Annotated in this window: 54 protein-coding genes, 1 other RNA gene and 2 pseudogenes (1 of these 57 cut by a window edge); 28 read left to right on the top strand and 29 right to left on the bottom strand. The window is 50.6% G+C overall.

From position 1 onward, the window contains the following. On the top strand, nt 1-555 hold the 3' portion of the coding sequence (locus AC0LWT_RS01655; RefSeq protein ID WP_474679463.1) for a DUF92 domain-containing protein. Its footprint begins 285 nt before the window's first position; 555 of the gene's 840 nt are visible here — the last part of the coding sequence; its start codon lies off the left edge, out of view; its stop codon occupies nt 553-555. Nucleotides 556-816: 261 nt separating this feature from the next. Here AC0LWT_RS01655 and AC0LWT_RS01650 read toward each other — a convergent pair whose 3' ends face one another. From AC0LWT_RS01650 to AC0LWT_RS01630, 5 genes and pseudogenes are all read right to left on the bottom strand, one after another. Continuing rightward, nucleotides 817-1,143, bottom strand: coding sequence for a LapA family protein (locus AC0LWT_RS01650; RefSeq protein ID WP_474679462.1), 327 nt, complete (start codon nt 1,141-1,143; stop codon nt 817-819). A 63-nt stretch (nt 1,144-1,206) separates the two neighbouring features. After that, nucleotides 1,207-2,997 (bottom strand): oligoendopeptidase F, encoded by a 1,791-nt coding sequence (gene pepF / locus AC0LWT_RS01645; protein ID WP_474679461.1) that lies wholly within the window; start codon nt 2,995-2,997, stop codon nt 1,207-1,209. Nucleotides 2,998-3,248: 251 nt separating this feature from the next. Beyond that, complete coding sequence (locus AC0LWT_RS01640) at nt 3,249-3,431, bottom strand: hypothetical protein (protein ID WP_474679460.1); 183 nt, start codon at nt 3,429-3,431, stop codon at nt 3,249-3,251. A 452-nt stretch (nt 3,432-3,883) separates the two neighbouring features. Continuing rightward, nucleotides 3,884-4,522: pseudogene (locus AC0LWT_RS01635) on the bottom strand (TerC family protein); the annotation flags it as partial. Between the two features lie 324 nt (nt 4,523-4,846). Beyond that, nucleotides 4,847-5,080 carry a hypothetical protein gene (locus AC0LWT_RS01630; protein WP_474679459.1) on the bottom strand — a complete coding sequence of 78 codons (234 nt, stop codon included), beginning with the start codon at nt 5,078-5,080 and terminating at the stop codon, nt 4,847-4,849. Between the two features lie 177 nt (nt 5,081-5,257). On the opposite strand from AC0LWT_RS01630, the gene AC0LWT_RS01625 reads away from it, so the two are divergent. The 3 genes from AC0LWT_RS01625 (at nt 5,258) to AC0LWT_RS01615 (ending at nt 8,553) form a co-directional block, all read left to right on the top strand. Next, nucleotides 5,258-5,974, top strand: a complete 717-nt coding sequence (locus AC0LWT_RS01625; protein WP_474679458.1) for a class I SAM-dependent methyltransferase — start codon at nt 5,258-5,260, stop codon at nt 5,972-5,974. A 128-nt stretch (nt 5,975-6,102) separates the two neighbouring features. Continuing rightward, entirely contained in the window at nt 6,103-6,300 is a 198-nt protein-coding gene (locus AC0LWT_RS01620; RefSeq protein WP_188174947.1) for a cold shock domain-containing protein, read from the top strand. Between the two features lie 312 nt (nt 6,301-6,612). Beyond that, entirely contained in the window at nt 6,613-8,553 is a 1,941-nt protein-coding gene (locus tag AC0LWT_RS01615; protein WP_474679457.1) for an alginate lyase family protein, read from the top strand. Between the two features lie 839 nt (nt 8,554-9,392). Here AC0LWT_RS01615 and AC0LWT_RS01610 read toward each other — a convergent pair. From AC0LWT_RS01610 to AC0LWT_RS01585, 6 genes are all read right to left on the bottom strand, one after another. Further along, complete coding sequence (locus tag AC0LWT_RS01610; protein WP_474679456.1) at nt 9,393-10,040, bottom strand: nitroreductase family protein; 648 nt, start codon at nt 10,038-10,040, stop codon at nt 9,393-9,395. Between the two features lie 67 nt (nt 10,041-10,107). Beyond that, on the bottom strand, nt 10,108-11,199 hold the full coding sequence (locus AC0LWT_RS01605; RefSeq protein WP_474679455.1) for an efflux RND transporter periplasmic adaptor subunit: 1,092 nt from the start codon (nt 11,197-11,199) through the stop codon (nt 10,108-10,110). Nucleotides 11,200-11,220: 21 nt separating this feature from the next. Continuing rightward, nucleotides 11,221-12,576 carry an ABC transporter permease gene (locus AC0LWT_RS01600; protein ID WP_474679454.1) on the bottom strand — a complete coding sequence of 452 codons (1,356 nt, stop codon included), beginning with the start codon at nt 12,574-12,576 and terminating at the stop codon, nt 11,221-11,223. Then, nucleotides 12,573-13,262, bottom strand: coding sequence for an ABC transporter ATP-binding protein (locus tag AC0LWT_RS01595; protein ID WP_474679453.1), 690 nt, complete (start codon nt 13,260-13,262; stop codon nt 12,573-12,575). Before AC0LWT_RS01595 ends, AC0LWT_RS01600 begins: the two co-directional genes overlap by 4 nt. A 50-nt stretch (nt 13,263-13,312) precedes the next feature. Then, nucleotides 13,313-14,503, bottom strand: a complete 1,191-nt coding sequence (locus tag AC0LWT_RS01590) for an MFS transporter (protein ID WP_474679452.1) — start codon at nt 14,501-14,503, stop codon at nt 13,313-13,315. Continuing rightward, nucleotides 14,500-15,858 (bottom strand): multi antimicrobial extrusion protein MatE, encoded by a 1,359-nt coding sequence (locus AC0LWT_RS01585; RefSeq protein WP_474679451.1) that lies wholly within the window; start codon nt 15,856-15,858, stop codon nt 14,500-14,502. The genes AC0LWT_RS01590 and AC0LWT_RS01585 overlap by 4 nt, the downstream gene beginning before the upstream one ends. A 179-nt stretch (nt 15,859-16,037) precedes the next feature. Between AC0LWT_RS01585 and AC0LWT_RS01580 the strand changes: the two genes are divergently transcribed. The 5 genes from AC0LWT_RS01580 to serS all read left to right on the top strand — a co-directional run bounded on the left by AC0LWT_RS01580 (nt 16,038) and on the right by serS (nt 20,816). Continuing rightward, a complete protein-coding gene (locus AC0LWT_RS01580; RefSeq protein WP_474679450.1) occupies nt 16,038-16,352 on the top strand; it encodes a hypothetical protein in 315 nt (104 codons plus the stop codon). Between the two features lie 177 nt (nt 16,353-16,529). Then, nucleotides 16,530-17,162, top strand: coding sequence for a hypothetical protein (locus AC0LWT_RS01575; RefSeq protein WP_474679449.1), 633 nt, complete (start codon nt 16,530-16,532; stop codon nt 17,160-17,162). A 31-nt stretch (nt 17,163-17,193) separates the two neighbouring features. Further along, nucleotides 17,194-18,219 carry a tetraprenyl-beta-curcumene synthase family protein gene (locus AC0LWT_RS01570; protein ID WP_474679843.1) on the top strand — a complete coding sequence of 342 codons (1,026 nt, stop codon included), beginning with the start codon at nt 17,194-17,196 and terminating at the stop codon, nt 18,217-18,219. A 29-nt stretch (nt 18,220-18,248) separates the two neighbouring features. Beyond that, entirely contained in the window at nt 18,249-19,217 is a 969-nt protein-coding gene (gene pfkA, locus AC0LWT_RS01565; protein ID WP_474679448.1) for a 6-phosphofructokinase, read from the top strand. Between the two features lie 303 nt (nt 19,218-19,520). Continuing rightward, a complete protein-coding gene (gene serS, locus AC0LWT_RS01560; protein WP_474679447.1) occupies nt 19,521-20,816 on the top strand; it encodes a serine--tRNA ligase in 1,296 nt (431 codons plus the stop codon). A 59-nt stretch (nt 20,817-20,875) separates the two neighbouring features. On the opposite strand, the gene AC0LWT_RS01555 is transcribed toward serS, so the two are convergent. The 6 genes from AC0LWT_RS01555 to AC0LWT_RS01530 all read right to left on the bottom strand — a co-directional run bounded on the left by AC0LWT_RS01555 (nt 20,876) and on the right by AC0LWT_RS01530 (nt 25,128). After that, nucleotides 20,876-22,051, bottom strand: coding sequence for a putative glycoside hydrolase (locus tag AC0LWT_RS01555; protein WP_474679446.1), 1,176 nt, complete (start codon nt 22,049-22,051; stop codon nt 20,876-20,878). A 148-nt stretch (nt 22,052-22,199) separates the two neighbouring features. Next, nucleotides 22,200-22,439: a Sec-independent protein translocase subunit TatA/TatB gene (locus AC0LWT_RS01550; RefSeq protein WP_474679445.1), complete on the bottom strand. Its 240-nt coding sequence runs from the start codon at nt 22,437-22,439 to the stop codon at nt 22,200-22,202. A 126-nt stretch (nt 22,440-22,565) separates the two neighbouring features. Further along, entirely contained in the window at nt 22,566-22,760 is a 195-nt protein-coding gene (locus AC0LWT_RS01545) for a hypothetical protein (protein ID WP_474679444.1), read from the bottom strand. A 142-nt stretch (nt 22,761-22,902) separates the two neighbouring features. Further along, on the bottom strand, nt 22,903-23,754 hold the full coding sequence (locus AC0LWT_RS01540) for a YitT family protein (RefSeq protein ID WP_474679443.1): 852 nt from the start codon (nt 23,752-23,754) through the stop codon (nt 22,903-22,905). A 68-nt stretch (nt 23,755-23,822) separates the two neighbouring features. Next, entirely contained in the window at nt 23,823-24,545 is a 723-nt protein-coding gene (locus tag AC0LWT_RS01535) for a DUF4247 domain-containing protein (RefSeq protein WP_474679442.1), read from the bottom strand. A 46-nt stretch (nt 24,546-24,591) separates the two neighbouring features. Then, on the bottom strand, nt 24,592-25,128 hold the full coding sequence (locus tag AC0LWT_RS01530) for a DUF4178 domain-containing protein (RefSeq protein WP_474679441.1): 537 nt from the start codon (nt 25,126-25,128) through the stop codon (nt 24,592-24,594). 275 nt (nt 25,129-25,403) lie between these two features. Between AC0LWT_RS01530 and cshA the strand changes: the two genes are divergently transcribed. The 4 genes from cshA to fsa all read left to right on the top strand — a co-directional run bounded on the left by cshA (nt 25,404) and on the right by fsa (nt 28,971). After that, the gene (gene cshA / locus AC0LWT_RS01525) at nt 25,404-27,014 is read left to right on the top strand and encodes a degradosome RNA helicase CshA (RefSeq protein ID WP_474679440.1); all 1,611 of its coding nucleotides are present in this window, start codon (nt 25,404-25,406) and stop codon (nt 27,012-27,014) included. Between the two features lie 229 nt (nt 27,015-27,243). Then, a complete protein-coding gene (locus AC0LWT_RS01520) occupies nt 27,244-28,041 on the top strand; it encodes a YesL family protein (RefSeq protein WP_474679842.1) in 798 nt (265 codons plus the stop codon). Nucleotides 28,042-28,094: 53 nt separating this feature from the next. Next, nucleotides 28,095-28,276: non-coding RNA, 6S RNA (gene ssrS, locus AC0LWT_RS01515), on the top strand. 38 nt (nt 28,277-28,314) lie between these two features. Continuing rightward, nucleotides 28,315-28,971: a fructose-6-phosphate aldolase gene (gene fsa, locus AC0LWT_RS01510; RefSeq protein ID WP_474679439.1), complete on the top strand. Its 657-nt coding sequence runs from the start codon at nt 28,315-28,317 to the stop codon at nt 28,969-28,971. 57 nt (nt 28,972-29,028) lie between these two features. On the opposite strand, the gene AC0LWT_RS01505 is transcribed toward fsa, so the two are convergent. The 5 genes from AC0LWT_RS01505 to xylB all read right to left on the bottom strand — a co-directional run bounded on the left by AC0LWT_RS01505 (nt 29,029) and on the right by xylB (nt 32,813). Then, nucleotides 29,029-29,166, bottom strand: a complete 138-nt coding sequence (locus AC0LWT_RS01505) for a hypothetical protein (RefSeq protein WP_474679438.1) — start codon at nt 29,164-29,166, stop codon at nt 29,029-29,031. Further along, nucleotides 29,163-29,720 carry an accessory gene regulator B family protein gene (locus tag AC0LWT_RS01500; RefSeq protein WP_474679437.1) on the bottom strand — a complete coding sequence of 186 codons (558 nt, stop codon included), beginning with the start codon at nt 29,718-29,720 and terminating at the stop codon, nt 29,163-29,165. The genes AC0LWT_RS01505 and AC0LWT_RS01500 overlap by 4 nt, the downstream gene beginning before the upstream one ends. Then, the gene (locus tag AC0LWT_RS01495; protein WP_474679436.1) at nt 29,711-30,403 is read right to left on the bottom strand and encodes a hypothetical protein; all 693 of its coding nucleotides are present in this window, start codon (nt 30,401-30,403) and stop codon (nt 29,711-29,713) included. Before AC0LWT_RS01495 ends, AC0LWT_RS01500 begins: the two co-directional genes overlap by 10 nt. Nucleotides 30,404-30,570: 167 nt before the next feature. Further along, nucleotides 30,571-30,855, bottom strand: a complete 285-nt coding sequence (locus tag AC0LWT_RS01490; protein WP_474679841.1) for a CPBP family intramembrane glutamic endopeptidase — start codon at nt 30,853-30,855, stop codon at nt 30,571-30,573. A gap of 428 nt (nt 30,856-31,283) precedes the next feature. After that, the gene (gene xylB / locus AC0LWT_RS01485; RefSeq protein ID WP_474679435.1) at nt 31,284-32,813 is read right to left on the bottom strand and encodes a xylulokinase; all 1,530 of its coding nucleotides are present in this window, start codon (nt 32,811-32,813) and stop codon (nt 31,284-31,286) included. Nucleotides 32,814-33,165: 352 nt separating this feature from the next. On the opposite strand from xylB, the gene AC0LWT_RS01480 reads away from it, so the two are divergent. Both AC0LWT_RS01480 and AC0LWT_RS01475 read left to right on the top strand, forming a co-directional pair. After that, nucleotides 33,166-34,512, top strand: coding sequence for an Nramp family divalent metal transporter (locus AC0LWT_RS01480; protein WP_474679434.1), 1,347 nt, complete (start codon nt 33,166-33,168; stop codon nt 34,510-34,512). Nucleotides 34,513-34,671: 159 nt separating this feature from the next. Next, nucleotides 34,672-35,061: a DUF1499 domain-containing protein gene (locus tag AC0LWT_RS01475; RefSeq protein WP_474679433.1), complete on the top strand. Its 390-nt coding sequence runs from the start codon at nt 34,672-34,674 to the stop codon at nt 35,059-35,061. Nucleotides 35,062-35,119: 58 nt separating this feature from the next. Here the strand turns inward: AC0LWT_RS01475 and tpx are convergent, their stop codons facing one another. After that, the gene (gene tpx / locus AC0LWT_RS01470) at nt 35,120-35,638 is read right to left on the bottom strand and encodes a thiol peroxidase (RefSeq protein ID WP_474679432.1); all 519 of its coding nucleotides are present in this window, start codon (nt 35,636-35,638) and stop codon (nt 35,120-35,122) included. 164 nt (nt 35,639-35,802) lie between these two features. Here tpx and gltC point away from each other — a divergent pair, with 164 nt between their 5' ends. Beyond that, the gene (gene gltC, locus AC0LWT_RS01465) at nt 35,803-36,696 is read left to right on the top strand and encodes a glutamate biosynthesis transcriptional regulator GltC (RefSeq protein ID WP_474679431.1); all 894 of its coding nucleotides are present in this window, start codon (nt 35,803-35,805) and stop codon (nt 36,694-36,696) included. Nucleotides 36,697-37,604: 908 nt separating this feature from the next. Here the strand turns inward: gltC and AC0LWT_RS01460 are convergent. Continuing rightward, nucleotides 37,605-38,294: a zinc metallopeptidase gene (locus AC0LWT_RS01460; protein WP_474679430.1), complete on the bottom strand. Its 690-nt coding sequence runs from the start codon at nt 38,292-38,294 to the stop codon at nt 37,605-37,607. A 20-nt stretch (nt 38,295-38,314) separates the two neighbouring features. Next, nucleotides 38,315-38,755 (bottom strand): MerR family transcriptional regulator, encoded by a 441-nt coding sequence (locus tag AC0LWT_RS01455; RefSeq protein ID WP_474679840.1) that lies wholly within the window; start codon nt 38,753-38,755, stop codon nt 38,315-38,317. Nucleotides 38,756-39,102: 347 nt separating this feature from the next. Here AC0LWT_RS01455 and AC0LWT_RS01450 point away from each other — a divergent pair, with 347 nt between their 5' ends. From AC0LWT_RS01450 to AC0LWT_RS01440, 3 genes are read left to right on the top strand one after another with little or no spacing between them, the layout of a single operon-like run. After that, complete coding sequence (locus tag AC0LWT_RS01450; protein ID WP_474679839.1) at nt 39,103-40,452, top strand: ammonium transporter; 1,350 nt, start codon at nt 39,103-39,105, stop codon at nt 40,450-40,452. A gap of 36 nt (nt 40,453-40,488) precedes the next feature. Further along, entirely contained in the window at nt 40,489-41,571 is a 1,083-nt protein-coding gene (locus tag AC0LWT_RS01445; protein ID WP_474679429.1) for a DUF294 nucleotidyltransferase-like domain-containing protein, read from the top strand. A gap of 38 nt (nt 41,572-41,609) precedes the next feature. Next, nucleotides 41,610-42,344, top strand: a complete 735-nt coding sequence (locus AC0LWT_RS01440) for an exonuclease domain-containing protein (RefSeq protein ID WP_474679428.1) — start codon at nt 41,610-41,612, stop codon at nt 42,342-42,344. Here the strand turns inward: AC0LWT_RS01440 and AC0LWT_RS01435 are convergent. Beyond that, the gene (locus AC0LWT_RS01435) at nt 42,338-42,757 is read right to left on the bottom strand and encodes a M67 family metallopeptidase (protein WP_474679427.1); all 420 of its coding nucleotides are present in this window, start codon (nt 42,755-42,757) and stop codon (nt 42,338-42,340) included. The genes AC0LWT_RS01440 and AC0LWT_RS01435 overlap by 7 nt on opposite strands. Before the next feature lie 122 nt (nt 42,758-42,879). Further along, nucleotides 42,880-44,184, bottom strand: a complete 1,305-nt coding sequence (locus AC0LWT_RS01430) for an MFS transporter (RefSeq protein ID WP_474679426.1) — start codon at nt 44,182-44,184, stop codon at nt 42,880-42,882. 124 nt (nt 44,185-44,308) lie between these two features. On the opposite strand from AC0LWT_RS01430, the gene AC0LWT_RS01425 reads away from it, so the two are divergent. Continuing rightward, entirely contained in the window at nt 44,309-44,851 is a 543-nt protein-coding gene (locus AC0LWT_RS01425; protein WP_474679838.1) for a TlpA disulfide reductase family protein, read from the top strand. 53 nt (nt 44,852-44,904) lie between these two features. Here AC0LWT_RS01425 and cimA read toward each other — a convergent pair whose 3' ends face one another. Next, entirely contained in the window at nt 44,905-46,524 is a 1,620-nt protein-coding gene (gene cimA / locus AC0LWT_RS01420; RefSeq protein WP_474679425.1) for a citramalate synthase, read from the bottom strand. Between the two features lie 214 nt (nt 46,525-46,738). Here cimA and AC0LWT_RS01415 point away from each other — a divergent pair, with 214 nt between their 5' ends. From AC0LWT_RS01415 to AC0LWT_RS01390, 6 genes are all read left to right on the top strand, one after another. Continuing rightward, entirely contained in the window at nt 46,739-48,046 is a 1,308-nt protein-coding gene (locus AC0LWT_RS01415) for a DNA polymerase IV (RefSeq protein WP_474679424.1), read from the top strand. 4 nt (nt 48,047-48,050) lie between these two features. Beyond that, nucleotides 48,051-48,554 carry a molybdopterin-guanine dinucleotide biosynthesis protein B gene (gene mobB, locus AC0LWT_RS01410; protein ID WP_474679423.1) on the top strand — a complete coding sequence of 168 codons (504 nt, stop codon included), beginning with the start codon at nt 48,051-48,053 and terminating at the stop codon, nt 48,552-48,554. 59 nt (nt 48,555-48,613) lie between these two features. Beyond that, nucleotides 48,614-48,847 carry a ferredoxin gene (locus AC0LWT_RS01405; RefSeq protein ID WP_474679422.1) on the top strand — a complete coding sequence of 78 codons (234 nt, stop codon included), beginning with the start codon at nt 48,614-48,616 and terminating at the stop codon, nt 48,845-48,847. 144 nt (nt 48,848-48,991) lie between these two features. Next, nucleotides 48,992-50,848, top strand: a complete 1,857-nt coding sequence (locus AC0LWT_RS01400) for a CHASE2 domain-containing protein (RefSeq protein WP_474679421.1) — start codon at nt 48,992-48,994, stop codon at nt 50,846-50,848. A gap of 13 nt (nt 50,849-50,861) precedes the next feature. Continuing rightward, complete coding sequence (locus AC0LWT_RS01395; RefSeq protein WP_474679420.1) at nt 50,862-53,072, top strand: FecR domain-containing protein; 2,211 nt, start codon at nt 50,862-50,864, stop codon at nt 53,070-53,072. Between the two features lie 33 nt (nt 53,073-53,105). Continuing rightward, a complete protein-coding gene (locus AC0LWT_RS01390) occupies nt 53,106-54,728 on the top strand; it encodes an NHL domain-containing protein (RefSeq protein ID WP_474679419.1) in 1,623 nt (540 codons plus the stop codon). A 71-nt stretch (nt 54,729-54,799) separates the two neighbouring features. On the opposite strand, the gene AC0LWT_RS01385 is transcribed toward AC0LWT_RS01390, so the two are convergent. Further along, a complete protein-coding gene (locus AC0LWT_RS01385) occupies nt 54,800-55,672 on the bottom strand; it encodes a DMT family transporter (RefSeq protein WP_474679418.1) in 873 nt (290 codons plus the stop codon). A 553-nt stretch (nt 55,673-56,225) separates the two neighbouring features. Between AC0LWT_RS01385 and AC0LWT_RS01380 the strand changes: the two genes are divergently transcribed. Together AC0LWT_RS01380 and AC0LWT_RS01375 are read left to right on the top strand one after the other, a co-directional pair. Next, nucleotides 56,226-56,453 carry a hypothetical protein gene (locus AC0LWT_RS01380; RefSeq protein ID WP_474679417.1) on the top strand — a complete coding sequence of 76 codons (228 nt, stop codon included), beginning with the start codon at nt 56,226-56,228 and terminating at the stop codon, nt 56,451-56,453. Nucleotides 56,454-56,705: 252 nt separating this feature from the next. Then, nucleotides 56,706-57,671: pseudogene (locus AC0LWT_RS01375) on the top strand (hypothetical protein); the annotation flags it as partial.

Raw genomic sequence — 57,671 nt, 5'->3', positions numbered from 1 at the left:
TTGCTGCTTTGCATGGCAAACGCGATTTGGCCTGATCCGATGTGGTGGGCTTTGTTCGTCGGTGTGATGGCGACCGTTAACGCCGATACTTGGGCGACGGAAATCGGAGGGTTAAGCCGTGCACGGCCGCGCTCGATCATTACCGGCAAACGGGTTGCGGCAGGCACTTCGGGCGGCATTACAGGACTTGGGCTGGGCGCTTCCGTATTGGGAGGCTTGTTCATTGGGGCGGTTGCCGCGCTGTTGGCGGGATTCGGCGAACCGTTCGGCGGGCAGCATCACTTGTTGGGCGGCCGCGCAAGTCCGCTGCTGGCTTTGTCGGGGATTGGCGCTGTCTCCGGGCTGCTCGGTTCGCTAGCTGACTCTTGGCTTGGTGCAGTACTGCAGGTGATGTATCGCTGCACCGTCTGCGGACAAGTCATGGAAAAACATATCCACTGCGAGCGAAAAGCCGATCATGCCCGCGGCATACGCTGGATGACGAACGATGCTGTGAATGCCATCAGTTCGTTAGCTGGAGGAGCCGTTTCTCTGGTGTTATTTGCGCTATGGTGAAGGTGCGATATTTATTCGTCCTTGCGGGAGTAGGCTTTATTCAGGACCCAGATGAGCAGGCCCAGCATCCCTAATACGATTAGAATAGATACGACAATGACGGCAGTCATGAGTTTCCTCGCTTTCCAAAAGTGGGCATCGTTCCTTTGTACATTGTAATTCACGCATACAAACAAAACAACCCTATTTTCCGCATCCGGAGGCAGGGTTGTTTGTGTTCGGAGGTCTGTCCGATGAACTCCGCGTCCGTCGGGCAGACTCCTAATGAATCGTCGGACTGGCGCTTTCCGGCAGCGCTTGTTCCGGCAGTGCTTCTCCCGCTGCGGGTGCGGCTGCAATCGCCGTGCTTTCCAGCAACTGCTTCTCCAACTGCTTGACTTTCCGCTGCAGCTTGTATTGGCGGATGATGCCGAACAGGCCGACGATAAAGCCGCCAAGCAGAGTGGACGTTAAAATAACAATGATCAAAGGTACGCTCGTCTGGGCGAACAAAAAGTTCACTTCGACCGAACCTACATTGATTACGGCAAAAATAGCCGTAATAAGGGCAAAAATGAGCATGCAAATCAGTACCCACTGCGTTTTCATCGGCTTCTCTTCCTCTCCGTAGAGAAAAAGGCTGAAAGCTGCTGCCTTCAACCTTTTTAATTATTATTTGGTCAGTTCTTCCATTTGATCGAGGAGGGAGCTGAATACGCTCATAGCCTGCTTGATCGGCTCCGGAGTCGACATATCGACGCCCGCGCGCTTCAAAATATTCAAGGAGTAGTCGCTGCCTCCGCTTTTCAGGAAACCGAGGTAGCGATCTACGGCAGGCTGCCCTTCATCCAAAATTTGCTTGGCAAAGCTCGTCGCCGCAGAAAAGCCCGTCGCGTATTTGTATACGTAGAAGCTGTTATAGAAATGCGGGATGCGGGCCCATTCCATCTCGATGTCCTGATCGACGACCATGTCGCTGCCGTGATACAGCTTGTTGAGGCCGTAATAAATTTCGCTGAATTCCTGCGGAGTGAGCGATTCGCCTTGCTCCGCCTTATCGTGTGTAATCATTTCGAATTCGGCAAACATCGTCTGACGGAACACGGTCGTCCGGAACTGATCGGCATAATAGGTGAGCAGGTACAGCTTTTCCTTCGGATCGGTTACTTTTTTCAGCAAATAGTCCATCAGCAGCGCTTCGTTCAGCGTAGATGCGACTTCCGCGAGGAAAATCGTGTACTGCGCATAACGGTAAGCCTGGTTCTCATCCGACAGATACGAATGAATCGCGTGCCCCATCTCATGCGTCAATGTGAACATGCTGTTCAGGTTATCCTTATGATTCAGCAAAACGTAAGGATGCGTGCCGAATGCGCCCCAACTGTAAGCGCCGTTGCGTTTATTTTTGTTCTCGTACACGTCGATCCAATGGTTGTCGAAGCCGTCCTGCAGGATGCGCAAATAATTGTCGCCGAGCGGAGCCAGGCTTTTCATGATTTCTTCCTTCGCCTGCTGGTACGTGATGTCCATCTTGAACTCTTCGACCAGAGGGGCGAACAAGTCGTACATGTGCAGCTCATCGACTTTCAGCAGCTTTTTGCGCAGTTTCAGGTAACGGTGCAGCTGCGGCAGGGAGTCGTGGATCGTGCTGATCAGGTTCGTGTAAACTTCCTTCTTGATGTTGTCGCCAAACAAGGACGATTCCAGTACGGAAGGGTATTTGCGGGCTTTTGCGTAAAAAATGTTTTTATTGATGTTCGCGCTGAGCGTCGCGGCAATCGTGTTCTTTTGGCTGCGGTAGGTCGAGTATACGGCCTCAAAAGCGTTTTTTCGCACGTCGCGGTTGCGATTTTCCAGGAATTGGATGTAACTGCCGTGGGTCAGTTCGACTTCCTGGCCGTTTTCGTTTTTGATTTTCGGGAATTTCATATCCGCATTGTTCAGCATGCCAAAAATCGTGCTCGGCGCGCCGGCCATATTGCCCGCTTGGGCAAGCAGAGCTTCCTGCTCTTTGGAAAGCGTGTGCGGCTTTTGACGGATCATTTCATCGAGCGTGTCTTTGTAAAAAGCGAGGGCCGGATCATTGACCAGCTTTTTCAACTGATCTTCGCTTAAGCTTAAAATCTCCGGCGAAATGAACGAAAGCGCTTCTCCCACTTCGACGCTGATTTTTTTCGCTTTATCGGATAAAGCCTGATAGGTAGACTCTGCCGTATCTTCATGATGCTTCATGTTGGCGTATACGTACAGCCTTTCCGTCATTAAAGAAACTTCGTCTTCCAGCTCAAAGCATTGCTTCACAGCCGACGAATCGTTTAATTTGCCTTGGAAGGCGCTGATTTTGCCAAGAGAATCCTTCACTTTTTGAAATTCCTGATCCCAGGCCTGCTGATTAGGGAATAAATCCTCCAAATTCCATCGGTGCTCGGCCGGCACATCTTTACGTTCCAGTACTTGATTCATCGGAGCCCTCCTGTCCTTATGTAAAAAATGGGGTAAATCCAGAGCATAAGCGGGTGAATCGGCTGCAGGCACGGCGCCCAAAAGGAGCCCCACGGCCGCAGTCACACAAATCCAGCGCATAGCGGTCACGCTCCCGGGATAGTTCCACCTTCGGGATTGCCTTACGCAAATTCCCATAAGATGGTTTTCACCTAGTATGACCGTTAGCCTATGTAAATATGATTATAAGAAAAAGCTGGAAAGATGTAAATTTACATGCCGACGCCAAAAAAACTTAGCATGATGAGCACGAACGATGCGGACACCATGACGATCGCAAGCAGCGCCAGGGCTCTTTTCATCCGGGCCGGCAGCGTATCTTTTGTCATAATCAATATAATCGCCAGGCAGAAGGAAACGATCACAAAAGTGAGGATCGAGCCTGATTCGGTCATAAGGAATCATCCTTGTCTGTAATTGGAATGTAATAAGGATATCTTTTCCTTAAAGTATGTTCGCTGTCCGCAGGCAAATTCCTTTTTCAGCCCGGTGATATGAGCAGCACGGAGCAACACGTCAAGCCCATGGGGGCGGCGGAGGCTTGCTCAAGACGCAGCGGATTCCATTAAAGGCCGCTTCTCGCCGGATAGCCTCAGCCGTTTTGAGAGAAGCAAAAGGTTGACAGCGGGACCGAGGGGGCTGTTATGTTCTAGCCCGCATGCGGCATGCCGTCGTCGGGTTCTTGGACGGAGCCGGTTTTGACGAGCACCAGCTTGCCGCGGGCGTCCATCTTTACCGTGAACCGGTCTTCCGGCTCGATCTGGGCTTGTTCGCTCAATTCCTTCGGCAGCTTGAGCTGTCCGCGGTCTCCCACTTCAACGAGATAGCCAGCCACCTTGGACCATTTCCCGGCGGCAAGCACCGCAGCGATCAGAAGTGCGATGAGCAGCCATTTGCTGAGCGGATTCGCTGCAAAATACGGGGCGAGGAACGATTCGCCGGTAATCATTTTGCCGGCTGTCAAGGCGAGCACGCCGGAACCGATGTATATGATGGACGGATATTTTTCAACCCAGGTGATGAACAATGTGCTGCCCCAGACGACGATCGGGACGCTGACCAAGAGTCCGATAACGACAAGGGCGAAGCTGCCGTGAGCGGCTCCGGCGACGGCGATGACATTGTCCAGCCCCATGACGGCGTCCGCTATAATGATCGTGCGAATGGCCGCCCATATGCTATCTTTGGCTTTGATGTCGTCATGATTTTTTTTGTCGGCAAGCAGCTTGTAGGCTATCCACAGCAACACGATTCCTACGGCCAGCAGCAGGCCGGGAATTTTCAACAGGCTTACGACGGCGAGGGTTGCCAGAGCGCGAATGGCGACTGCGCCGACGGTTCCCCAAAAAATCACTTTTTTCTGCGTTTCTTTCTTCAGATTGCGGGCGACCATACCGATGACGATGGCGTTGTCCCCCGCGAGCACCAAGTCAATGAGGACGATGCTGATTAATGAGGTCAAAAATCCGACTGACAACCAATCCATACGAAACACTCCTTTGAAAGTTTTGAGAATAACTCGTCTGCCGACGCTTTCTCTGATGAAAATAAATAGAGCCCAGCACCACGGATCTGGTGAAGGCTCTTCTTCCATCAAAAAAAGACCTTTACCAGATAAATGGCAAAGGTCTTGCTAACAACGTGAACGTTGCCAATAAAGCCGGGGTTTGATGAGAACCCGAATTGACGACTTTACTGTAGCAGCTACTCCCCTTTGGAGTGGAAACTATGAATTTATACGCTCATTATAAAAGGAAGACAAGCCTGAAGTCAAGGCATTTTTTTCCGTAAAAGGAATCGGCCCGGACAGTTACACTTCCTCAAACGCCTTCATGATAGCGTCCCATTCTTCCTCCGTACCGTCAAACCGCTCTTTCGCAAACCGTTCCTTGGCCCAATGCATCATGGCGGGTCTGCCGATAAAGGTATGGCATTCTTCCCCCCATTGATCGGAAATTTCCGTGAGGACGATTTTGGTCCCTTGAACTTCGACATTCATCATGTTCCATTTATCTTTCTTGTATATCGTATGTTTTTTTATCATGACCCTGCTCCCTAATCGTATAAGTTGATGCCATCATACCTTAAGGCGGTTGCGAAATCAAGAATTGCGGCTTGCAAGAGCGCGGAAAGGATGATAAAATCCTTCCAAGCCCTTCCATAGAGGGAGGAGCGGAGCAGTCAGTCGAGATGAGTTGAGCAGAGCAGAGGAGAGATGAATATGCAAGAGCGCAATTATTATGAGCAGACAGGGGTTGCTGTGACCTCGCGCTCGTACGCGGAGTACGAGAAGATGTTCGGCTTGGAAACGGAGCAGTTGCGGGGCAAACGCGTCCTGGATGTGTCCGGAGGGGCTTCGTCTTTTACTGCGGAGTCCGGGGGGCTGGGAATTTTGTCGGAAGCGGCAGATCCCATGTACGCCGAGCCCCTTGAAGCGATCGCAGCTATCGGAAGAGATGAAGTTCACACGGTTGCGGCCAAAATGGCAAAGCTCATTGACGTTTACAACTGGGACTATTACGGGTCTGTTGACAAGCATAAGGCAATCCGTGAGAAAGCGCTTGAGCTTTTTCTCGCCGACTACGCGGATCCGGCAGCCAGAGCCAAGTATCGCGCGGCAATGCTGCCGCAGCTTCCTTTTGAGGACGGGGCATTCGATCTTGTGCTATGCAGCCATTTTTTATTTTTGTATGAAGCGCAGTTCGATTTCGCGTTTCACCTAGCCGCGGTCAAAGAGCTGGTTCGCGTGTGCAAGCCCGGAGGCGAAGTGCGCATTTATCCGCTGTTGAATTTTCAGACCAAAGAATACGGCAGGATGGAAGAACTCATGGCGGAGCTTGCGCAAGCAGGGTGCGATGTCCGGCGAAAGCCGTCTTACCTTCCCTTTTTACCGAATTCAACGCACCTTTTGTCGATCGTCAAACCTGCGGCCGTATAAGTACAAACTGTAGATAAAACAAACATTTTTGTTGGATCAGACTCGGTTTGCAAGTTGATTTATAAAACCGATGGTGATATAATTATGGTATTCGTCACAGATGGCGATATTTTTAGGAGGTTGTTCACTTGAAAGGTACAGTAAAATGGTTCAACGCAGAAAAAGGCTACGGATTCATTCAAGTTGACGGTGGAGACGACGTATTCGTACATTTCTCCGCTATCCAAGGCGAAGGATTCAAAACTTTAGAAGAAGGCCAAGAAGTTGAGTTCGATATTACTCAAGGAAACCGTGGTCCTCAAGCAGCTAACGTCACCAAATTATAAGATTAATGGGGTATCCCACTTATAAATAGTGTCATAGCACAAACAATAAAGACAGTTCTCGGGTTTTCCCGGGGCTGTCTTTTTTGAGCCGTCAGAGTGTTCTCTGGCGGTTCTTTTCGTTTGCGCCCGTATGGCATAATTAAGCCGAATAACCCATCCTGAAAAATCGGATTGCCGCTCCTGCCTGTTCCATTCATTCCTTTATAATGAAAATCAAGCTATCCGGACAAGCGGATGGCCCATGGATTGTAATATTTTGGATGAACTTGTACTTTGGCCTGACCAATTTTCCGGAAGAGGATGGAGAGCGGCATGAGAAATTTTTATTTGACTTTAGAAGAGCTGCAGGCTGCAGCGGAGTTGTACGGAACCCGATTTCCGCTGCTTGCGGCCGAAACGCTGGAGTATGCGGAAGAAGCTTGCCGCAACCGCTTTAAGGTGCCGTTCACCATGGTGGCGGATCGTTTTGTCGATATGGGCGATCCCGTAGATTGGCTGCATAACCCTACGGCGGATCTTGAGTTCACATGGGAGCTCAATCGCCATTGGTATATGAAAAAGTTGGGGATCGCCTACTTGCTGACCGGCGATGAGCGGTATGTCCGTACATTTATGAGGCATATCCGCTCTTGGCGCAAGCAAAATCCGGTTCCCGCAGGATTAAGCTATGAGGTGGCGACTTATTTTCAGCAGCCTGGGCCGTGGAGGCTTTTGGAGGTGGGGCTTCGCGTGCAGTCCTGGATTTGGGCCGCCAAGCTGATGGAGGGCTGCGAAGCGATGACCCAAGATTTTCGGGACGAGCTGCGACAGGGGCTAAGCGAGCATGCCGCTTATTTAACCCGTTATTGGGGCAGCACGGAGATCAATCATGCGACGATGCATATGCAGGGCTTGTTCATGATCGGAACGTTTTGCCATGAGCATCCGGATGCCCCGTCCTGGCGGCAAATTGCGATGGAGCGGCTGGAGCTGTGCATCCTTCATCAATTCGGCAACGACGGGATTCAAAAGGAGCTGACCACGCATTATCATAACGGCAGCATCAGCATGCTGGGCACGCCTTTTTTGCTGGCGCAGCGCACGGGTTACCCGGTAAGTGAATGGTATGCAGAAAAGCTGGGCAAAATGGGGGATTTTACCGAAGCACTCATACGCCCGGATTTGGCTTCTACAGCTGCAGGGGATTCGGACTGGATCGGTTATGCGGCGGAGGAACTTGGGTTTCTGGGCGTACTGCTTGAGGAGGAACGGTTCATCCGGATGGGACGGTGCGGCGAGGAACTGCTTTGGTTGATCGGGGCCGACAAGTTTACGGAGCTTGAGCAAAAGTTCGCCCATTCGGCACCTGGTACGGAATCGAAGGCGTTTCCCGAGACAGGTTACTATGTGATGAAAAACGAGCGGAACTACTTGTTTTTCGACGCGGCTTCCATGGGTGGCGCACACGGTCATGCCGATGTGCTTGCTTTTGAATGGATGTGGAAGCAGTGTCTCTGGTTCGTCGATCCGGGGCGCTATACGTATGAAGAAGGTTATTGGCGGCATTATTTCAAAAGCACGAGGGCTCATAATACGGTGACGGTGGACGGTGAGGACCAAACGCCTTATCTGGCCACGCAGCAATGGGGAAGCCCTGCGGCAGAGCCGATGCTGCATCGTTGGGCGGAGACGGAGCATTATCATTTGATCGATGCTTCGCATAACGGGTACGAGCGTTTGGCGGCGCCGGTTCGCCACCGCAGATGGCTGCTGCTAGGCAAACGATCGGACGTGCTGATCGTCGTCGATTGGCTGGAAGGCGAGGGTGAGCACCGTATCGAGCAGAGGTTCCAGCTTCATCCCGAAGCGCGCCTGCACATCGGGGACGACGCCAACAGCGCCGAAATTACGGACACGCTGTCCAAAGCGCGCCTGCAAATCGGCTGGACTGCAGCGGCCGCCGGCGGCTCGCAGGGAGCCGGTTTTGCGGCTTGCGCCGAGGAGGGGTGGATTTCCGAATGTTACGGTTCCAAAACAAGCTCGACAGTACTTTCCTTCAATGGGACGATGAAGAGAGATTTGGCGATAGCGGCCGTATTCATCCCGGCGGCGGAGGGCGAGGAGGAACGAGCCGTCAAGCTTCAGGCTTGTCAAGTGGATCAAGCGGGCAAAGAAGTGACGGTTCACCTGCTGAACGGAAGTGAATCCATTGTCATCCGGCTTGGGGAAGAAACCGTAGCGTGGCAGAACGGCGTTTTGCAATCAGAGTGTTGAGAAAATCGCAGGACACTCTGTTCGGTTAGCCGGTAGGAGGTCTTTACTTTGAAGTAGGGGCCATAAAATAAGCGGTTCAGATAGACGAAAAACCTGCAAAGTGAGCGAAAGCGCAGGTTTTCGTATGAGCGATCCGTTTGGCGGAAAAGCCTGCGATTGTGCAGGCTGCCCAGAATCCCCAACGGCCATAATCCAGAGCTGGTTGCACAGGTTGCGCGAGGAAAACCTGCAAAAGTACAGTTTTTTTCTCGGCTGTTACGCTGGCCACGAAAAATTCCTGCAATTGTGCAGGCTTTTCGCCGTGGACTGGGGCTTAGGTTCATTTTCATCGAAAATTCCTGCACAATTGCAGGGATTTCGCCAAAATGAACCCTTTTTAAGGAATAAGCCTGCGCTTTTGCAGGCTTTCTCGCTACCAAGTCGCCTTGTGTCCTCCCACATCAGCTACGCACCGTGCAGGAAAGGCGTTGGCTGGGGAAGAGTGGCTGTGCAGGTTTTCTACGCATGGTCAAGCGGATGTGCTGCCTCAAGTACGTGTTATGTGCTCGAGACCGACCGCCGTCATGCAGCAGCGAGCCGCGTACGGGGAGCTTCACGCACACACGGTGCGAAACAAGGGTCCGCATACCGTGTGGTCGACCGACCGCCGTCATGCAGCAGCGCGTCGCGTACGGGGAGCTTCACGCACACACTCGGTGCGAAACAAGGGTCCGCATGCCGTGTGGTCGACCGACCGCCGTCAAACAGCGCCGCACCGCAAACGGGGAGCTTCACTCGCACAATGCGGTGAAGCTCCCCGTTCGCGTTTTTCATGCTGTCGACGCTGAAGCCGGATCGGCTTAGTCGATGATTTGCAAAATCTCGTCGACTTCTTTTCGCGGCATTTTGCCTGGCTGCTCTTTGGGGTAGCCGAGCGAAATGACCATGTTGATTTGGAATTCCTGCGGAATATCCAAATAAGTATGAAGCTGCTCCTGTGCGAGCAGTACCGGCCCGGTCATCGGGCATGTAGCGAGCCCTTTGGCATGAGCGGCCAGCATGAGATTCTGGGCAGCGAGGCAGGAGCTTTTGATGCCTTCCTCAGCCCACACTTCTTCGCCGACCAATGCGATCGGATCGAAAATTTTGTCGCGAAACTTGGACGCGTACGGTGTAGCAAGGCAAATAATAAGAACAGGCGCGTCGGCAAACGCCGTAGCGTAAGGGCCGAAAGATCTGACCAGCATCCGGGCTTCGCGGCTCAGTCCTTTTTGCTCGGCTTCCGCCGCTTTGAGATGCAGTTGGTCCCAAGTGAGCTGCTCAATATGTTTGATCTTTTCTTTATTGCGAATCGCAATGAATTTCCACGTCTGCGAATTCGTATCGCTCGGCGCAAAGCGCGCGCAGTCAATAATTTCCAGGATATCGGAGACAGCGACCTCCTGGTCAGTAAAGTTCCGAATGCTCCGTCTTTCCACAACAATTTTCTTGAAATCATCATAGCTCATAAAAAGTGCAACCGCCTTTGAATTTTATTACTTGGTACTAAGACTATATCTTATTATAAGGCAGCAGCTACTGGAGCACAACCGTGTCGCCTTCGCCAAGCCCTTGCAGAACTTCCGTCTTCTCCGGCGTCTCCATGCCGATCGCGATGTCGCGCCGTTCGATTCCTTGCGCAGTTTGCAGCATGACGTAGTATGTATCTTTTTCCTGCTGGATGGCCAGCGTCGGTACTACGATAGCGCCGAGCTTTTTCTCGGTTTCAATCGTGCCTGACAAACTGAGCCCGGCGATCAACTGATCGTGAGGCTCCAGCGAAATCGTGACTTCGAACTGCGCCGAACCTGTGCCTTGATCGGTTCCGGATTTGGCGAACTTGGACACTTTTTCCACTTTTCCTTGCAGCTTCGTCTGCTTCAACGCGTCGACTTTCACTTGAACCGGCATGCCGGGTTTAATGCGAAACACATCAAACTCGCCGATCGTGCTCACAAGCTGCAGCTTGGTGATGTCGACGATTTTGCCGATGCGGACGCTTTCCTCGACCGACTGCGGGATTTTGGCCGAATCGTCGAACAGGAAAATGCCGTCTTCCGGGGCCATGAATGCCGCCTGCTTCACTTTCTCCAGCTTTTTGTTCAGTTGAAGCTGCGCCGATTCCGTGCTTACCGCGTTAAGCCGGTTTTGTATTTTGAGGCTTTCGGCGTCGGCGTAGCGCTGTCTGGCTTCAGCCTCGCTGACCGTAGAAGCTGCGGAAGCCGGGTCGCCGGAAGCTTTGAAGTTGGCGAGCTCCGACTCCAGTTGCTGTTTTTTGATGCTCGATTGCAGAGAGGAAATTTCGCTCAGGAGCGGCGTCGCGTCAAGCTCGAACATTTGCTCGCCCTTTTTTATCTGCGATCCCTCCGATACGTTCCAGGTTTTAATTTCGCCGGTAAAAGGCGCGTAGATTCGGGTTTCTTTCTGGTAAGAAGATTTCCCTTTTACTTCGATGCTGTTGCTCAAATCTTCTTTAGTCACCTTGAATTGCAGCTGAGTGCCGGCAGCGGCTTGGCCGGCTCCGCCGTTTGGCGCCGATCCGGGATGGCTGGATATGTATAAAAAGCCGCTGATCCCGCAGATCACGACGGCGGCGACGATCAGCGCGCCGATTTTCTTTTTTTTCATTGCGGTCATTCTCCTATTTTCCTATTCTCGTTTAATCGCAGTCAAAGCATCGGTCCGCGACGCCTTAACGGCAGGGTACAACCCGGAAAGAACCCCGGTCAAAATGGCGAAAAACATCCCCACAGGCAAAATCCAAAAATTGATAAACAAAATTTCCGCCTGTTCGGGCGATCCGCCGCTCTGGAATTTGATTATGATCAGATTGATCCCCCAGATGACCCAGTACGACAGCACGATGCCGACCGTGCCCCCAAGCATGCCGAGCAGAGACGACTCCACGATGAACATGTTGCGGATCTGTTTTAAGTTTGCTCCGAGCACTTTCATGATGCCGATCTGACGGCGTCGCTGGTGCGTAGACATTGTCATGGCGACAACGATGGAAATGGAGGCTACCAGCAGCACAAATAAGCCGACACCGGTCAAAAGCAGCCGGATGATCGCGAATTGGCCCTTCATGCGGTCTTCCTGGTACAAATTGGATTGGGTTTGCAGGCGCAGCTTCTTGATCAGATCTTCCACTTCTTTGACATTGGAGCTGCTGTCGACTTTTACCTTAACCTTGGAATAGGAGTAAGCGTTGCTCACGGAAGTTTTTCCGGTCATCTGCAAAATTTTGCGGCCCATTTCAGGCGAAACATAGGCCAACTTTTCGCCTAACAGCATGTAATCGGGCAGCCCTTCCGGTTTTTTCAGCACCCCGGCTACGCGCAATGGTATTTCGACGGCAGGTTTGGCGGCCGCTCCCGTATTGCCCTGGCTGTCGTTTTGGAAATTCGTATTTTTGATGACGATTTGCTTTTGATAAAGCGGGTACGGAATAGTCTCCATTTTTCTTATTGTATCGAACGTTTCCTGCGAAGGATTTTGCTGCAAAAGCTTAGCGCGGGCTTTTTGCGCTTTTTCATCCAAAACGCCAAGCGTGGCGCTGTAGCCCAGGATGATGCCGTTATCGCGGTCGGACACGCCGCCCTGTTGAAACTTGGCGTCAAAATCTTGCAGCGTATCGAGCTCCGTAGCGACGATTGTCAGATTCCAGCCCTGCTTGCCGTCATCGACCGTAAATTGAAACTGCTGCAAGTCCTGAAAGCTTGCCACCGATTTCACATGCGGAAACGTGCGGATCAGATCGAGTTTCGCTTTCGTAATTTTGGCCGGGCTGTTCGGATCGTCGGACTGGTCGGTAACCGTAATTTCGTCCGTTTTCAAAAAATAGCTCATCTGTTTCTGGCTGTAATGCTGGATCGACTCGCCGAAAGCGAGGGCGACCATAATGGACGCGGACCCGATCGCGATGCCGACCGCGCACAGGGCGGTAACTACCTTGCGCCGCTGCAACTGATCCCAGCCGAGACGAACATAATCTTTCATTTTCATCCGTCCGCACCGTCCTGACCGTCCTCAATCATATACCCGTCGCGGAGCTGCAAAATGCGCTGCGTCCGGCTGGCGACCTCGTGCTCGTGCGTGACGATGACGAAAGTGATGCCCGAATCCCGGTTTAAGCGGATCAGCAGATCGATGATTTCCGTCTCCGTCTTCGTATCCAGATTGCCGGTAGGCTCGTCCGCAAATACGATCGCCGGACTCGTAATAAGCGACCGGGCGATACTGACGCGCTGCTGCTGGCCGCCGGACAACTGCGAAGGGAACAGCTCGGATTTGTCGCCGATGCCGACGTGATGCAGCAGTTCCATCGCTCTTTCTTTTCTGGCCTTGGGCGCGAAGCTTTGAAAGACAAGCGGAAGCTCGACATTTTCTCTCACGGTTAAATGCGGAATTAATTCATAAGATTGGAAAATAAAACCGATATGAGTTCTGCGGAATTCCGCCAACCGGTTTTCGTTCATTCGCTCAATCGCTTGTCCGGCTATGAGAATGCTTCCTTTGGTCGGTTTCATCAGCCCTGCCATGAGATTCAGCAGCGTCGATTTGCCCGAGCCCGAACTGCCGAGAAGCGCGACCATTTCCCCTTTTTGCACCCGAAAGTTAAGCTCGTGAAGAACCGCCGTTTCCTCCATACCGGTCCGAAAGCTGTGAGACAACCGTTCAACGGCTAACACTTGATCAACCTCCTACGTGATTGGATGCCGGACGAATCCGGCCCCGGTACTTACTGCGAAGCCATGTTACCGTCAGAAGGGATGTTGTCGTTTTGCAGCAAATGCGTGCCCAGAAATCCGATTCCCGCCAAAAACGACATGCACGCTCCCGCGATATAAAGGGTGCTTCCGCCCCATTGCCCGAATATCCAGCCGCCGAACGTTCCGCTGATGATCCCTGCGACACTCGACCATGTAGTTGCAAAGATCGCCTGGCCGGAAGCGCGGTATTCGTCTGGGATTATTTGCTGCAAGTAGCGGATGGCCGTAAACAGAAAAATGCCGAATGTCAGGCTGTGAAGCACCTGTATGCCGATAATCCATGTCGGATTGTGCACAAAGCCCATCATCAGGAAGCGAATCGTATACACGATGCCCGCGAAAGCGAGCAGTGGCAGTTCCTTGAACCTGTGCCCGTGCTTGCTGAGAAAGAAGAAAACGGGAATTTCGCTCAGCGCCGACGCCGTCCATGCATAGCCGATAATCGAATCGGAAGCTCCGAGCTGCCGCATATACAGCGCCAAAAATCCGTCGTTAAAGCGATGCGCGACCGACATCACGACAATGAGCGTCAGGAACCAGACGAATCTTCGCGAACGGATGATGCGGACCATCCCGCCGAACTCCATCTTTTTGCCGTTTCTCCGGACATCTTTGAGCAGGATGGCAAGTACGAGAGAAGCGATGATCGTCATTACGCAGAGCGCAGGCATCAGGCCCGAACCGTAAGTTTTCAGCAGCAAACCGAAAAAGCACGCGGCAAAAGCAAACCCGATCGACCCCCATATCCGAAACGAAGCATAGCTTGCCCCGCTCGTTTGAACGTGAAGCATCAACTGGCTGTCGTTGAGAGAGTTCACAGGCTGCTGGAAAAAGAAAAACAAGGCCAGGCATACGTACAACAGCGCGAACCATTCCGAAGTGAAGACGAATACGGAGGCGAGAAGTTGTCCGACGATCAGAATGATCATGATTTTCTTGACGGTTTGATACTTGTCGCTCACGAATCCCCACAGCAGGTTGGCTGCGATGCCGATCATCGGGCCGATCGAATAGAGCACGCCGATCTGGATTTTGCTGTAGCCTTTATAATCGAAGTACAGCGGAAAAAACGTGACGACAATCCCCATCGTCATAAAGAAGGAAAACGTGAACAATTTTAACAGTAAATTATTGGACTTCATAGACATAGACGTAATCATAGACGCAAATCACTCGATTTCGTTAAAATATTTTTTTTGCCCAAGGGCGTATCGCCGGGAGCCGTTTTCTTGAGCATGTACAAAACGACCGCAAGCTCCGCCAGCATGCCGACGGACTGCGCCAAAGCGCCGATCACGCCGTTCCACTCCGGAGTGAACAATACCGCCGCGATCAAGGTCAGCACGGTAATGATTGCGTTGGCGGATTGGGAGGCGACCATAACTTTCGTCTGCCCCCTCAGCATAATAATCCCGTTCCCGTAATCCAGCCAGGGAAATACGAGCGTCATGATCATAAAAACGCGCAGCGCGCTAAGGCTTGCCTCCATCAGCTCGGCGTTAACCCCCATGATATGGGTCATAAACCAAGGCCCGAGAGGCGTGTAGCCAAGCACGGCAATTAACGAAGCGGGTATAAAGCTGAGCACGAGCGAAAACTGAAAAACGGTTGCCGGATCTTTTCGGTAAAAGTTCAACACAATTTGATGGATATAAGAAAAAAAGCTCATTACAAGCTGGCACAGACTGCTTGCAATGGCGAACGAGGCGATAGCCAAATGAATATGAGTCGTTTTCCCCAGCATCGCATTGATGGCGGGGCCGATAATGACGGCGATGCATGATGAATACAAGAGCGGTCTATAGAAGCCGAAAATTTGCTTCTTCGTTTCGATTTGATGCTGCGGCGCCTTCTCGGGTATTACTTTTTTCAGGAGGGAGCCGCCTTCCCAGATGCTGACCGCCGCTTCGATCATCATGCCGACGAGGAAAATGATGGCGCCGACCCGGCCGCTGGTCACTTGATCGGTGGCGATAAAATACAGCGACAGCAAGTACATGGCGAGCAGTCTGACCCCCATTCCGATCGTCAGCCATTTGGTCCGCATATTGAAAATGATGATGCCGTGAAACAAGCAGCGCAAGCCGGAGAAAATGCTCACATACATCAAAATCCGGTACACGCTGATGATAGGCCCGAGCAATTCGTTTTCGACCCCGAATAAATAAAGAAACACCCATTCCCCAATAGGTGTGTAGCAAATGAACAATCCGATTATAAGGATGCCGGCAAATACGTACGCGCTCACCGCACTCATGGCGCGGAACGAGACTCTGTCGCGCACCAGGGCCGAGCAGGTCTGTCTGAGCAGTACGACGGGCTTTTCCGTCAAACCCAGCAGGCTCAAAGGCAGGGCATAACTGGCAATGATAAATTCCGGGTTGGCGGCTCTTGCCAGCGTGCTGTTAATGATGACGTGCGAAAGGGTAACGAGCGTTGCAGAAAGGCCGAGCGGCAAAAAAAAGAAGCTGAGCTGTTTCCATGTGACCGAATTGCTTTGCGACGTAGCTGACATCTTTGATCTCTCCTAACCATATGTTCCCTTTGTAAACGTTATTCTAGTATAGCAGAAAATGAAATCCGGTTGACACACAAATTTGACTGGAAGCCGGGAGCTTGAAGTGTTACAGTTAAAGATAAGAACGTGAACAGCGATATGCAGCCAGTTTTTCTGCAAGGAGGGTTTGACCGACGATGGATTGCTTTTTTCGATACGATGAGCGGCTGGGTATTGAAATCCCTGCGCTTGAGAGCGAGTGGGAGACCTATACGCCGGAGGAGCGCTCGCACATATTGCTTCGATGGGAGCAGATTCGAGGTTATATTCCTGACCGGATCCATAAGCTGGAGGCGGTCATTATTGTGAAGCAAAACAAGCTGGATCAGGAAGACGATTTTCCCGCATCCTGCCGGCTGAATTCGGAGATCGCGGAGCTAGCCAGCACGATCAACGATCTGCACCTCTGGTTCAGGGTCAATCAGGATCTGGAAACGAAAGTGCACTTGTAACGGCCAAAATGGCGGCGGACGATCGCCCGTGCGTGCCCATCTGCGGATTTATGTTTACCAAGCTCATGTTTGCCTATTTTGTTTGTGGGATTGGAAATATTTACCAATCAGTTCCGCGAAGCAGGATTTGGCAAACTTCCTCTCATACAAGGCTGGTTCTAGGAAGGAGTAGCTTACATGCATAGCAAAAAAGCGGAAGAAGATTGGCTGGACTCGATTGCGAAGCCGTTGCTGGAGCATCTCCCATCTCTTTATCCGACAGAAATGTGGGATGCGGAGCTGGATACGCGTATTGAAGCGTTATTATTGGACAAAATTACCAAAGGACACATAGATAAGGATTCATACGCACCGGCGATCAAAGCCGGCCTTCATCTGCTGAATGAAAGTCTCGACAAATCGCACGATATTGCCCAGGAAATTACGAACGCTACCGGAAGCTACTGGCACGGCTTGATGCACCGTATGGAAGGCGATTACAGCAATGCGAAGTACTGGTTCAACGATGCCGGCCATCATCCTATTTTTACCCAGCTTACGAATTGTGTAAGGAATCATCTGGCTTTGAAAGATTTGGCGGAAATGGAAAATGAGGCGCTGCGAAGTAAGCTGGAAGTGCTCATTACTTCGCCGGTATGGAATCCGTATGTGTTCACCGACGCGGTCGAGCTTCAGGTGGCGCATGTGCAGAACCCGACTGTCGAAGATTGGCTAAGGCACATCCAGCGTTACGAAATGCAGCTGCTGCTGCAGTATGGCTATGAACAAATTTGTGGAGGAAGTTTGCTTGAAGCAATTGGACAGAAATAAGAGGAAAGTTCCGCAAGGGCCGTTCAAACTGATGACCAGGGTGTACAGGTACATCTTGCCCGAGGTGGAAGGCCAGCTCGCGATTTGGCGGCAAGCCGCCGGGCAAATTCCCGATCAGGAACTGCGTACTCAAGCTATGGCCAGCATTGCCGCCAAGCGGTTTCACTGTCAGGGCGGAGCCGTGTACGCTGCAGCCAACCTGCCGATGCGGCATATTTTAATTCCTTTAATTGTCGCTTTCCAGACGATCAGCGATTATTTGGACAATTTGTGCGACCGCAGCACATCGCTCGATCCCCAAGACTTCCGGCAGCTGCACCAGTCGATGCTGGATGCGATTGACCCGTCGGCACCGCTTCACGACTACTATGCTTTCCGCAAGGAGAAAGAAGACGGGGGATACTTGTCCGAACTGGTCAAGACGTGCCAATCGTGCATTTGCCTGCTGCCTTCCTATTCGCTTGCCGCCGATCAAATTCGGCTGCTCGTCGGGCTGTATTGCGATTTGCAGGTGTACAAGCATATTCGCAAAGATCTTCGGGAGTCCGAGCTGCTGGGCTGGTGGGACAAGCACCGGGCCGATTACGGACAATTGGACTGGAATGAATTTGCCGCCGCAACCGGATCTACGCTCGGCGTATTTATGTTTTTTCTGGCTGCCTGCGAGCCTCACTTGAAGCGGGAAGAGGTCGTACATATTCGCGAGGCGTACTTTCCTTATGTGTGCGGGCTGCACATTTTGCTCGATTATTTGATCGATCAGGAAGAGGATCTGGCAGGCGGGGACCTGAACTTCTGCAGCTATTACGCTTCGATGGACGCAACTGTGGAGCGCATTGCGTTCATTGCCCAGGAAGCGAGGGATAAAATTTTGTGCTTGGAACATCCGCGATTTCATCGTATGATAATTGAGGGCTTGCTTGCCCTCTATTTGTCTGATCCGAAGGTTAGGAGCCAGCGGCAAGTGCAACAAATATCCAGGCGTCTTATGAAAAATAGTCCGCTCACCCGGTTATTTTTCTGGCTAAATAGCATGTATATAAGAACGACATCATGAAAGATGGATAATTCGGAGGAGGAAAAGAAATGTCAGCAGTAAAATCGATAGCAGTATTAACAAGCGGAGGCGACTCACAGGGGATGAATGCGGCCGTTCGCGCCGTCGTCAGGAGCGCACTGTTCCACGGGCTCGATGTATATGCCGTCCAGCGCGGGTACAGCGGACTCATCAACGATGACATCCGCAAAATGGATTTGCGCAGTGTCGGCGACATTATCCAGCGCGGAGGAACGATATTGCAAACGGCCCGCTGCAAGGAGTTTTTGACGCTGGAAGGCCAACAGGTCGGCGCCGAAAACTTGCGCAAGCGGGGCATCGACGGTCTGGTGGTCATCGGCGGAGACGGTTCTTATCAAGGAGCGAACAAGCTCAGCAAGCTCGGCATCAAAACGATGGGGCTGCCCGGAACGATTGACAACGACATTCCGTTCACCGATTTCACGATCGGATTCGATACGGCTGTCAGCATCGTTGTTGACGCGATCAACAAGCTGCGCGACACGATGACTTCCCACGAGCGTTCTTCGGTCGTCGAGGTAATGGGCCGTCATTGCGGAGAGATCGCGCTGTATGCGGGTCTTGCCAGCGGAGCGGAGACGATTCTCGTTCCGGAAGTGCCATTCGACATCGATGAAGTGGCGAGCCGGATGAAGGAGAACTTCTCCCACGGCAAGCGCCACAGCATCATCCTCGTTGCGGAAGGCGCCGGAACCGGTGAAGGCATCGCCCGGCAAATTACGGACCGCAACGGCATCGAACCGCGCGTGACGGTGCTCGGTCATATTCAACGCGGCGGCACGCCTACGCATAACGACCGCATTTTGGCCAGCCAGCTCGGCGACTTTGCCGTCCGTAAGCTGATGGAAGGCGACTCGTCCAAAGCATGCGGCGTCATCAAGGGCGAACTGGTAGCGACGGACATCGATCTTGTAGTCAATACGAAACGGCAGTTTAATACGGAATTGTACGAGTTGGCTCAACGTTTGTCCCAATAAACGACTGACTAATAAGCAACAGCAAGCTTGAAAATAAGGCAGCGTTCCGCTATAATAATCTAATCATTTTTAAATCGACATTATGTCAATGAAGAGCTTCCAACTCGGAGACGCTCATGACCGGAACGGCAGCCGCATTCATGCCGTTCTCTAAATAAGCCGGTACCGCCCGTTATCGCGGAAACCAAGCGGATGACAGAACGCGATTCTGTTCATCAAGTTGGGTGGCACCGCGAGCAGAACGCTCCTCGTCCCAATCGGAGAGGAGCGTTCTTTGTCTTTTTTAGAAAAGGAGCGGTGTACATGACGGACATGAAATGGATTCGCAAACATCGGGAGGAATTGTCGGCTTCTGCGAAGCGCAGGGGTATGGACTTCCCGATCAAGCCTTTGCTTGCCCTGGATGACGAGCGGAGAGAGCTGCTCGTCCATGTGGAGGAGCTTCGCGCCAGGCGCAACAAGCTGTCGGCCGACATAGCGGGCTTGCTCGCCGGGAAGCAAACCGGGCCGGCTGAGCTCGCCAAGGCGCAGGTCAAGGAGCTGAACATAATTTTAGCCGGTTATGAGGCGAGAATGGGCAGCCTGGAGCAAGAGCTGCGGGATCGGCTGCTTACGGCGCCGAACGTCATATCCGCAGATACGCCGGATGGGGCATCCGATGCGGATAATACGGTCGTCAAAGTTGTCGGCAGTCTGCCGGCTTTTGATTTTGAACCGAAAGATCATGTCCGGCTTGGTGAGGAACTGGATCTGTTCGATATTCCCCGCGGTGTAAAGACGGCCGGTACGCGCAATTATTATTTGAAGGGGATGGGACTGTATTTGCACAGAGCCGTTCAGCAGCTGGCGCTGGATTATTTGGCGGACCGCGGGTACACGGTTATGGACGTTCCGTTGATGGTTCGCGAGGAAATGCTGGTGGGCACCGGCTTTTTCCCGGCGGGCAAAGATCAGACGTACGAGCTGAAGGATGAAAATAAATGGCTCGCAGGAACTTCGGAAGCTCCGCTCATTTCCTATTTTGCGGGGGAAGTGATCGACTTGTCCGGTGGACCGATCCGCCTGGCAGCAGTTTCCAATTGCTTTCGAAAGGAAGCCGGTTCGGCGGGCAAAGATGTCCGCGGTTTATACCGGGTTCATCAATTCGCCAAAGTGGAGCAGGTGGTGTTCTGCGAACATGATTTGGACGCCGCCGAAGAAATGTTGGCGCAATTGGTCGGGCACGCGGAAGAAATTCTGCGGCTGCTGGAGCTCCCTTACCGCATCGTGGCCGTATGCGCAGGGGATTTGGCGGCAAAAAATTATAAGCAATTCGATATCGAGACGTGGATGCCGAGCCGCCAACATTACGGAGAAACACATTCGGCCTCCAGCTTGCTTGACTATCAGGCAAGACGGAGTGGCATCCGTTACAGGGATCGCGACGGCGCGCTGCAGTACGCCTATACGCTCAACAATACGGCGGTGGCTTCGCCCCGCATTCTGATCCCGCTTATCGAGAATCATCAGCAGGCCGATGGCTCGCTGCATGTGCCCGAGGCGCTTAGGCCTTATATGAGAGGCGTCCGTCGCATCGTGAATCCCGGCAATATGAAATAATGCGCAAAAAACACCCTGAAAGCTTTAGCGAGCCGTTCAGGGTGTTTGATATTGGACGTTTAGTAATTGACGTCAGGCGTGTAGTTGTTATTGGCGTTCCACAGGAGGAATTCATCGACGCCGTTGTCTTTAAGGGCGCGAATCTGTTCTTCCACCTCTTTTTTGCCGTATTTGATATGGCCCGGAACCCATGAAGCGGTAAAATCCTGAATCCATGGCCGGATGATCGGCTTCAGGCCGAGCTTGTCGATAGCTTCCAGCTTCTTGTTCGTATCGATGGAAGCGCCGTTGATGGTGGCGTAAGGCGCCGCGTCCGGAACCTTGCTTCCGAACCAGCCGGTGCTGTAATGGCTTGGATAAATCATCGGGCTGATGACATCGACATTTTGCGAAATTTTCTCGAAATCCTGGCCGATGCCTTCTGCTGCGGGAACGGAAGCCGCATAGCCGAATATGTCTACGGAAACTCTGACGCCTAACGGCTGCAGCTGTTCTTTGGCATACTTGACAAAGGATGCGACAGCTTCGATGCGCTGCCGGTCATCTTTCGTGTACTTGAGAGTATCAGCTCTTTTCTCAAAACCTTCCGGGAAGCGCACGTAATCGAATTGAATTTCTTTAAATCCGGCTTTCACGGCTTCCTTTGCAACGGCAATATTGTAATCCCATACTTCTTTCATGTAAGGATTGACAAAGCTGTCCGGCGGATTTTTGCCGTTGCCCCATAGCGTTCCGTCAGGATTGACGAAAGAAAGCTCCGGTTTTTTCTTGGCCAGCAAGGTGTCTTTGAAGACGACGATGCGTCCGATCGGATAAATGTTGTGTTCGTTCAGGGTGCCCATCAGCTTCGGCATATCGGGAATAATCTTTTGCGTTGTGCCCATGGCATCCAGATCGGGATTGCCGGTTTCCCAGGTTATGTAGCCCCAATCATCTTTCAGATCAATGACGAGAGAATTTAGTTCGGTGTCATCCAACAATTTGACGAGCGTATTCAGGCGGCTGCCTCCGGCGCTGTGAGCGGTAGCGTAAATGCCTTTTACTTTCGGCGCGTTTTTTTGCGGATCTTGCTTGTTGACGGGAATTAAGGGATCGGTTCCTTGCTGCGGCGCGGTTTGAACGATAGCGTTCTTGGCATCAAGAGAAGCCTGAACCAGTTGTTCAAAGTCGGCATTCGGGTTTGCGGTTGCTACATTGCCCCAGAGCATCACTAGCGAAGCGAGTAAAATTTCCATGAAGAATAAGTCCTCTCCCATCTATCAATCTAGTTACTATTATAATGCAAGCAAGTTTTTCCGCACAGAGGAAATTTGTAGAGCTTTGGAGAAACATGCGCTAAAAAAACAAAAACACCCGGATAGCAGAAAAGCCGGGTGTTTGTCTTTACTTTTGAACTTGTCCCGATTCGGGTTGCGATTGCGAATGCGATACTTCAGCGGGGTTGATCTCTTTGCGAGGCGGCTGCTCTTCTGAAGAGTTGCCGTTATTTCCGCTCGTAGCGTCTTTGAACTCCCGAAACATTTTACCGAAACCGCGACCGAGCTCAGGCAGCTTGTTAGGCCCGAACAGAAGCAGTGCTACAATTGCAATCAATATGACGTGCCATGGAGAAAAAGCACCCATGATAACACCTCCAAATTTCATCTGATCCTATCATACCACGATCTTGCCGGAAACTATACACTTTATTTACCGCAAAAATCAAATTTTCTTCGAACATCCGCAGCATATTGCGCAAAAAAGACGCCCTTAGTGGTAAAAGGCGTCTTTGTGGTGTTCCGTAATGCTGAATTGAATAATTTCCATCACATCTTCCGCGTCGAGCGCCTCTAATCCGTACCGCAGTACGATCTCGGATTCCAGCTCATTGCTGGTGAGAAAGGGGTACAACTCGGGCGTTAATTTCATCACAATCCTGGACAACTTGACAGTCTCCACAAGCATCACCCTTCCAATCAGAAGATTAGAAAATGACTTACGCCTGAATCGTTGTGATCAAACCAGAACTATATGAAATTACAATTCATATTATAGCACGAAAATTGCGTTTGTAGATAGAGGCTGCTTTCACAATGGTTTCAAAAAACTACCCGGGTTTGCGGAATTCTCCAAGAACGCCGACCGTTTCAACGATGTTGACAAAAGCTTTCGGATCGGTTTCCTTGACGATCCGTTTCAGTTCAACCAGCTCGTAGCGCGTCGTGACCGTCATCAGCATGTCGTGCTGCTTATGGGTATAAGCGCCTTCGGTTTTAATCAGTGTAACGCCCCGCGCCAGCAGCAGCAGCCGTTTGAGAAGCTCTTCCTTTCGCATCGTGACGATAAAGGCAGTTACTTTAACGTACCGGATATGTATGGTATCGACGACTTTGCCGCTGATATAAATGGCGAGCATCGAATACAGCGCAAGATCCCAGTCCTGCTTCAAATAACCGAGCACAACGATGACAAGACCGTTCAGGCAGGAGATGACCGCACCGAGAGGAAAATCAAATCTGCGGGTCAAAATAGAGCCGATAATATCGAAGCCGCCGGTGGATCCGCCGGTTCTCAACGTGATGCCGCTGCCGATTCCGATCAGCACGCCTCCGAACACAGCGCCGAGAATCGGCGCTTGCGCCATTGAGCTCGTCGGCACGGCCTGCATCATTAAGGTCGTCATAATGACGGAGATGACGCTGATTGCAATGAATCTTTTGCCGATCGCGAGCAGCCCCCAAATGATAAGCGGCATATTAAACAGCAGGTATAACATCCCGATATTCCAGTGCGTCACATATCCGACCAGCATCGCTACCCCGGATACGCCGCCGCTCAGCAGTTGGTGAGGGATGAGAAACAGGTTAAAGCCCGCGGCGATCAGCAGCGCGCCGAGCAGGATGACGATAGCGTCGAACGCTTTTTTCAAAACAACCACCTCTACGATAGTATGCGGCATCAAGCAAGTATCATTCATTGCGCAAAAAAGCCGCGTCTCAGAATAGAGACGCAGCTTTGGTACATGAATCAACGCCTTTTGAAAGAGCCTGAACGCGTGCTTGTGCTCGGCTTGCTGCCGGAAGGCTTCGTTACCTTGTTTTGAGTCGAGCCGTCGTTCTTGCGCGACGTAGAGCTGCTGCCGCTGTTCTCCCCGCCCGGGTTCACTCCGGACGTGCTTCCCGAAGAACCCGTACCCGTTTTGAAGCTCCCGGTCCGGTCTGACGTCGTCGGCTGCTTCGCTTTCGAATTATCCGTTGTCGGCGGATTCGCCGTCGTGCCGCCTCCCGAGCTGTACGTCGGGGTCCGGGTATACCCGCGGTAATCGTAATCGCGGTGGCTGTTAAACCAGCCGCCGCCCATTACCGACTGCAGCAGCGCCGCCGTCAAAAAGCCCTGAAGAAACGAGGAGTCATAATGCTCCTTGGCGTATTGAACCGAGTCGACTTCAACCAGCGTGTTGTTGCTGTCCTTCGGGTCTTTTTGCACGTTAATCACTTTATCGTTATAGAGCAGGAACATCTGATCTTCGGATTCCTTGCTCTTTTCTTTCGGGTTCTCTTGAGCGGCCAGCTCGGCTGCGACGGCGGGAACGTTCTTGCCTTCCACCGAGTAAACCTTTTGCAGATTGCTTCCCTTACCGTCCACACTTACAAGAGGATATTGGTCTTTCACGTATTTTCCCGCGTCTCCGCAGGCAGTCAGAAGAGATATGATAAGCACAAATGCGACCCATGCCGTCCACTTTTTCATACCGGTATCCCTCCCTTCCGAAGTATTCAACCGCGCCTCGGCAGTATCAAGGCGTCGATTTTAGGAACTTGATCTGGTTGCCCGGAGTGCGTTCGCCCTCCATGGCGACGAATTTGCCGTCCTGCCACTGCAGGAAGAAAAATCGGTTGTCGGGTCCGAAATAGCGCCAGAACATGACGTCGTCGCCGCTCCGGAAATCGGTGCTTCCTTCCGTCCGGGACACATCGCCGCGGTAATGTTCAAGCTCAAAGACGGCATCTCCGTCAAGTTCCAGACGGGAAGGCACATCGTTCGGATCGTCGAGCGCGCCCTCGATAAAGCTGCAAATAAAGCAATCGTAAGTGCGGCCTTTTTCCACGATCAGGCATTGAATGTTTTTGCCGCTTTGCAAATAGTATGCGTAGCGGTGAGGCGCAAATCCGCGGTCAAAGTAAACAACTTTTCCAGAAATTACGTACTCTTCGAGATCTACATTAACAATATCGCCGACGCGCGCGTCTTCGAGGGGATTCGCTGACGCGGCAGGCGCCGGTTCTTGTTTTTGGCTTCGTAAAATGTTGCTCACTCGTTTAAATATGGACATAAGAAAACGCTCCTCTTAATCGTATAGGTTCTTATATGTTATACGTTTAGGGTATGCGTTAGGTTTCGTTAACATCAGCAAAGATCCTCTGGAAATATTCTTGCAATCTGTGATATAATATTCGAGATATTCTTAAGGGCGGCCGGTTGGATCATGGATGATGTGAATCGAAAGTGTATTCCACTTAAAACTATAGACACGGATAGGAAGTCGTACTTAAGGGTAAAAAAGAAACAAGGCATTCGCCTGCCCTGTACAAAAGGAGATTGAATGTATTGAAAACATTTCAAGAATTTGGATTAGAGCCAAAAATTTTGCGCGCAATTACCGAAATGGGCTTTGAAGAGTCCACCCCGATTCAGGAAAAAACGATTCCTCTCGCAATGGAAGGCCGCGATTTAATCGGTCAAGCACAGACCGGAACGGGCAAAACGGCCGCTTTCGGCATTCCGCTTGTCAACAAAATCAACATCACGGAAGAGCGCATTTCCGCATTGATCATGTGCCCTACAAGGGAGCTTGCGATCCAGGTTGCCGAAGAGATCGAAAAGCTGGGAAGATTCAAAGGAATCCGCTCTTTGCCGATCTACGGCGGACAGGATATCGTCAAGCAAATCCGGGCGCTGAAGAAAAAACCGCAAATTATTATCGGAACGCCTGGACGCCTGCTCGATCATATCAACCGCAAAACGATCAAGCTTGACGACGTGAGAACGGTCATTCTGGACGAAGCGGATGAAATGCTCGACATGGGCTTTATGGAAGATATCCAATCCATTTTGAGCCTGGTGCCGGATGAGCGTCATACCATGCTGTTCTCCGCAACGATGCCTGCTAACATTCAGAAGCTTGCGCAGCAGTTCCTGAACAACCCTGAGCATGTATCCGTGATTCCAAAACAAGTCAGCGCGCCGCTTATCGATCAAGCCTACATCGAATTGCACGAAAAGCAAAAATTCGAAGCGCTTAGCCGTTTGCTCGATATGGAAGCGCCGGAGCTGGCGATTATTTTCGGAAGAACCAAACGCAGAGTCGACGAACTCGCCGAAGCGCTGCAAAAAAGAGGCTACGCGGCAGAAGGTTTGCACGGCGACTTGTCCCAAAACCAACGCGACAACGTCATGAGAAAATTCCGCGACGGCAGCATCGATGTCCTCGTTGCTACGGACGTGGCAGCACGGGGCCTGGACGTATCCGGAGTTACGCATGTCGTTAACTTTGACCTTCCGCAAGATCCGGAAAGCTACGTTCACCGTATCGGCCGTACCGGACGGGCAGGTAAAGAAGGTACTGCATGGACTTTCGTAACACCTAGAGAAATCGACCATCTTCATTTTATCGAGAAAGTAACTCGTCATAAAATTAGCAAAAAGCCGCTTCCAAGCTTGGCTGACGCAATCGAAGGCAAGCAAAAAATGACGGCCGAGCGCATTCTTGACATTATGCAAAATGAAGGTCATTCCGAATTCAAAGGTTTGGCAATTCAAATGCTGGAGCAATACGACTCCGTCAATCTGCTTGCCGCAGCCATGAAGCTTCTGACAGGCGAGAAGAAAGAAGTGGATATCGAGCTTACGCCGGAAGAACCGATTCGCGCAAGAAAGAAAAAATTCGACGTGCGCAGCTCGGGCAGACGCGTTGGCGGCGGCGGATATGGTTCCGGCGACCGCAGAAACGACCGTCAAGGCGGCGGCTACGGCTCCAACTCGCGTTATCCGCGTAAAGACGGCGGCCGGGATTACGGCTCCAGAGACGGCGGACGCGATTATCGCGACAACGGTGAAGGACGCAGTTCTTCGGGCCGCGGACGCGACTACAACAACAGCGGAAACCGCGATCGTTCCAAAACTCCGCGCAAAAACGAGGAAACTCTCGTTAACAACTAATTTTTAATACGATAACAAAGGAAGGCGAAGATCATTCATAGATCCTCGCCTTTTACATAATTGAAGGAAAATTGAGTTTGCCTGGTGATTAGAGCAAATATCTTTGACAATACTATAATATGTCATAAAGCCTAGTGGGACTAAACGGCTACCTATGCACACGAAAATAGGCTATAATGGTATCATTACAACCGCTAAGGAGGGCGCAGTTTTGGAGTTTAGAGGAGTTATGGGTGGTTTGTACAGAATAACAGAATGGATCATGCGGCTATCGGTGATCAACATACTCTGGATTTTGTGCTCTGTGCCGGTTTTCTTTTTTGGATTTATGGGGTTGATCAGTCAATCTCCGGATGCATTGTTTTCCACTCTTCCCATAATAGCTATTTTGGCACCGTTTACTTTATTTCCTGCTACGGCTGCAATGTTCACTGTGGCCCGGAAATGGGTTACCGGGGAAGAGGATGTGCCTCTACTAAAAACATTTTTCCGCGGCTATAAAGAAAACTATGTGCAAAGCATGGTTGGCGGAATTATTTTTATTATCGTTATCGCGATCATTATCGTGAACTACCGCTTTTACATCACACAAGGCAGTTCGCTTCGGCTGCTGTCCGTTCTGTTCATTGCCTTCTCGGTAGTGATCGCCATCGCGATCTTCAATTTCTTTTCAATTATGGTGCATCTTCACATGAAAGTGCTGCAAATCGTGAAGAACTCCATTCTGATTTCGATCGGCAGCCCGATCAATTCCATTGTGCTGATCCTGTGCAACGGAGCTATCTTGTATATTTGCTTAACGAAGATGAACTTTTTCCTTGTCGTATTTTTTATGGGCAGCGTTATGGCGACCTTCTCTTTTTGGCAGTTTAACCGCAGCTTTACGAAGCTGCAAATGAAGCAGCAGGAGCTGGAGGAAAAAGCGCAGCAAAATCAGGAGCAGACTGAGAATGAAGAGGGACCGGAAGCCCTTTCAAATACGGCGGAAGAAATGCATAATCCTGACAAAAATGAGAAGACTAAATAGTAAACCTACCAGTTGAAAAACCGCGGGTACGGGACTATAATAAGAACTACAAAAGAATCCTGCGATGTACGTCTCGGTTTTAAGTTGTTTTGAACCAATGACTGTTTCTAGGGAGACCTATATAGAAGCGCGGCTGTCATGCCCTCGAAAAGGGACTTCAAAAACGATTCTGCGGTCACCCACCTGCGAGAGCGGGTTTGAAACGCCAAAACCGGACGGCATATGCGGGTTTTTTTTGTGCCTATATATTATGAAAAATGGTGGTGGAGAACAGTGAAATTGTTTATCGACACAGCAAACGTAAGTGAAATCAGACAAGCCTTTGAACTTGGTGTCATTTCAGGGATTACGACAAATCCATCGCTCGTAGCAAAAGAAGGAAGAGATTTCTTTGAAACGCTCAAAGAAATCATCGGAATTGTAGGCAATATCCCGATCAGCGCGGAAGTCGTATCGCTTGAAGCGCCTGAGATGGTCGAGCAGGGGAAAAAGCTTGCTGCATTAGGCGAAGGCATCGTCATTAAAGTTCCGATGACAGCGGAAGGCCTGAAAGCAACCAAGATCTTCACAAGCCTGGGAATCAAGACAAACGTGACACTCATTTTCTCCTCTACGCAAGCATTGCTGGCTGCACGTGCAGGCGCCACCTACGTTTCGCCGTTTATCGGCCGGCTTGATGATATCAACCAGATCGGAATGAATCTGATTCAAGAAATCAGCCAAATTTTCCAGGTACATAAAATCGAATCCCAAATCATTTCTGCAAGCGTCCGCCACTCCGCACACGTCATTGAAGCAGCACTGCTCGGAGCGGACATCGCGACAGTGCCTTACAAAATCATCGAGAGCATGATGAAGCATCCGCTGACAGATGCAGGAATCGAGAAGTTCACGGCAGACTGGGCAAAAGCGAACCAGAAAGATTTTTAAACGAGAACGTAAAAAGGACCATCTCCAGCTTGTTTCCGGAGATAGTCCTTTTTCTTTTCATTTGGTCCATTTGTCTTTTAGTTCTTGTGGAATTTCTGGGGAGTTTGCTGTCCAACTCAAAGGGCCAGCCAAAGGTACGATCATAGCTACAGCTGCGACTACGAGAGAGATTGCGCCTAACGCGAGTTTTTTCATATATTTGTCCTCCTTTCCACGAGTTTAAATAACTTATCAAATAAAGGAGTGATAGAAATAGCATGATAAATAAAAGTAGCAATAACAAGAGGAGTTGGAAAAAATACGCTTAATAAAATGAGAACTATTGCAATCCACTTTAAATGTTTAATTTTTTCTTGAGAAAATTTGAAAAATACGACAACATTTTTGGGAGCATATAGATATACTGAAATTAGAGCGATCAAAGATAGTGCACATTTCAAAGTGAAACTGGAAATTTCTATATGTGATAAGGATATCATGACAACAGACGAATAAATCATGCATAAAACAACAGATTTAAAGTGCAAGCTTCCAATAAACATCTTGATGATTATTGTAGAAGCAATAACAATAAGTGCTTGCTTGAAATGACCCGTAAAACTACAAACAATTAAAGTCACCATAAAGCTGACAATAATGTTAGCCAGCACCTGAAAAACAAAAACAATTACTTCTCTGGAAGGCGACTGAGGATTGTTTTTTACAGAATAATCGGCAATTTGATAAATCCATTTGTTCACTATATCCATGTAGTATTTCCGTTTCTGTTGTATTTGTCTTTTAACAATTTTTTATTGAATTTGTAAGAATAGAAGACAATAAAAAATATACATATCAACAGGCAAATTGCAATGATAAAATGGAAGATTCCTATATCTATAGTATACAAATATGTAGTAAACACAGCTACCATTAGTGACGCTAGCATACAAGAAGAAACAATAAAAAATAATTTGTTCAGAGGCGGATTGCTGTATATGTTCGGAATCAGAAATCCGAACTTTTTACGGCTAAGAAAAAATGAAGCTGAGTAAAGCGCAGCTGCGGCAGAGAAAAGAACTACATTTCTGGTGAGCTCGGTTATTTCATGTAAATTTACGGTTGTAATCAAATTACCGATCATAAATCCGACTAGCTCTAGGCCAACGCCCAAAAGACCTGAAATAATACCGATCAGCATGCTGAACCATATTGATATTTGAAAAAATACAACCAATGATATGACCCATAAAAATAGCGTGAACATGAATGTGATTAGTGCATTGTGCCAATATGTAGAGAAATAAGCAGATTCTACAGCAAGAAAAAGTGAAATAATGACATGCTTCAATCTTTTATTCTTTTCAATCGGCAATCTAAATAAAACATCTGCGAACGATAGACCCGCCAAAAATTCGATAAAGGAAAACAAGATATTTATCGCAAAATTCATAATGGCACCCACCGTCATTTCAATATTTGATTTTGTTTTATTAAGTTTCGATGCTTCAAATAACTATTTTTCTTTGCTAAACGTGTGCCTTAATATACGAATTAGTAATATAGTACTAATATACTACAAATTACGACAAAAATCGACTAATTTTAATACCATATTGTTTACATACGCGAAGATATGTTCAATATGAAAATTAAATTCAGTACGAAATGGCCTAACAGTGAAGGTATGATAGAATTTGTTTTTTTGTATATATGGCAGAAAATGACGCCGATCATGAAATAAAGCATAAAACCTTGCCAATCATTATGAAGCATGCCAAAAAGTAATGAACTGACAGAAGAACCAATGTAGAAATTCGTTCTTTTGGAGAGTTGGCCAAATATAATTTTTCGAAAAACAACTTCCTCGACAATTGGCGCATTTAGCAGCATATGTACAGACATTATCGGGTATTGAAGCATAAGTTGATGGGGGACAGATATTTGTGTGCTTGTTATAAACAAATTAAATGCAATTTCTAATGTCAGTGGGATTAAAATGCCTATTTGTATCCACTTGCCTAAGGAATTTTTCGAAAAAACTTCTTTAATGCTCAGATTTACATATTCATTACGCAAAAGGTACATAGTTAATGTAAGCGTCAACAACGGAACATATACGACCATAAACTTGTTTAAAGTGAAGTAGGTAGGTACGGTTGCGCATATGTAAACAATTAAAATAATAAGGTAATTTCTTTTTCCGTCCTGTACCATCTAGTTCTCCTTAATTTTACGAGTGTATCTATTAATAGTACATGAAACAAGACAATTGTAAAAGAAGATTTAGTAAAAAAAGCCCTTGCTCAAATTAGGCAAGGGCTGTGATATTCTTATTGCTGAACCAAGTCACTTAATTGATGGAAAGTGCTTTTCAAAGTTCCGTATAAGCTGCGGTATATTTGGTAGTAAGTTTCGTATTGCCGGTGGTTTTCGGCGTTTGGTTCGACGCGGTCGACGATTTGGATCCATTTGTCGCAAAGGGATGTGATGTCTTCGTTGAGCACGCCGGATGCGGCCATGATGGCGGCGCCGTAAGCCGGTCCGTCGGTCGAATTAACGGTGACGACGGGGATGCCGAAGATGTCGGCGATCATTTGGCGCCAGAAAGGGCTTCTTGCGCCTCCGCCGTTCACGCGAAGCTCGGTCACTTCAATACCGGACTCCTTAATAAGCTGCATGGAATCCAACAGCCCGAAGGTAATGCCTTCGAGAAGGGCGCGGGTCAGGTGGGCTTTGCCGTGCCGCATGTTGAGACCGATAAAGCCGCCGCGCGCTTTCGGATCGGGATGCGGTGTGCGCTCCCCGGACAAGTAGGGCAGGAAAATCAGCCCTTCGCTCCCAAGGGGAGCGGTCGCTGCCTCGGACGTCAAAATTTCATAGACGTCCTTGCCTTCCTGCTGCGCCCGTTCGAGTTCCTCGTGCGCAAAATGATTGCGCCACCACTGGAACGAGCCCCCGGCGGCGAGCATAACGCCCATGCGGTGCCATTTGCCCGGCACGCCGTGGCAGAACGAATGAAGCCGGTACGCTTCATCGGCTTGATAGGTGTCGTCGTGTACGAAGACGACACCGGAAGTGCCGAGCGCCACGGACGCGATGCCTTGGCGCACGACGCCGACGCCGACGGCGCCGCAGGCCTGATCGCCGCCGCCGGCGACGATCGGCGTGCCAGCGGCCAGCCCGGTCAGGCTGGCTGCCTCCGGCAGCAGCCGGCCGGCTACGTCGCCGGACTCAAAGAGCGGCGGCAGCCATTCCAGCGGAATGGCGAGCCGCTCGGCCACGGTCTGCGACCAGCGGCGGCCGGCCACGTCCAGCAGCAGCGTGCCGCTGGCGTCGGCGACGTCCATGCCGTACTCGCCCGTCAGGCGCAGCCGGACGTAGTCCTTCGGCAGCAGCAGGTGCCGCACGCGCGCGTAATGCTCCGGCTCATGCTGCCGGAGCCAAATGACTTTGGGCGCTGTAAAGCCGGTCAGCGCCCGGTTCCCGGTGAGGCGGCCAAGCTCGTCTTTGCCGACCGCCTCTTCGATATAAGCGCACTGCTCCGCCGTGCGCTGGTCGCACCACAGCAGCGCAGGCCGGATGACCTGCTGCGCTTCGTCAAGGAACACCGACCCGTGCATCTGGCCGGAGAAGCCGATTCCGGCTACCTCGCTGCCGGGGATGCCGGTCTTGTCCAGTAAGGCACGGATGCCCTGCACCGTGCCGTTCCACCAATCTTCCGGATGCTGCTCGGCCCATCCCGGATGAGGCTGCTGCAGCGGATATTCGACGCTGTGGCTCGCGATAACCCGGCCGGAGTCATCGACAAGAATGCATTTAACCGCGGAAGTTCCCAAATCCAACCCTAAAAAATACGGCATAGCCAATACCTCCTGGAAAAGCGTGCAGTCATGTTCAATTGCACGACCTTTGTTTGTTTAGTGAATATACAAAGATAACTGGTATAGTATATTCGCACTTTTCATCAGAAATCCTTCTTTTTGAAAGAAGGAAATTGCCGCTCGCACATCAACACAGTTCCTTTCATATGATCGTATTGAGCTTCATTGCTGAGATCGCCTTTGTCGAGATCAATAATGTTTCCATAGGGAAACTTTTTTTCGCATTCACATAAGTTTTTGCCTGTAGCATAAATTGAAAATGTGTAGTATAATGACCATAGAAAGTTTCCCGGGGACAACATTATTGGTCGAGAGAAAGAAGGGATTCAACATGGAAGTGGCTTACAAAACTGAAAAACAGGAGTCAAGCGGATGGAAACGACATTCACCTATGCCGAGTTTGCCTGAAGTGCACCAAAGCTTGGCAGTGCCGAAAAAGGCCGGCTTCTTTCGTAAGCTGCTTGCTTTCATAGGACCGGGCTATCTTGTGGCCGTCGGATACATGGACCCCGGCAACTGGGCAACCGATTTGGCCGGCGGATCGCAGTTCGGCTACACGCTGCTTTCGGTCATTTTAATATCGAACTTGATGGCGATTTTGCTGCAGGCTTTATCCAGCCGTCTGGGCATTGTAACGGGCAGGGATTTGGCGCAAGCATGCCGGGATCATTATAGCAAACCTGTTTCATTCGTTCTTTGGATTTTATGCGAATTGGCTATTGCAGCCTGCGATTTGGCCGAAGTGATCGGCGCGGCGATCGCCCTGAACTTATTGTTCGGCATCCCGCTCGTATACGGCGTAATTATTACTGCCGTTGATGTTTTGATCGTACTTATGCTCCAGAAAAAGGGCTTCCGTTATATTGAAGCGATGGTCATCAGTCTGATGGCTGTCATCACGATCTGCTTTGTATTTGAAATGATTTTCTCAAAACCCGAGTTTCAAGCCGTCGCCGCAGGTTTTATCCCGACAACCGAGATCGTGACGAATCCTGCGATGCTGTACATCGCGCTCGGCATTCTTGGCGCAACCGTGATGCCGCATAATTTGTACCTGCACTCCTCCATTGTCCAAACCCGTGACTACGAACGGACTGTGGAAGGAAAGCGCTCGGCCATTCGTTTTGCAACGATTGATTCGACGGTTGCTCTCATGCTCGCTTTGTTCGTGAATGCCGCTATACTCATTTTGTCCGCCGCGGCGTTTCATTCGGCCGGCCAAGAAGTAGCGGAAATTCAAGACGCTTATAAGCTGTTGGGCCCGATGCTTGGAACCGGCGCCGCCAGCATTTTGTTCGGAGTCGCGCTGCTCGCTTCAGGGCAAAACTCTACCTTGACCGGAACGCTAGCCGGACAAATTGTGATGGAAGGCTTCCTGAATATTCGGCTAACCCCATGGCTGCGCCGCTTGATTACGCGCATGATCGCGATCGTACCCGCCGTTATTGTGATCGCCATTTCCGGCGAAAAAGGCGCTACCGATTTGCTCGTTCTTAGCCAGGTTATTCTTTCTTTGCAGCTGTCGTTTGCCGTCATCCCGCTTGTCAAATTTACTTCCGACCGCAAGAAAATGGGCGAACTCGTCATTCCGGTGTGGCTGCGCGTGCTCAGTTGGTTCGTAGCCATTGTGATAGCAGGGCTAAATGCTTATCTGCTTTACAGAACTTTTTTCGGATAATCGCATATTTATAGAAATCGGGCAAGGGTGTTTGCATCCTTGCTTTTTTCATTTGCTTTTCATTTTTCCTCTTTTGCTTGGGCTTAATCAGTGGTAAGATAGTGGTTAGTGTAGAAATGGCAAGCGGTCTATACACTTCATTGAAGGGGGAGCAGGCTTTTGCTAAAGAGAACTTTAATTGGGTTGGTTCGCAGCCACGAAACGACCGGAGAGAGAGCCAGAGATCCATTGCTCAAAACAAGGTATTACAAGCTGCCCAAAGATCAGGTTTGGGATGAAATTACCGCAATGCTCAAGAAAACGCCAGGATACAAGCTGCTGCATGAAGTGAAAAATGTCGGTGAGATCGTCGCTGAACGAAGAACGATGCTCGGCAGGACGCAGGATGTTACGCTGACCCTGTTTGCCATTAACCCGGTTAAAACCGCTGTTGATATTTATTCCGCCTCCCGCGGCTCTATGGGAGATCTCGGTTCGAACTATCGTACGATACTTGATATTTACAAACAATTGGACCGGAAGCTCGCTTCATATAAAATTGACGGTTAATAAAAACAGCAGGGAAGCTTGGCCTCCTTGCTGTTTTTATTTATTTCGTATGTTGAAATTAGAGAAGTTTTTTCACAGCGTCGATAGCTGCTTCATAGTTAGGGTGAGCTGTCATTTCGCTCAAGTATTCTACATATTGAACCGTGTCGTTAGCGTCGATGACGAAAATGGAACGCATATCAAGCTGCAATTCCTTGATCAGTACGCCGTAAGCTTCGCCGAACGATTTGGATTTGTAGTCGGACAGGGTTACTACTTTATCTACACCTGCCGCTCCGCACCAGCGGGATTGGGCAAATGGCAGGTCAACGCTGACTGTAAGAATGATAACATTGTCGCCAAGGTTCGCTGCTTCTTCGTTGAAACGGCGGGTTTGCGCGTCGCAAACGCCTGTATCCAATGATGGAACAACGCTGATCAGTTTCACTTTGCCGGCATAATCCGCGAGGGAAACTTGTGTCATCAGATCTTTGTTGACTTTGAAGTCAGGCGCTTTGTCGCCTGCTTTGACTTCCGGTCCGATCAATGTAATCGGATTGCTTTTAAAGGTAGCCACACCTGTACGTTCTTGTGCCATGATTACTGTTTCCTCCTTTATTTTCCATGCCAAGTATCAACTATTTCATTATAAGCTTTTTGAAGTTAGGTTGTCCAATCGGTTTTATAAGGCTATAATTAAAGCCAAGTATGCGAACGGAACGTGCAGTGAATGCTGCCATTACATTTGGGGGAAGCAAAATCGTGGAGCTAAGACAACTGCAATATTTTGTGAAAGTTGCCAGAAAACAGCACGTTACCCAGGCCGCTGAGGAGTTGCACGTGGCGCAGTCTGCCGTCAGCCGGCAAATTCATTTGCTTGAGCAGGAACTGGGTGTAAGTTTGTTCGTACAAAAAGGCCGCAATCTGCATCTGACTTCCGTAGGTCAGTTGTTTCTGAGCAGAGTTGAAGGCATTTTGACCGATTTGGAGCGCGCTGTCGGGGAAATTCACGAATTTCTCGATCCTGAAGCGGGGGAAATCCGCATCGGCTTTCCGCACAGCCTGGTTATCAATTTGCTGCCGTCGGTCATCGCGGCTTTTAAAAAGGATCATCCGAATGTGAAGTTCAGGCTGCGCCAGGGCACATATAACAGCCTGATTCGCGATGTGACGAAGGGCGAGCTGGATCTTGCTTTTATTTCACCTTTCCCGGAAACGCACGAGCTGGTAACAGGTGAAATTTTGCTGACGGAGGAGCTTTACGCCATTTTGCCGGCCAACCATATTTTGTCGGAATATAACTCGATTCGGCTGGAACAGTTGAAGGACGAATCGTTCGTCATGTTCAAGGAAGAGTACACGCTAAGGTCGATTGTAATGGAAGCGTGCCTGAAAGCCGGTTTTACGCCGAAAATCGATTTTGAAGGGGAAGAGACCGACACGATTCGCGGTCTTGTCGCGGCAGGCATGGGCGTCAGCTTGCTGCCGGCCATGGCGCTGGTCGAAGGCGGAGCGCTCCAGCCGGCGAAAATCCGCGTTACGGACCCGCAGGTCACCCGGACGGTCGGTTTAATAAAGCGCAGCGGGGAAAAGCTGCCGCTTGTCGCCGATGTGTTCAGCCGGTTTCTGAACGAGTATTTTCAGATCAAGAAATAATAAAGCGCTATCCTGTTGAGAGCGCTAGCATGCCCCCAAAGGCGTCTCCGTAACCACCGTATTTGTGGGGAGGCGTCTTTTTTTGGCGACAAAATGACCGTCCTGCGACAGAAAACCTGCGAAAACTCTCAAGACGCCGTGGACGTCACCCCGCGTAAATGAAAATAATCAGGCCTGCTGTGTTTATTTTCGTATAAAGGTGTAGCATTCCCCAATTGGAATGGGGCTGAGTCTATGTATTAGCGGAAAAACCTGCGTAGTCCAGGCTGTTGAGAAAACGCAACGCTGGAGAGGCTCATCTCTATTAACGCGTAGAACACCCGCAAGAATGAGATTACTAAAGTGACGGGGTAGAGGAATCGGAAGAGGCGCAGCCGCTGTTCTCCGACCCACCTTTCCTGCTGCATGGGTTGCGGGAGCTGAAGTGGGGGGATAGGGCGGCTTGGTAAGGAAAAAACTGCGAAAGTGCAGGTTTTTTCCGTGAAAATGGTTCATTCGGGCGAAAAGCCTGCGATTGTGCAGGAATTTTCAATGAAAATGGATCTGAGCCCATGTTCGCCGCGAAAAGCCTGCACATTTGCAGGAATATGTCGTGGGCAGCGTATCCATCGAGCAAAAACTGTACTTTTGCAGGTTTTTTCGTGCAAACAGGTGGAATGTACGACCGGCTCTGACGTGGGGGGGCTGGGCAGTCTCACATGTGCAAAAATGTTTCGCTACGGGCGCTCTTTATACGAAAATGGAACGCAGTAGACCTGTTTATTTGCCTACTGTCGGGGTGGTGCTTAGACGTCATGGGGAGTCTTACAGGATTTCTTCGTGTGCTGCCAAACTGGTGGGCTCAGCTCCAGCGGCGGAGTCACAAAAAAAGGACGAAGCAGCTGTAACTTTTGCTTCGTCCTTTTTTGTTAATCGTCATTGCTGCGGCTGTTGAATATCATAATGTACTTGAGCAGCTCCAGCACGGAGATCAGGGCTGCGGCTACGTAGGTGAGCGCCGCGGCGTTCAGTACTTTGGCTACGCCGCGTTCTTCCTCGTTGGAGATGAATCCTTCGGCAACCATCAGTTCGCGGGCTCGCGAGCTTGCATTGAACTCGACGGGCAAAGTAACCAACTGGAAGGCTACGGCTGCCGCGAAGAACAAAATGCCGATTCCCAGAAGCCAAGGAATCTGCTGGAAGAAGAATCCGGCGAGGATCAGGATTGGCGCAACTCCGGAAGCGAAGTTGACGACAGGGAACATCTGATGTCTCATGACGAGCATCGGGTAGTGGACTTTGTGCTGAATCGCATGGCCGACTTCATGGCAGGCGACGGAAACGGCCGAGATCGAGCTTTCGTAGTAAACGGGCTCCGACAGCCGAACTACTCTGGCGATCGGGTCGTAATGGTCGGTGAGCGTTCCCTGAACCGCTTCTACGGGCACGTCGTAGAGTCCGTTGGCATCGAGCATCCTTCTGGCGGCTTGAGCGCCGGTCATTCCGGAATATACGGGAACTTCCGACCACTTGTTGAACGTCCCCCTTACGCGAAACGAAGCCCACAAGGAAAGTCCGAATGCAATTATAATGAGAAAATCCATCGGGTGAAAAAACATACGCATTCCTCCATATTCAATTATGAGAATGGATTTTTGCCCAGCAGGATCACAAGCGCTTCAATGCAGGCAGCAGTTGGCTGCGTTAAGATTTTATAAAGTTTTTTCAGCTGATTCGGTTTGAGCTGCTGAATGATCGGTCCGAGTTCTTTGGCTTCCTTGGCGACCTGCTCCAAATGAAGCTGCATCGATGTAAGCTTATCTCTCACCGTATCGTCCTGAGACACTTTATTCAATTGCTGCAAGCTCGCTTTGATTTCCTCAAGGCTGTACTTCTCGCTCTTCATCTTTTCAATACGTTTGAGCAAGTTCAAAGTTTCATCGCTGTATAGTCGATAATTCGTATCCGATCTTGTTTCAGGTTCGATCAATCCCAGCTTGGTGTAGTAATCGATGGTCCGGGGACTGACATTGGCCAGTCTTGCTAATTCTCCGATTTTATAGAGCTTATTTCCCACTATCAATCACCTCTGCTCCACGTTTTCTTCGAAATTACCATATAGAAATATGATACCTGATTGCAAACCATACAGTCAAACGTAATGCTTCAGTTCATCAAATATACAAAACTGCACAGCTTGTTCGATACATTCCCTAACATTGATTTTTATATATTATGGTAAAACACGAATTATGAATGTCAGATGTGAGGTTATTTTTCGTTTTTTTTGTTTTTTTAAAGAAAATCCTATTGTCAAACCGTATCTTCCTGTATATAATGACATTAAGAATTTCATTATATGTTATTTAATCTAACATTAAAGGAAGTGGTCGTGTGGTTAAGAAGTTTTTGTTAGCTTTTGGCATCATGGCATTGTTGTTCCCTACTCTGGCATTTGCGGAAGATCCGACTACTCCTCAACTGCAAAGTGCGGTGAACGCAGTTTGGGTTATGCTGGCAGCTATTCTGGTTATCTTCATGCAAGCGGGCTTTGCGCTTCTTGAAGCAGGTTCGACTCGAATGAAGAATGCGGGGCATGTCGCCGGCAAAACGATTTTGACCTTCGGCATTTGCGCGATCGCCTTCTGGGCCGTAGGGTTCGGTCTTGCCTTTGGCGACGGCAACGCCTTCTTCGGAGAAACGGGATTTTTCGTTTCCGGGTTGGAAGATCAAGCGAAAGCGGCGTTCGGCTCGCTGGCAGCTGTCGATGTTCCGGTATCGATTAAGTTCCTGTTTCAATTAGCTTTTGCAGGCGTATCTTTGGCGATCGCTTGGGGCGGTTTTGCCGAAAGAGCGAAGCTTTCCGTTTACTTCATCTTTAGTATCCTGTTTACGATCGTCATTTATCCGATTGTCGCTCACTGGGTATGGGGCGGCGGCTGGTTGGCCCAACTTGGCATGCAGGATTTTGCAGGTTCGACGGTCGTCCATCTTCAAGGCGCGACTGCCGCTCTTGTCGCCACGATCTTGCTGAAACCTCGTATTGGTAAATATAATAAAGATAAAACGGTCAATTTGATTCCAGGCCATAACCAAGTTTTGTCCGTACTCGGCGTTATTATTCTCTGGATCGGCTGGTTTGGATTCAATGCAGGAAGTACTGTAAGCGCAATGGGCGACGGCTTTTTCGGCTATGTAGCGCTGACTACGAATATGGCTGCCGCGGCAGGCGGTGTCGCAGCCTTGGTTATCTCCTGGATGTACTTCGGAAAAGCCGACATTCCAAGCATGTTGAACGGTGTTCTTGCAGCGCTTGTAGCGATTACGGCTGCTTGTGCCTACGTTGATACTTGGGCAGCTATCGTAATTGGCGCCTTGTCCGGTATTATTACTTTCTTCACGTCTCAATGGTTTGAAAAATTAGGCATCGACGATCCGATCTTCGCATTCTCCGTACACGGTATCGCAGGTATTTGGGGAACGCTGTCCACAGGCTTGTTCGCTACGCCGGAACTGGCTGCTAAAGCTGCGGTCGGCGGACCCGGATTGTTCTATGGCGGCGGATTCCACCAATTGGGAGTTCAAGCGCTCGGCGTGTTCGGCGCATTCATATTCGTTCTCGTACTTTCCTTCATTATTCTGGGTATCGTGAAAGCCACTGTAGGCCTCCGCGTAACGGAAGAAGAAGAAATCATCGGTCTGGACTTGTCGGAACACGGTTCCTACGGCTATCCGGAGCAAATGAAAAAAGCGAACCAAAGCGGTGTTTCCGTATAAAAAGAACGATTACTTACTAGGCAAAGGGGATGCAACATGAAACATCTCTCAATGGAACAGATCATGGAACGCATTCATCAATCCGAACAGTTCGATGAGATGCGGATTACCAGGGATCAGGTACATGAGATGTTTCGGGAGCATCTCTTTTTCTCCTATTCCTCTCAGTTGGGGATGGATATCAACAGGGTTCATGATGCCCTGATCTGCAGAACCGTTCAATTGGCTGAACAAATTTTGGAAGATCAAGGGTTGGGCCGTCCTCCGGTACCTTATGCGTTTATGCTGTTCGGCAGCGGCGGCAGAAGCGAGCAAACGCTGTGGAGCGACCAGGACAACGGGTTTATTTACGAGGATAGTCCCGAACATTCCGAGGAAGAGCTGGAGCTGTATTTTTCTCAACTGGTGGATTGCATCCTTCAAGGCTTGCATGTGCTAGGCTATCCGCCTTGTCAAGGAAATGTCGTGTCAAGCAACAAGCAGTGGCGGAAGCCACTGTCCCAGTACGTGAACATGCTGAACGGGTGGTTCGGAGAGCCGACCTGGGAGCATGTCCGGTATTTGCTCATTGTTGCGGATATGCGCTGCATTTACGGCTCGGAGGCGCTGGTGAACAAGCTTAAGGCGGAGTTTTTGGATTATGTGGGGGCGCATCCGCCCATACTTCGGTTTTTGCTGTCCAATACGCTGCATCACAAAATTTCGTTAGGCGTGTTCGGTCATTTAATTACGGAGCGCTACGGCGAAGATGCAGGCGGGTTCGATATTAAATACGGGGCCTATATTCCGATTGTGAACGGGATTCGTTTGTTAGCGATACAATTCGCTGTTCATCCCTCATCTACGCTGGAGAGGATAGATCGGCTGACGGAAGCGGGCGTCGTAACGGAGGAAGCGGCCAAGGGATGGCGCGAAGCTTTTGCGATTGCTTTGAAGCTTCGGGATTTGACGCCGTTCCAAATCGACAACGGATTGTATACGACAAGGAGCAAGCTGGGCGCGGAGCAGCTTACCAAAGAGCGTAAGCAGGAGCTGAAGCAGTGCTTGCGGGTCGGAATGGAATTGCAAAAATATGTGAAAAAGTCGGTTGAAACGCAAATAGAGAGAGAAAAGGGTTAGATATACGGATCGGATAAGGCAGAAAGGAGTGAATTGCGATGAAGGACATGCGCCCTGCGGGTCGTATGTGGCATTTGTATAAAATGGGAGGCCTGACGCCTGCCATTACTTCCATGTTTGATGTGCAAAGCGCGCAGCAGATGGCGTTTATTCGCTCGATGCTCAAGGAGCAGCGGAAAAATTCTCTTTTTGATATGCCGCTTCATTCGATGGAGCTCGTTGTGTTTGATTTGGAGACGACCGGTTTTGCACCCTATAACGGGGACGAAATTATTTCTTTTGGCGCGGTATCCGTAGTCGGCGGTCAAATTATGGAGGATCAAACTTTTTACAGTGTGGTCAATCCCAAAAGAAAAATACCGGATGACATCATACGGCTTACCGGAATTACGAATGAAATGGCCGCGGATGCGCCGGATTTGATCCAGGTTTTGCGGGATTTTCTAGAGTTTGTCGGGCAAAAAGTGCTTGTCGCCCATGCGACCGGCCATGATAAAAACTTTTTGAATGCGGCATTATGGAGAACATCCAAAGTCAGCCTTTCCCACCGGGTGCTGGATACGATGATGATCGCCAAATGGCTGATGCCGAAGCGGAAAGATTTGAGCCTCGACGCTCTGCTCGATGCGTACGAAATTCCGGTTACCCAGCGCCATCATGCGCTTGAGGATTCTTTGATGACGGCGAAGCTGTGGTCCAGGTTTATGGAAGAAATCCGCTCCAGAGATGTCGACACGCTCGGAGATTTGTACGCTTTGTTAAGCCATCACTGATCGATCGCAAACGCAAGTTTGTGAAAGGAGATCGGGGCGGCTTTTTTTATTTGAAACACGCCGATTTCGGGCTTGCGTTCGTCCTGCAGCGATATAATCCAATACGTAGGCAGGGTATGCCATAGCGTGGACAGATCTTCTTGCGAAGGCGCGGCCGGAGCTGCGGGGTGGGAGTGATAGATGCCGACAACATTTGCATCCGGTTTTAGCAGCAGGGGGATAATTTCCGCGGGACTCATCTCAAAACGGCGCTCAGGCTGCAGGGCTTGATTGCTGACGGGAATGATGGAGGAAATTTCGAAGCCGTGCGCCAAGCGAATGCCTGTCAGGAAACCGCACGCTTCGTTTGGAAGCGCTTTTTTGCAGGTGGCGATCAGATGTTCGTATAAGCTTTTTTGGATGCGGACGTGCATCGGCTCTCCCTCCTTCCTGATACAACGCATTATACAAGGTTGGCATCAAAAAAAACAGACTCCCGGGGGAGCGGGGAGCCTGACTGGGAGTCTGTCCGACGGAGTTACTTTTGTGCATACTCCTAGCTGATTTTGCCCTGCGGTTTGATCAGGAAGAAGACGAGGCCCAGCGTGATCAGCGAGAGCGAAGAAACGGTGATGAAAACGGTCTGATTCGATATTTTCATCAGCCATTCGAAAATCGGCGGCCCGAAAGCGACACCAATAAACCGCAGGCTGTTGTAGATGGATGTGATCATGCCGCGCTGCTCCTTTTCGACCGAGCCGGTAATCATCGTGTTCAGGCAGGGCAGCAGCAAGCCTGTGCCTACGGCGCTTAAGGTCAATAAACCGATAAATACATACAGGTTGGAGAAAAAGAATATGGTTAGGCCGAGCGATACGGTCATCAACAAAAGCCCGATGTTCATCAGCCAGCGCATTAAGGTGCCGTTTTTTTTGATCAGCGCCCCGGTTGTGTACGAGGTGACGACCATGCCCAGCAGCGGGATGGCGAGGACAAGGCCTTTTTTCACACCGTCAATGTTGTATGGCGCGCCTTCCAAGATGTCGGATAAATAGAACAGGACGCCGAACAAAATAAACAACGCTAATGAACCGGCGAAAAAGGAAGTGATGAGCCATCTGCCCTTTTGCTTGAGGATGCTGCCGATTTGCCCGATGTAGGGTTTTAGCTTTTGCGGTTCTTTCGTTTTTTTCGGTTCTTTGATGATGAAAATGACAGCAAGCAAAGATAACGCGCAAAACGCCGGAAACGCGAAAAAAGGCGCGTACCAGACGATCAAGGCGAGCAGCGATCCCGCAATCGGGCTTAACACTTTTCCGGCGCCGTTCGACGCTTCCGTTAGGCCGAGGGCTTTGCTTTCGGTTGCTCCTTTGTATAGATCCCCGACCAAAGCCATCGCGATAGGAGCTGTTCCTGCGGCTCCCAGGCCTTGAATGGCCCTGGCGATAATAAGTACGGTATATGACTTCCAAATTGCTCCGAAGCCGGCCAGGACGCCTGCAGCCCCGTATATGATCAACGAAGGTATAATCACGGCTTTGCGCGAGAACCGATCCGAGAAATAACCGGAAATCGGAATAATGAGTCCGGCGGTTACGGAAAACAGGGAAATGACGAGACTGCTTTGAAAGCGCGAGATACCGAGCTGATTTTGCAGCTCCGGCAGTATCGGGACGAGCATGGAATTGCCGAGCACGAGCACTAAAGGGATCGTCGCGATGGCGATGAACTGCCAGATCATGCCTTTCATTTGCTGCCCTTGCTTGCCGCCTCCGCTGTCCTGCTTGGTGCGCTGAACCGGTTGGTCAGGAACTTCGCTTTCGAATGCGATATTGAGCCTTCTTGTTTTTGTTTTTTCCATGGTGCGACTCCTTCCCGTACAACAATGTAATCTTACTGTCTCCTTGTCCAGGCAATGTCATTCTTTTTTTTCGTTTTCAGATGTTGGAATTTCGGCGCAATTGGAGATAATATAGACAGTGGAGGTGCAAACATTGAAAAGGAATGCGCTCATACTCGCGATTGTTGTGTTTCTGACGGGATTTGCCGTATATCAAAACGTAGATCATGCGAATCAGGAAACGGTTTTGCCTACGGAACAGGCGGCCAAACCGAATTTTCTGGCACCGCCGTTCGCATTGAACGGGCTTGACGGCAAAGAATATACGGTCGGCGGTCAACGGGACAAGCCGATGCTGGTCAATTTTTGGGCATCCTGGTGCGGGCCTTGCAAGGAAGAAGCGCCGGATTTGGTGAACGTGTACAACAAATACAAGGGGCAGTTCGACCTTTATGCGGTTAACGTAACGCCCGGAGATAAGATGGACAATATTAAGAAGTTTGTGGAGGAGTACAAATTTCCGTTCCCGGTGCTGCTCGACAAGCAGGGGACGAATGCGGATACATACGGGGTTATTGCGATACCGACCAGCTTTTTGATCGACAAGCAGGGCGTTATTCGCGAGGTGATCCATGTCGTATCGCCCAAAGAGCTGGACAAAAAGATCGCGGGCCTGATCAAAAACTAAAGAAAAAGCTGCAAAAAGCGCTGAATCATCAGGCTGTTTGCAGCTTTCTTGTTTTAGTGATTGACCAGTCCGAGTCTTTCCTGGTGCTCTTTGTTCACTGGCTCGATCCTTGTTCGGCCCAGCAGCGCGTAGCGCAAGCTGTCGACCAAAGCGTACCAGCTTGCTTCAATAATATTGCTGGAAACGCCGAGCGTATTCCAGGTCGAATTGAAGTCGGTGGATTCCATCAACACGCGAACTTTGGCCGCTGTCGCGTCTTTTTCGTCGAGGACGCGCACTTTGTAGTCGGACAGATGAATTTGCTCGATGTCCGGGTAATACTGCACGAGCGCTTTGCGCAGCGCGTTGTCCAGGGCGTTGACGGGACCGTTGCCTTCCGCCGCGGTGTAGATCGTTTCGCCGTGCATTTTCACTTTGACGATCGCCTCGGCGACGACGGCCTGGTTGGCCGTTTTTTCCACGAGCATCTTGAACGATTCGAGGGTGAATATTTCCTCAAGCCCTTCGAAAGCTTCCCGCAGCAGCAGCTCAAGCGAAGCGTCCGCGCCTTCGAATTGATAGCCTTGATGCTCAAGATCTTTAATCTTTTCGATGACTTCTTTCGTTTTTTGATTCTCTTTATTGAAATCGAGGTTAAGCTCCTGGGCTTTCACAAGCACGTTGCTTTGTCCGGCAAGCTCGGATACCAGCACGCGCTGTTTGTTGCCTACCAGCTCCGGCGTAATGTGCTCGTAGGTGCTGGCAGCCTTCAAAATCGCCGAAACGTGAATGCCGCCTTTGTGAGCAAATGCCGCATTGCCGACAAACGGCTGGTTGACCGGCATATGCATGTTGGCGATTTCGCTTACGTAACGCGATACTTGCGTCAGCGATTTCAATTGATCGCCGGAAATGACTTCGTATCCCAGCTTCAGCTGAAGATTGGGGATGACCGAGCTCAGGTTGGCGTTGCCGCAGCGTTCGCCGTAACCGTTGATCGTGCCCTGCACCTGTCTGGCCCCGGCTTGTACGGCGGCGAGACTGTTGGCTACGGCAAGCTCGCAGTCGTTGTGGGCGTGGATGCCGACAGGCGCCGTAATGTCCTGCTGCACCGCCGTCACGATCGCAGTGATCTCGCCCGGCAGCGAGCCGCCGTTCGTATCGCACAGCACGATCCAGTCGGCTCCGGCATCCTGCGCCTTGCGGATCGTTTGCAGCGCGTAATCCGGATTGTTTTTGTATCCGTCAAAAAAGTGCTCGGCGTCATATATGACTTCAAGGCCTTTGCTTTTCAAAAAACGAACGGAGTCGAAAATCATCGCCAGGTTTTCTTCAAGAGACGTTTGAATCGCCGTATGCACATGGAAATCCCACGACTTGCCGAAAATCGTCGCGACGGAGACGCCGGATTCCACGAGCCTGTTCAGGTTGACGTCGTCCTCGGCTCTGGAGTCTTTGCGTCTTGTGCTGCCGAAAGCGGTGATTTTGGCGTTGGTGAACGTCATGCTGCGCACGCGGTCGAAAAATTCGATGTCTTTGCTGTTGCTGCCCGGCCATCCGCCTTCAATATAGTGAACACCCAGCTCGTCAAGTTTGCGGGCGATTTTGATTTTATCCTCGACGGACAGGCTGACTCCCTCGCCTTGGGTTCCGTCCCGCAGCGTGGTATCGAAGATTTTAACTGAAGTTGACATGGGTTCCTCCTTAAACAGCTGAAAGCTGGCTGACGATGCTTTACAAGCAAATGAATGTGCTTTAAAGCGCTAAATATATATAGTACAATTATAGCATAATTCCTATAGTTAGGACACAACCTGACAAAATTACGTTTGCTTCGAAATTTGTTTTTTTTGTAATGCAGAAAATGGAAATGCCCCATTTTGCGGAAGAGGGAGCGATTGGGCGATTATGAGCGGTATTCCTCCTCATCAGCATTATCCCAAGAATGGCAGAGTCATTCTGCATATCGATATGAACGCTTTTTACTGCTCGGTTCACGAAGCGGTCGAGCCGGAGCTGTACAAAGGCAAGCCGATCGCCGTGGCAGGCAGCGTCGAGCTGCGCAAAGGCATCGTTGTGACGTCTTCTTACGCGGCGCGGGCCCGAGGGGTTAGAACGGGCATGCTGGTGGGACAGGCGCTGAAGCTGTGCCCGGATTTGCTGCTCATTCGGCCGGACTTCGATTTGTACCGGGCCTTCTCGCGGCGGTTTATGCAAATTGCCTACAGCTATTCGCCCTTAGTCGAGTCGATGTCGATCGACGAGTGTTTTGTAGATATAACAGGTTCCAAGCAGTTCGGCACTCCTATGGAGATAGCGCGGAGCATCCAGGGGCGCATTATGGAAGAGCTCCAGCTTCCGTGTTCGATCGGCGTCGCTCCGAACAAACTTTTGGCCAAAATGGGCTCGGACTTGAAAAAGCCGAACGCGATTTCGGTCATCAGGCTGCGCGACGTTCCCGAAGTGCTCTGGGACAAGCCGTGCAACTATTTGTTCGGCATCGGGAGGAAGACAGCGGACAAGCTGACGAAGCTGGGGATTCTCACTCTCGGGCAGCTCGCGCGCGCGGACGAGAAGCTGCTTAGCAAGCATTTCGGCATTTTGGGGCCGCATCTGAAGCAGGCGGCGTGCGGGATAGACCGTTCCCCGGTCAATCCGGAGCAGGAGCAGAGCAAGTCGATCGGCCATACGACGACGCTGCCGCGCGATTTTACCGATCCCAAAGAGGTGCACCGCGTATTTCTCAACATCGCCGACCAGGTGGCGCGGCGGATGCGGAGGCAGAAGCTGGTCTCATCCACGATACAGATTACGATCCGCGATCCGGATATGAGGACGATTACGCGTTCCGTTACGTTGGAGACGCCTACCGAGCATATGGACGATATTTACCGGACGGCGTGCAAGCTTTTCGATCACCATTGGGAGGAAGGCAGGCCGATCCGTCTGCTCGGCATTACTTTGCAAAGTCTGTCCGCCAAGGAAGAAACGGCCATACAGCTCGATTTGTTCGATTACGAGAAGCAGCCGCGCCGCGACCAGTTGAACCGGATTATGGACGAGCTGCGCGACAAGTACGGCGAAGACGCCATTTTAACGGCGGGAATGCTCGGGGACAATCCTTCCGCTCTAATCAGAAATCATAAGAGGCGCGGGACTTCCCTGCAAATGGATCATTTGAAAAACAATCCGCTTCACCGGGAGGAGGGCGATTAGGCATATGGCCAATATTATCGGGTTCGCCGGATATTCGAACAGCGGGAAAACGACCTTGATCGCCAAAGTGGTGAGCGAGCTGCAGCGCCGTGGATATACGGCGGCCGTATTGAAACACGACGCGCATGGACATTATAAAGAAGCGGAAGGTTCCGATTCGGGCCGTTTTATCCGGGCGGGCGCCGATGCCGTCGTGACCGTATCGCCGGATGCGGTGCACACGTACGAAAAGAAGCGGGAGCCCCGCTTGCGCGATATCATAGGGGCTTTGCCCGATGTGGACTACATTTTAATAGAAGGATTCAAAACGGAGAAGCATCGGAAGATCGCTGTTTTCCGCACGGCCGAGCAGAGCCGGATCGTCGGGAAGCTGGACCCTGAGCCTATTGCCGCAGCAACGGACTTGCCGGATATCCAAACGGGTTTGCCGCTATTGAACCTGAACGACGCAGCAGAAGTGACGGATTTTATCGTAGCCCACTTTCAGACGAGCAATATTAAGGTTTGAACTTTAGAAGGTTTTATATTATATTTTACTGTGAGGATATTTTGAGGAGGAGTTCAAATATGGGAAAGTATACTTGGGTTGATAAAGAGACCTGCATCGCTTGCGGCGCTTGCGGGGCAACTGCACCGGACATCTACGATTACGACGATGAAGGTCTGGCTGAAGTTATCTTTGAAGGCGACGGCAACAAAGGCGTAACGGAAATTCCGGAAGATCTGTTCGACGATCTGCAGGATGCACAGGATGGATGCCCAACGGACTCCATTAAAGTTGCCGACTCTCCATTCAACTAATTTATAAAATGTCGAAAAAAACTCGATTCCAGTCATGGGATCGGGTTTTTTTTAATGATACGTTTTGTAGAAGCCGTTAACAATTGATTGCCAATTCGGAGGCTGCAACTTACAATAAAGCTAGTACGCTTACAGGAGGAACTTATGCGCAAGAAGAATTGGATACAGCCTCTGGCCGCGGGTCTTGTGTTGATACTATTATCGACATATTTGTATACTGCCGGTTCTGGCGGGAAGCTGGCATTCATTGAGGAGCCTTTGCAAGATTTCTTGCGAAAAACGAAGTCGACGGACGAACGCGAACCGGACGACCGGATCAAAATCGTCAAAATCGATGAAAAATCGCTGAAAGCGATCGGGAAATTCCCGTGGGACCGTTCCGTATACGCCCAGGCCATCGAGAAGCTGGAACAGTCCGGCGCAGCAGCAATCGGAGTCGACGTCGTCATGGCCGAACCTTCCAAAAACCCCGCTGACGATAAAGCGTTGGCCGACGTTCTCGCCAAATACGATAACGTCATCCTGCCCATTCAAATTAATTACCCCGCTAAACAGCAATCCGCCGGAGATTTGGTGCCGGAAAAGATCGATTACCCCTCGGCCACCTTATCTACCAACAAAACTCAAATGGCACATATTAACGTTTTCGTGGACAAAGACGGAAAAGCGCGCATGCTGCCTGTCGGCTTGCCTGACGAGAACAATCAATACATACCTGCCTTTAGCGCAGCGCTCGCCAATCTGGTGCTTGCGGATAACGAGAAAATCAAGAGAGACGCCGTTTCCGGGCAATGGAAGCGCGGCGATAAGGTGATTCCGACGAATGAAAGGAATCAGGTGACAACGGAATATTACTCGAAGCCGCGGCAGGCGATCGATACGGATACCGGATACGAAACGATTTCGTTCATCGACTTGCTGAACAGCAAAAACGGCATTCCGCTGCCGAAAGGCTCCATCGTGCTGATCGGACCTTACGTCACCGCGATGCAGGACGAGTACCCGACCCCGGTCAGTTCCGTCAAAATGTTCGGAATCGAAATTCATGCCAACATGATCCAGACTTTGCTGGAGAGCAAGTTTTACAAGGAAACCGGCAAGTCTGCGGGTGTCGCTATCATTATCGTCATGGCGATTCTGGCAATTGTTTTATTTGAAAGATTCAGAGGGAAATCGGCGCTGATTATTTTTATCGGCCTCTTTATTTTGTATATTTTAGTGTGGTTTGCTCTCTATACGATCGGTTCGATTTTTGCGCCGATGATTTATCCGATTTTTGCTCTGGTTACTATTTACATAGGTTCGATAGTGAGCCACTATTTGGCTGAGCGCAAAGAGCGGAACAGGGTCACCGGGATTTTCGGGCGCTTCGTCTCCAAATCCGTCGTGGACGAGCTGCTGCAGTCCGGTGAAGATGTGAAGCTCGGCGGCAGCCGCAAAGACATAACGCTCATATTTGTGGACATACGCGGGTTTACCCCGATGTCGGAACGGCTCGAGCCGGAGCAGGTCATTCAGGTGCTCAACGAGTATTTGGACGTATGTACCAAAGCGATTTTCAAATTCAACGGGACGCTTGACAAGTTCATAGGCGACGGCGTTATGGCTATGTTCGGCGCACCGATCGAATACGGGAATCATCCGGAAATGGCCGTCCGCGCAGCCATCGAGATGAAAGGGCAGGCGGACATTCTCGAGCGGAAGCTGATCGAGAAGTACGGCATCGGCGTCAAGTTCGGACTGGGTATTAACAGCGGCCCGGCCGTCGTCGGCAACATCGGTTCCGAAGATTTGCGGCTGGATTACACGGCTATCGGCGATACCGTGAACTTGTCCGCCCGGCTGGAGTCGAACGCCAAGCCCGGTCAAATTTTGATCAGCGAGAACACTTATGAAAGAGTCAAGAGCCTGTTTCATATCGAGCCTGTCGGCGAGATTAAAGTGAAAGGCAAAGAAAAGCCTGTAATGGTGTATGAAGTGCTGGGTCATTTAGAGAACTGAGGAGGAAATCAGTGTGGAGTTGAACATGCGGGGCAATCGGTTGAACAAGAAATCATCCCTGGCTTTATTTGTAAGTTTTTGCATGGTGTTTGCGCTCGTTTCATCGGCGCTGGCAATTCCCGCCGCAGCCAAAACGGTTCGCATTGCGGTGGTGACGTCCATTAGCGGCGATGTAACCGTTAAGAAAGGCGGAGGCTCCAGTTCGTACGACGCCTACCAGGACATGAGTTTGAACGAAGGGGACACCCTGTATACGGGGAGCGATTCATCGGCGACTTTAAACCTGAGTGGCGGCGACGGCGAAGTCACGATCGGCGGCAACGCCGAAGTGAATATTTCCGATTTGAGCGGCTCCAGTGGCGAAAAGAAATCGAAACTGCGGGTATGGGCAGGCTCGATGTGGGTCAAAGTCAAATCGCTCGCCGGCGTCGATGACGAATTCGAAGTCGAAACGCCGACCGCCGTCATGGGCGTCCGCGGAACTCATTTTTTTGTCAATGTGGATTCCCTAACAGGCAAAACGACAATGGCGGTAGCCGCAGGCAAAATCGCCGCTACGACCGTAACGACGAATGAGGATTACACGCAAACGAAAAAGCTGACCTACTTATACCCGACCCAGCAAATCTCGCTCGATTCGCGCGACGAGGTGGACGATTTGTCGGTGAAAGTCGATTTTGTCAATCTCGACAGCATCGTCGCCCAGGCTTCGAACAACGTCATTGCCGCTATCATTAAAGACAAGGCAAGCATCGACAAAGAGAACGATGAATTCATAGCGAAGAAAAAGCAGGAGATTGAGCAGGGCAAGCCGGTGGAAAACGATGGAAGCTTCGTCATCAAAAATGCCGACGAACTGTCCAGGGTGATTCAAAACCTCGATAATCTAATAGGAAACTTCGCGAAAAAAGCGGTGCAGGATAACAAAGTTTCCAAGAACGAGATGAACGGAATCATCGAAGAGGCGAACAAAAAAATTCCGACGGAAATCCGCAAGCTCGATCTGGAGAAAGTGAAAGACCTCGATAAATCGGCCGGGACCGATCCTGAGCTGGAGAAGAAAAAGCTGATTGCTTTGCAGCAGGCCGAGGAAAATCAGAAATTGAAAGAACAGCAGGAAGCGGAAAGGATGAAAGAGCTTTTACAGAAGCTGCAAGATATTTTGAAAACGGTCGAGGCGACCAACAAATCAATTAAAGAAGCGAATGAGAAAGCTTTGGCGGAGCAAAAGGCGGCCGCGGAGGCAGCATGGAAAAAAGACAAAACTACCGAAGAAATCAAGCGGTATGACGATGCGAAGAACGGTTCGTCCGGCCCATCGAACAGCTCCGGAAGCAGTGGCAGCGGTGGAAGCAGTGGCGGAAGCAGCGGAGGCGGGCAAACCCCGGATACGACCCCGCCGGTTATCGAATCGATCGATGACGTATATGCAAATCTGACCTATATTTCCGGCAAAACCGAGGCGAACGCTACGATTACGGTAAAACGGGACGGCACTAAAATCGCCGAGGGCACGGCGGCTAGTAACGGTTACTTCTACGCGTATCTGCTATCCGGCTTTACGCTCAGCGCCGGGGACATCGTTTCTGTGACAGCAGCGGATGCAGCCGGCAATACGAGCGCTCCGGTAACCAAAGAAGTCAAGCCGCCTGTCGCGAGCCCGCCTGCCGTAACTTTGACGAAAGTCAGCAATCCGAATGCGCCGAGTTTGTTCAATCTTAATGTTGATATGAGCAATTTTACCGGCGCGAATTCGATTTATGCGGTAGAGCTGCATTTGCTCTATAAGAGCAAATCCGTCAGCACGTCCGGATCGGAGGACTACAGCGGAATCCATTATATTTCATCCGGCAATTCGCCAGTCGAACATCCCGCTGGCACCAGCATCTTTAATTCGGCGACAAGCGCGGAATCGGCCAAAGAATATGTTCAGTTCGATTCGGCGACGAATACGTATACGAAAGAATTGGTGTATGCCGTGACCAACTTCGGCACCGGTCCCGACAACATTTCGGTCGACGGCGCGAAAACATTGGTCAGCATACCTTTCCGCGGGGTCAATTACGGAAGCGATCCGCTCGGAGCTAATAACGAACTGGCGAAAATTGCGGTAGGATACATTAAAGTGGTTAAAAAAGACGCTACGGATGCCGTAAGGGACATCAGCATTCAGCCTTTGTACATTCCTATCGGTACCGGCAGAGACTACGAGTTTCCGAGATAACGATTCACTATTCGAACGGATAAGGAGAAGCCTATGAAACCCCTAAAACAGATTATGATTACATCCATAACCGTCGCCGCTCTTCTGACGGGCACCACGGCTTGGGCGGACGGCTGGCCCGCCGATGCTATCGCTGCCGACAACGGGCGCATCATGGCCGACGTGACGACCCTTGCGGGCATCGGCGATTTTGCGGATCATAACGGCAAAGCGGCTTTGGCCGCATTTCGTTCTCCCGGCGGTGTGGCGCAGCTTCCGGACGGGAGCATTCTTGTGGCGGATACGCGCAACCATTTGATCCGTCAAATTAAAGACGGGCAAGTCACAACGTTCGCCGGTCCGGAGCTTGTCGTCACGAAAGACGGACAAGGCTTTCCGACAGGCGGGTTCGTGAACGGCAAGGCATCCGAGTCGTTTTTTCGCGAACCTGCGGCTTTAGCCGTGGATGCGAAAGGGAATGTGTACATAGCGGATGCCGGCAATAATGCCGTTCGTAAAATCGATACGAACGGCCAGGTAACGACTTTGGCCGGCAGCGGGGCGCTCGGCAGCAAGGACGGCAAAGGCGCAGAGGCGCAGTTCAATCGGCCGGGCGGAATCGCTGCTGCTGCGGACGGCACTGTCTACGTGGCGGACACGTTGAATCATGCGATCCGCAAAATCGCGCCGGACGGCACGGTGACAACGCTGAATGCGGCCTCGGCGCGCACGCTTCAGATCAGGCCGGGCGAAGCTTCCTTTGCGGGAGATTATCAGGACGGAAGCCTGTCCGCCGCCAAGTTTAACGAGCCGTCGGGTCTTGCCCTGGACGCTAAAGGCAACCTGTACGTGAGCGATACGGGCAATCAGCGCATCCGATATATCGATCTGAGCGCCGGCACCGTCACGACGGTTGCGGGAACTTCCACACCTGCGAGCGAAAGTGCCTTGTATGAGAAGGATGCGCTGTATGCAGCGGGGGACTACGCGGACGGACAGGCGCTGAAAGCGAAGTTTAATTTTCCTAAAGGCTTGGCCGTAACGCCTGACGGCGGTTTGCTGATCGCGGACAGTTTGAATCAGGCGATCCGGTATTTGCGCAGCGGCGAAGTGACGACGCTCGCGGGAACGGCGAAGACGGGCGAAACGGACGGCACGGAGAGCGCGGCTGCCTTTTACAATCCGACAGGTGTGTTCGTCACTGCCCAGGGCAATGTCGTTATCGCGGACGCTTACAACAACAAAATCCGTAAACTGGCGGCGTACCGCCTTCCGCAAGGGCTTCACGGCACTGAGGCTATCAGAGTCGTAAACGGGGACAAACGGATCGATTTTGACGCTCAGCCTGAATTTGCGGACGGCCGGACGATGGTTCCGGTCAGAGCGATCGGCGAAGCTTTCGGTTATGAGGTCAAATATGCGGAGCAAAACGGCCAATCGACGGTCCAGTTGGTCAAGGGCGATGTAACCGTAGAGCTTGCGCTCGGACAAACGGGAGTCAGGCGCATCGTCAAAAATGAACCGGCTGTCAGCCAGGCAACGGATGCGGCGCCATATATGAAGCAGGGGCGCACTTATGTTCCCGTTCGGTTCTTTGCCGAACAAATCGGTCTCGACGTGCAGTGGGATCAGGCCAATCAAACGGTCATTTTGCGTACGAAGTCTTACAGCGAATAGCGGTGCTGTCAAAGGGCAATTCCCGTCATAAGCAAAACCCCTTCAACCGTAATTGAAGGGGTTTTTAAATATTATTTTTTCTCGATAACGAATAAAACTCCAATGAGAATTAAGATCGAGCCGATCCAAAACGTTACACCTATGTTCTCCCCTAGAATAAGCCATCCAAGTAATATTCCAACCACGGGTTGGAAGAAGAAAAATAGCCCCCCGCTTGAGGCGTTAAGCATTTGTAATCCACGATTCCACAGTAAAAATCCACCTGCGGTTGAGACAACGCCCAAATACAAGACTCCTCCCCAAATAGCAGGGTGAGTCAGTTGAGAGATATTCAATGCGTGTAACCGTGGCAAAACAAAAGGAGTAAGCACAATTAGGGATACCAAGATGGAATAGAAAGTTACCGCAATTTGCGAATAATTACTCGGCACACGCTTTATAAGTACGGACATGAGTGCCCATGTTAAAGCGGCTATAAGAAGAGAAATACCGCCAAGTTTACTGGGCGACTCCAAATGACCGAATCCAACAATGAGGAAAACCCCCATTGTAGCTAGACAAACAGAAAGCACCTTTTTTAAACTCAACCGTTCTTTAAGGAGTAAGCGGGCAAAAATAACCATAAATGCCAGTGTTGACGAAGTGATAATGGCTCCCATTTGTGCTGAGGATAACATTGTACCTATTTCCTGAGCAACAATCGAAATCGCGTTGCCAACAACCCCGATAGCCATGATGATTAAGAAATCACGTTTGTAGATCCGCCATTTCTGGTGTGTAATCAAGCCGACCGCGAGCAGTGCGACAATAGCCACTAAATAGCGCATCCAAACCAGTTCCAGTGGCGGTATGACTGATACTACAATTTTCACAACAACGTACATGCCACCCCAAATACTGGCGGCTAAAGCTAAATAAATAGAACCGAATAAGGTATTTTTCATGTTTTGTACCCTCCGTTTTTAATTAAGGTCAAGAAGCCCCTAACGGAGAGATGCAGTCACCTTAACTCCACTAAGGGCGAAAAGGTGCTGCTGGTGCATCGTTTTCAAACAATGGAGCCTTAAACATTTTGATTTCACCTCTGGTCCGAGTTTAGCTGCAATAATATTGCTTAATAGTAGCAAATAACAACCCTGTTGAATAGACAAATTGCCAATACCCATTTTTTTCTTCACTTTACGGGGGCTGATGCCGATAAATCAGGAAGAAGAAGTTGTTGAGAAAGCCCTGGCCACTGTCCAGGGCATACGGGAACTCTCGCGTTAAGGGACACAGCCGCTCTTTCCCGACTAATGCCCCTCCTGCGCGGGTTGCGGAGTAGAAGAAGGCCACGCCTCTCCTGTACGGGTTGCGGAATAGAAGAAGGCCACGCCTCTCCTGTACGGGTTGCGGAATAGAAGAAGGCCACACCCCTCCTGCACGGGTTGCGGAGCAGAAGTAGGCCACCCCCTCCTGCGCGGGTTGTTGAGTTGAAGTAGAGGGGGGCTAGGCGGCTTGACAGGGAGAAAACCTGCGAAAGTGCAGGTTTTTTCCTTGAAAATGGTTCATTTTCGTGAAAAGCCTGCGATTGTGCAGGAATTTTTGATGAAAATGAACCTGAGCCCATATTCGCGGCAAAAAGCCTGCACAATTGCAGGAATATGTCGTGGCCGGCGCATCAACGCTAAAAAAGCTGCACTTTTGCAGGCATTCACTGCTTTGCCAAACAGTTGCTGCCTCTAGCGTGCGAGCTCCAGACTTTTGCAGGTTTTCTTCGCTCAATCAGGCAGATGGCGCGACCGGTTTCAGCGCATGTAGTTTAGGGCAGCCTGAAAAATGTATTTTTTGGCTGCTCCACGAGTTCGGCCCTATTTTTATCGGAATTTCCGCACAGTCGCAGGTTTTCAGCGCGTAAATCGCGATAGACTGCTCCAGCGGACGATTTTTCTCAACGGTTTCGAAAAAAGTTATTTGAAGAAAAAGGAGGAAAACTCTTTGAAAGGGAATCATCGGAATGATCAAGTCGAACGATTTTTCCAACATAATCCATTCGAAGATCCTCTGTACTTGAAAAAATACGTAAAAGAGCATCCCGATCATAAAATGGCTTGGTATTTATTGGGTAGAGAGTATGCCGCGAAGGGGCAAGCGGGTAAAGCCGCATACTGTTTCGCCCAGTCCGGGGAAATTTACGAAGCTTTCGAGCGCCAGAAAATCGTCCTGGAAGGGCCCCTTCCGACTGTGGGCGATTCTGCAGCCGCGCAGGCCGATAAAAAAGCCGGCGAAGCCGGTTCGATGAAGTTCAAGAAGCGATGGGCCGCTCTGTTGGTGCTGCTGGCGTTCATCGTAGTGACGGAGTCTTTTGATGCGGCCAAGAACAAGATCGTCGTTCAGCCTCCGGCCGCTGTTCAAGCGTCCCCAGCTCCGGTCCCGATCCCGGCTCAAGCCGGAGGGGAGAAGACGGATCTCGCTGCCGGCGAGACGCCGTCGCTGAACATGAAAATTTATTTTTCCGACGGAGACTGGGGCGGGAAAATGAAACAGATGCTGTCCGCTTCAAGAGCAGGAGCGGCGGAGTCCTTCATCGTACAAGCGGGCAAAAGTCCGGACGGCAAATGGATCCAGTGGAATAAACCGCTGCAGCCTGTAGTTGGCGTCGAAAATTCGGGAAGCGGCGATTACGGCGCCGTCATGAGATATTACAGCTCGCAAGTTTGCTCCTGCCAATTATCCGACGGCACCCGTCTGGCTCCGGTGATCGACGGCTGGGTGCAATCGAGCGAGCAGGCCATCGTCCTGAAAAGCGCGATCCTGGCGTATCAAAAAAAGACCGGCTCTTTGCCGGTAAAGGCGGAACAGCTTGCCCAACCGTATCCGGATAATTTGCTGCCGGGAATTACGCCTGAGATGCAGTCCATGTTTCCGAAAACCGTAAGCGAACTGGCCGGGGCCGGCGCCGGC

It is taken from the genome of Paenibacillus sp. sgz302164 (assembly GCF_056120505.1).
This window is presented reverse-complemented; position numbering and strand designations above follow the sequence as displayed.

Coding starts and splice junctions, on each gene's coding strand:
- AC0LWT_RS01625 (WP_474679458.1), top strand. CDS start 5,258: ATGCAAGAGCGCAATTATTATGAGCAGACAGGGGTTGCTGTGACCTCG.
- AC0LWT_RS01400 (WP_474679421.1), top strand. CDS start 48,992: ATGCGCAAGAAGAATTGGATACAGCCTCTGGCCGCGGGTCTTGTGTTG.
- AC0LWT_RS01390 (WP_474679419.1), top strand. CDS start 53,106: ATGAAACCCCTAAAACAGATTATGATTACATCCATAACCGTCGCCGCT.
- AC0LWT_RS01615 (WP_474679457.1), top strand. CDS start 6,613: ATGAGAAATTTTTATTTGACTTTAGAAGAGCTGCAGGCTGCAGCGGAG.
- AC0LWT_RS01490 (WP_474679841.1), bottom strand. CDS start 30,855: ATGTCTGTACATATGCTGCTAAATGCGCCAATTGTCGAGGAAGTTGTT.
- AC0LWT_RS01540 (WP_474679443.1), bottom strand. CDS start 23,754: ATGCCGCATACTATCGTAGAGGTGGTTGTTTTGAAAAAAGCGTTCGAC.
- AC0LWT_RS01495 (WP_474679436.1), bottom strand. CDS start 30,403: ATGAATTTTGCGATAAATATCTTGTTTTCCTTTATCGAATTTTTGGCG.
- AC0LWT_RS01600 (WP_474679454.1), bottom strand. CDS start 12,576: ATGAAAATGAAAGATTATGTTCGTCTCGGCTGGGATCAGTTGCAGCGG.
- AC0LWT_RS01610 (WP_474679456.1), bottom strand. CDS start 10,040: ATGAGCTATGATGATTTCAAGAAAATTGTTGTGGAAAGACGGAGCATT.
- serS (WP_474679447.1), top strand. CDS start 19,521: ATGACGGACATGAAATGGATTCGCAAACATCGGGAGGAATTGTCGGCT.
- AC0LWT_RS01575 (WP_474679449.1), top strand. CDS start 16,530: ATGCATAGCAAAAAAGCGGAAGAAGATTGGCTGGACTCGATTGCGAAG.
- AC0LWT_RS01505 (WP_474679438.1), bottom strand. CDS start 29,166: ATGAAAAAACTCGCGTTAGGCGCAATCTCTCTCGTAGTCGCAGCTGTA.
- AC0LWT_RS01405 (WP_474679422.1), top strand. CDS start 48,614: ATGGGAAAGTATACTTGGGTTGATAAAGAGACCTGCATCGCTTGCGGC.
- AC0LWT_RS01550 (WP_474679445.1), bottom strand. CDS start 22,439: ATGGGTGCTTTTTCTCCATGGCACGTCATATTGATTGCAATTGTAGCA.
- AC0LWT_RS01630 (WP_474679459.1), bottom strand. CDS start 5,080: ATGATAAAAAAACATACGATATACAAGAAAGATAAATGGAACATGATG.
- AC0LWT_RS01460 (WP_474679430.1), bottom strand. CDS start 38,294: ATGTTTTTTCACCCGATGGATTTTCTCATTATAATTGCATTCGGACTT.
- AC0LWT_RS01585 (WP_474679451.1), bottom strand. CDS start 15,858: ATGTCAGCTACGTCGCAAAGCAATTCGGTCACATGGAAACAGCTCAGC.
- tpx (WP_474679432.1), bottom strand. CDS start 35,638: ATGGCACAAGAACGTACAGGTGTGGCTACCTTTAAAAGCAATCCGATT.
- AC0LWT_RS01445 (WP_474679429.1), top strand. CDS start 40,489: ATGAAACATCTCTCAATGGAACAGATCATGGAACGCATTCATCAATCC.
- AC0LWT_RS01530 (WP_474679441.1), bottom strand. CDS start 25,128: ATGTCCATATTTAAACGAGTGAGCAACATTTTACGAAGCCAAAAACAA.
- AC0LWT_RS01415 (WP_474679424.1), top strand. CDS start 46,739: ATGAGCGGTATTCCTCCTCATCAGCATTATCCCAAGAATGGCAGAGTC.
- AC0LWT_RS01440 (WP_474679428.1), top strand. CDS start 41,610: ATGAAGGACATGCGCCCTGCGGGTCGTATGTGGCATTTGTATAAAATG.
- AC0LWT_RS01545 (WP_474679444.1), bottom strand. CDS start 22,760: ATGCTTGTGGAGACTGTCAAGTTGTCCAGGATTGTGATGAAATTAACG.
- AC0LWT_RS01555 (WP_474679446.1), bottom strand. CDS start 22,051: ATGGAAATTTTACTCGCTTCGCTAGTGATGCTCTGGGGCAATGTAGCA.
- AC0LWT_RS01430 (WP_474679426.1), bottom strand. CDS start 44,184: ATGGAAAAAACAAAAACAAGAAGGCTCAATATCGCATTCGAAAGCGAA.
- AC0LWT_RS01650 (WP_474679462.1), bottom strand. CDS start 1,143: ATGAAAACGCAGTGGGTACTGATTTGCATGCTCATTTTTGCCCTTATT.
- AC0LWT_RS01640 (WP_474679460.1), bottom strand. CDS start 3,431: ATGACCGAATCAGGCTCGATCCTCACTTTTGTGATCGTTTCCTTCTGC.
- AC0LWT_RS01450 (WP_474679839.1), top strand. CDS start 39,103: ATGGCATTGTTGTTCCCTACTCTGGCATTTGCGGAAGATCCGACTACT.
- AC0LWT_RS01580 (WP_474679450.1), top strand. CDS start 16,038: ATGGATTGCTTTTTTCGATACGATGAGCGGCTGGGTATTGAAATCCCT.
- pepF (WP_474679461.1), bottom strand. CDS start 2,997: ATGAATCAAGTACTGGAACGTAAAGATGTGCCGGCCGAGCACCGATGG.
- AC0LWT_RS01570 (WP_474679843.1), top strand. CDS start 17,194: ATGACCAGGGTGTACAGGTACATCTTGCCCGAGGTGGAAGGCCAGCTC.
- pfkA (WP_474679448.1), top strand. CDS start 18,249: ATGTCAGCAGTAAAATCGATAGCAGTATTAACAAGCGGAGGCGACTCA.
- AC0LWT_RS01605 (WP_474679455.1), bottom strand. CDS start 11,199: ATGAAAAAAAAGAAAATCGGCGCGCTGATCGTCGCCGCCGTCGTGATC.
- AC0LWT_RS01590 (WP_474679452.1), bottom strand. CDS start 14,503: ATGATTACGTCTATGTCTATGAAGTCCAATAATTTACTGTTAAAATTG.
- AC0LWT_RS01435 (WP_474679427.1), bottom strand. CDS start 42,757: ATGCACGTCCGCATCCAAAAAAGCTTATACGAACATCTGATCGCCACC.
- AC0LWT_RS01500 (WP_474679437.1), bottom strand. CDS start 29,720: ATGGATATAGTGAACAAATGGATTTATCAAATTGCCGATTATTCTGTA.
- xylB (WP_474679435.1), bottom strand. CDS start 32,813: ATGCCGTATTTTTTAGGGTTGGATTTGGGAACTTCCGCGGTTAAATGC.
- AC0LWT_RS01385 (WP_474679418.1), bottom strand. CDS start 55,672: ATGAAAAATACCTTATTCGGTTCTATTTATTTAGCTTTAGCCGCCAGT.
- AC0LWT_RS01535 (WP_474679442.1), bottom strand. CDS start 24,545: ATGAAAAAGTGGACGGCATGGGTCGCATTTGTGCTTATCATATCTCTT.
- AC0LWT_RS01520 (WP_474679842.1), top strand. CDS start 27,244: ATGGGTGGTTTGTACAGAATAACAGAATGGATCATGCGGCTATCGGTG.
- mobB (WP_474679423.1), top strand. CDS start 48,051: ATGGCCAATATTATCGGGTTCGCCGGATATTCGAACAGCGGGAAAACG.
- cimA (WP_474679425.1), bottom strand. CDS start 46,524: ATGTCAACTTCAGTTAAAATCTTCGATACCACGCTGCGGGACGGAACC.
- AC0LWT_RS01480 (WP_474679434.1), top strand. CDS start 33,166: ATGGAAGTGGCTTACAAAACTGAAAAACAGGAGTCAAGCGGATGGAAA.